General features: G+C 47.4%; 40 protein-coding genes (2 of these 40 cut by a window edge). 21 read left to right on the forward strand and 19 right to left on the reverse strand.

Translation table 11 applies throughout. The annotated features are described in order from the left end of the window. The 3 genes in view from dacB to LEUMU_RS0101400 are tightly spaced (at most 38 nt apart) and all read left to right on the forward strand, a layout consistent with a single transcriptional unit that may run on beyond the window. Positions 1-749, forward strand: partial view of a D-alanyl-D-alanine carboxypeptidase/D-alanyl-D-alanine endopeptidase gene (gene dacB, locus LEUMU_RS24085; RefSeq protein ID WP_022950488.1) — the 3' portion only. It extends 748 nt beyond the left edge of the window; 749 of the gene's 1,497 nt are visible here — the last part of the coding sequence; its start codon lies off the left edge, out of view; it ends in the stop codon at positions 747-749. A 38-nt stretch (positions 750-787) separates the two neighbouring features. Further along, on the forward strand, positions 788-2,545 hold the full coding sequence (locus tag LEUMU_RS0101395; protein WP_022950489.1) for an autotransporter assembly complex protein TamA: 1,758 nt from the start codon (positions 788-790) through the stop codon (positions 2,543-2,545). After that, entirely contained in the window at positions 2,542-7,509 is a 4,968-nt protein-coding gene (locus LEUMU_RS0101400) for a translocation/assembly module TamB domain-containing protein (RefSeq protein ID WP_022950490.1), read from the forward strand. Before LEUMU_RS0101395 ends, LEUMU_RS0101400 begins: the two co-directional genes overlap by 4 nt. Before the next feature lie 5 nt (positions 7,510-7,514). Here the strand turns inward: LEUMU_RS0101400 and LEUMU_RS0101405 are convergent, their stop codons facing one another. Then, complete coding sequence (locus LEUMU_RS0101405; protein WP_022950491.1) at positions 7,515-7,844, reverse strand: rhodanese-like domain-containing protein; 330 nt, start codon at positions 7,842-7,844, stop codon at positions 7,515-7,517. 149 nt (positions 7,845-7,993) lie between these two features. Here LEUMU_RS0101405 and LEUMU_RS0101410 point away from each other — a divergent pair, with 149 nt between their 5' ends. The 5 genes from LEUMU_RS0101410 (at position 7,994) to soxA (ending at position 11,580) form a co-directional block, all read left to right on the forward strand. Beyond that, positions 7,994-9,385, forward strand: coding sequence for a M48 family metalloprotease (locus LEUMU_RS0101410; protein WP_169446328.1), 1,392 nt, complete (start codon positions 7,994-7,996; stop codon positions 9,383-9,385). A gap of 134 nt (positions 9,386-9,519) precedes the next feature. Next, complete coding sequence (gene soxX / locus LEUMU_RS0101415) at positions 9,520-9,876, forward strand: sulfur oxidation c-type cytochrome SoxX (protein ID WP_026744391.1); 357 nt, start codon at positions 9,520-9,522, stop codon at positions 9,874-9,876. A gap of 27 nt (positions 9,877-9,903) precedes the next feature. Then, positions 9,904-10,368, forward strand: coding sequence for a thiosulfate oxidation carrier protein SoxY (gene soxY, locus LEUMU_RS0101420; RefSeq protein ID WP_022950494.1), 465 nt, complete (start codon positions 9,904-9,906; stop codon positions 10,366-10,368). Between the two features lie 18 nt (positions 10,369-10,386). Beyond that, positions 10,387-10,701 carry a thiosulfate oxidation carrier complex protein SoxZ gene (gene soxZ / locus LEUMU_RS0101425; RefSeq protein WP_022950495.1) on the forward strand — a complete coding sequence of 105 codons (315 nt, stop codon included), beginning with the start codon at positions 10,387-10,389 and terminating at the stop codon, positions 10,699-10,701. A 33-nt stretch (positions 10,702-10,734) separates the two neighbouring features. Beyond that, the gene (soxA, locus tag LEUMU_RS0101430; protein ID WP_022950496.1) at positions 10,735-11,580 is read left to right on the forward strand and encodes a sulfur oxidation c-type cytochrome SoxA; all 846 of its coding nucleotides are present in this window, start codon (positions 10,735-10,737) and stop codon (positions 11,578-11,580) included. A gap of 69 nt (positions 11,581-11,649) precedes the next feature. Here the strand turns inward: soxA and LEUMU_RS0101435 are convergent, their stop codons facing one another. The 6 genes from LEUMU_RS0101435 to tsaE all read right to left on the reverse strand — a co-directional run bounded on the left by LEUMU_RS0101435 (position 11,650) and on the right by tsaE (position 18,982). Further along, positions 11,650-11,892, reverse strand: a complete 243-nt coding sequence (locus LEUMU_RS0101435) for a hypothetical protein (RefSeq protein ID WP_157474222.1) — start codon at positions 11,890-11,892, stop codon at positions 11,650-11,652. Between the two features lie 161 nt (positions 11,893-12,053). Continuing rightward, entirely contained in the window at positions 12,054-12,830 is a 777-nt protein-coding gene (gene xth, locus LEUMU_RS0101440) for an exodeoxyribonuclease III (protein ID WP_022950498.1), read from the reverse strand. Further along, on the reverse strand, positions 12,827-14,872 hold the full coding sequence (locus LEUMU_RS0101445; protein ID WP_022950499.1) for a M3 family metallopeptidase: 2,046 nt from the start codon (positions 14,870-14,872) through the stop codon (positions 12,827-12,829). The genes xth and LEUMU_RS0101445 overlap by 4 nt, the downstream gene beginning before the upstream one ends. A 144-nt stretch (positions 14,873-15,016) precedes the next feature. Beyond that, a complete protein-coding gene (locus LEUMU_RS0101450; RefSeq protein WP_157474224.1) occupies positions 15,017-16,969 on the reverse strand; it encodes an Ig-like domain-containing protein in 1,953 nt (650 codons plus the stop codon). Positions 16,970-17,158: 189 nt separating this feature from the next. Further along, positions 17,159-18,421: an N-acetylmuramoyl-L-alanine amidase gene (locus tag LEUMU_RS24090; protein WP_022950501.1), complete on the reverse strand. Its 1,263-nt coding sequence runs from the start codon at positions 18,419-18,421 to the stop codon at positions 17,159-17,161. Between the two features lie 111 nt (positions 18,422-18,532). Further along, on the reverse strand, positions 18,533-18,982 hold the full coding sequence (gene tsaE / locus LEUMU_RS0101460; RefSeq protein WP_022950502.1) for a tRNA (adenosine(37)-N6)-threonylcarbamoyltransferase complex ATPase subunit type 1 TsaE: 450 nt from the start codon (positions 18,980-18,982) through the stop codon (positions 18,533-18,535). Positions 18,983-19,045: 63 nt separating this feature from the next. On the opposite strand from tsaE, the gene queG reads away from it, so the two are divergent. The 3 genes from queG (at position 19,046) to LEUMU_RS0101475 (ending at position 22,445) form a co-directional block, all read left to right on the forward strand. Continuing rightward, the gene (gene queG / locus LEUMU_RS0101465) at positions 19,046-20,125 is read left to right on the forward strand and encodes a tRNA epoxyqueuosine(34) reductase QueG (protein WP_022950503.1); all 1,080 of its coding nucleotides are present in this window, start codon (positions 19,046-19,048) and stop codon (positions 20,123-20,125) included. Positions 20,126-20,226: 101 nt separating this feature from the next. Further along, positions 20,227-21,483 (forward strand): S1 family peptidase, encoded by a 1,257-nt coding sequence (locus LEUMU_RS0101470; RefSeq protein WP_022950504.1) that lies wholly within the window; start codon positions 20,227-20,229, stop codon positions 21,481-21,483. Then, positions 21,471-22,445, forward strand: coding sequence for an FHA domain-containing protein (locus LEUMU_RS0101475; RefSeq protein ID WP_022950505.1), 975 nt, complete (start codon positions 21,471-21,473; stop codon positions 22,443-22,445). The genes LEUMU_RS0101470 and LEUMU_RS0101475 overlap by 13 nt, the downstream gene beginning before the upstream one ends. Before the next feature lie 149 nt (positions 22,446-22,594). On the opposite strand, the gene LEUMU_RS0101485 is transcribed toward LEUMU_RS0101475, so the two are convergent. Next, a complete protein-coding gene (locus tag LEUMU_RS0101485; protein WP_022950507.1) occupies positions 22,595-24,367 on the reverse strand; it encodes an N-acetylglutaminylglutamine amidotransferase in 1,773 nt (590 codons plus the stop codon). A 314-nt stretch (positions 24,368-24,681) separates the two neighbouring features. On the opposite strand from LEUMU_RS0101485, the gene LEUMU_RS0101490 reads away from it, so the two are divergent. The 5 genes from LEUMU_RS0101490 (at position 24,682) to LEUMU_RS0101510 (ending at position 30,390) form a co-directional block, all read left to right on the forward strand. Beyond that, the gene (locus tag LEUMU_RS0101490; RefSeq protein WP_022950508.1) at positions 24,682-24,999 is read left to right on the forward strand and encodes a hypothetical protein; all 318 of its coding nucleotides are present in this window, start codon (positions 24,682-24,684) and stop codon (positions 24,997-24,999) included. 390 nt (positions 25,000-25,389) lie between these two features. Further along, on the forward strand, positions 25,390-26,880 hold the full coding sequence (locus LEUMU_RS0101495) for an ATP-binding protein (RefSeq protein ID WP_084707997.1): 1,491 nt from the start codon (positions 25,390-25,392) through the stop codon (positions 26,878-26,880). Positions 26,881-27,016: 136 nt separating this feature from the next. After that, positions 27,017-27,601: a superoxide dismutase gene (locus LEUMU_RS0101500; RefSeq protein WP_022950510.1), complete on the forward strand. Its 585-nt coding sequence runs from the start codon at positions 27,017-27,019 to the stop codon at positions 27,599-27,601. Between the two features lie 231 nt (positions 27,602-27,832). After that, the gene (gene argF / locus LEUMU_RS0101505) at positions 27,833-28,762 is read left to right on the forward strand and encodes an ornithine carbamoyltransferase (protein WP_022950511.1); all 930 of its coding nucleotides are present in this window, start codon (positions 27,833-27,835) and stop codon (positions 28,760-28,762) included. Between the two features lie 29 nt (positions 28,763-28,791). Then, positions 28,792-30,390: a peptide chain release factor 3 gene (locus LEUMU_RS0101510; RefSeq protein WP_022950512.1), complete on the forward strand. Its 1,599-nt coding sequence runs from the start codon at positions 28,792-28,794 to the stop codon at positions 30,388-30,390. A gap of 44 nt (positions 30,391-30,434) precedes the next feature. Here the strand turns inward: LEUMU_RS0101510 and LEUMU_RS0101515 are convergent, their stop codons facing one another. The 6 genes from LEUMU_RS0101515 to LEUMU_RS0101540 form a co-directional block, all read right to left on the reverse strand. After that, positions 30,435-30,869: a hypothetical protein gene (locus LEUMU_RS0101515; protein ID WP_022950513.1), complete on the reverse strand. Its 435-nt coding sequence runs from the start codon at positions 30,867-30,869 to the stop codon at positions 30,435-30,437. Then, complete coding sequence (locus LEUMU_RS24095) at positions 30,866-33,178, reverse strand: reprolysin-like metallopeptidase (RefSeq protein ID WP_169446331.1); 2,313 nt, start codon at positions 33,176-33,178, stop codon at positions 30,866-30,868. Before LEUMU_RS24095 ends, LEUMU_RS0101515 begins: the two co-directional genes overlap by 4 nt. Positions 33,179-33,421: 243 nt before the next feature. Then, on the reverse strand, positions 33,422-35,575 hold the full coding sequence (locus tag LEUMU_RS24100) for a reprolysin-like metallopeptidase (RefSeq protein ID WP_084707998.1): 2,154 nt from the start codon (positions 35,573-35,575) through the stop codon (positions 33,422-33,424). Between the two features lie 112 nt (positions 35,576-35,687). Beyond that, positions 35,688-36,821, reverse strand: coding sequence for a radical SAM family heme chaperone HemW (gene hemW / locus LEUMU_RS24105; protein ID WP_022950516.1), 1,134 nt, complete (start codon positions 36,819-36,821; stop codon positions 35,688-35,690). Then, positions 36,818-37,618, reverse strand: coding sequence for a 16S rRNA (adenine(1518)-N(6)/adenine(1519)-N(6))-dimethyltransferase RsmA (rsmA, locus tag LEUMU_RS0101535; protein ID WP_342664660.1), 801 nt, complete (start codon positions 37,616-37,618; stop codon positions 36,818-36,820). Before rsmA ends, hemW begins: the two co-directional genes overlap by 4 nt. Before the next feature lie 54 nt (positions 37,619-37,672). Then, the gene (locus tag LEUMU_RS0101540) at positions 37,673-42,673 is read right to left on the reverse strand and encodes a thrombospondin type 3 repeat-containing protein (RefSeq protein WP_022950518.1); all 5,001 of its coding nucleotides are present in this window, start codon (positions 42,671-42,673) and stop codon (positions 37,673-37,675) included. Positions 42,674-43,450: 777 nt separating this feature from the next. Here LEUMU_RS0101540 and LEUMU_RS0101550 point away from each other — a divergent pair. Next, on the forward strand, positions 43,451-46,018 hold the full coding sequence (locus tag LEUMU_RS0101550; RefSeq protein ID WP_022950520.1) for an Ig-like domain-containing protein: 2,568 nt from the start codon (positions 43,451-43,453) through the stop codon (positions 46,016-46,018). A 214-nt stretch (positions 46,019-46,232) separates the two neighbouring features. Continuing rightward, complete coding sequence (gene pgi, locus LEUMU_RS0101555) at positions 46,233-47,912, forward strand: glucose-6-phosphate isomerase (RefSeq protein WP_022950521.1); 1,680 nt, start codon at positions 46,233-46,235, stop codon at positions 47,910-47,912. Between the two features lie 198 nt (positions 47,913-48,110). On the opposite strand, the gene LEUMU_RS0101560 is transcribed toward pgi, so the two are convergent. The 5 genes from LEUMU_RS0101560 to LEUMU_RS24110 all read right to left on the reverse strand — a co-directional run bounded on the left by LEUMU_RS0101560 (position 48,111) and on the right by LEUMU_RS24110 (position 55,890). Next, positions 48,111-48,818, reverse strand: coding sequence for a metal-dependent hydrolase (locus LEUMU_RS0101560; protein WP_022950522.1), 708 nt, complete (start codon positions 48,816-48,818; stop codon positions 48,111-48,113). Between the two features lie 11 nt (positions 48,819-48,829). Beyond that, positions 48,830-52,018 (reverse strand): efflux RND transporter permease subunit, encoded by a 3,189-nt coding sequence (locus LEUMU_RS0101565; RefSeq protein ID WP_022950523.1) that lies wholly within the window; start codon positions 52,016-52,018, stop codon positions 48,830-48,832. Then, positions 52,019-53,074: an efflux RND transporter periplasmic adaptor subunit gene (locus LEUMU_RS0101570; protein ID WP_084708000.1), complete on the reverse strand. Its 1,056-nt coding sequence runs from the start codon at positions 53,072-53,074 to the stop codon at positions 52,019-52,021. Between the two features lie 140 nt (positions 53,075-53,214). Continuing rightward, on the reverse strand, positions 53,215-53,877 hold the full coding sequence (locus LEUMU_RS0101575) for a hypothetical protein (RefSeq protein WP_022950525.1): 663 nt from the start codon (positions 53,875-53,877) through the stop codon (positions 53,215-53,217). Between the two features lie 30 nt (positions 53,878-53,907). Continuing rightward, positions 53,908-55,890: a tRNA(Met) cytidine acetyltransferase TmcA gene (locus tag LEUMU_RS24110; protein ID WP_022950526.1), complete on the reverse strand. Its 1,983-nt coding sequence runs from the start codon at positions 55,888-55,890 to the stop codon at positions 53,908-53,910. Positions 55,891-56,048: 158 nt separating this feature from the next. On the opposite strand from LEUMU_RS24110, the gene LEUMU_RS0101585 reads away from it, so the two are divergent. The 3 genes from LEUMU_RS0101585 to LEUMU_RS0101590 all read left to right on the forward strand — a co-directional run. Next, a complete protein-coding gene (locus LEUMU_RS0101585; protein ID WP_022950527.1) occupies positions 56,049-56,636 on the forward strand; it encodes a hypothetical protein in 588 nt (195 codons plus the stop codon). Positions 56,637-56,705: 69 nt separating this feature from the next. Next, complete coding sequence (locus LEUMU_RS29395; RefSeq protein WP_425411582.1) at positions 56,706-56,933, forward strand: PP0621 family protein; 228 nt, start codon at positions 56,706-56,708, stop codon at positions 56,931-56,933. Next, positions 56,900-57,671, forward strand: the start of a protein-coding gene (locus LEUMU_RS0101590) for a two-component system sensor histidine kinase NtrB (protein ID WP_022950528.1). Its footprint extends 878 nt past the window's final position; the window shows 772 of its 1,650 coding nt (coding positions 1-772); it begins with the start codon at positions 56,900-56,902; the stop codon falls past the right edge of the window. The genes LEUMU_RS29395 and LEUMU_RS0101590 overlap by 34 nt, the downstream gene beginning before the upstream one ends.

The raw sequence follows: 57,671 nt of genomic DNA on the forward strand, positions 1-57,671 counted from the left end.
GCCGACCTAAATTAAGTCGCGATGCGGATGGTCGGTTGGTTGTCGAAGGCAGTTTTTCCAAGAGCTGCGAACCACAGTCTATAATGCGCGTAGTCTCTGAGCCTGATCAGCATGTGTTCGATGCATTTACTGAGTTCTGGGCTGACTTAGGCGGGAGCTTGGGTGGCGGGCTTGAAATTGGACGAGTGACTGAAACCGACGAACTTTTTCATACGTACGCGTCACCTACCTTAGCCGAGCAAATTCGCTTGATTAATAAGTGGAGTAACAACGTGATGACCCGGCAGCTGATGTTGACTGTCGGAGCCAATCGTTTTGGTGCGCCAGCGACGTTGGATAAAGGGCGTAAGGCTGTGTTGGAGATCTTGCAAGAGCAGGGAATTGATACACAGGGAATCGTGATTGATAATGGCTCCGGCTTGTCGAGAAATACAAGAATTTCGGCACGACAGATGGCACAATTGCTGGAGACGGCTTATCGGGATGCGTTTATGCCTGAGTTTATGTCGTCCCTATCGGTTCCAGGGCTTGATGGAACACTGGTATCACGGTTTAGAAAAGAAGATATGGCGGGGCGTAGCCATTTAAAAACCGGAACATTGAATTACGTGACAGCAATTTCTGGCTACATGCTTAATCGTCAAGGACGGCGTTTAGTCATCGTCATACAACAAAATGGCCCTCGTGCTTCGGCAGCGGTGGGCGCTAAGATTCAGGATGAAATACTGCGTTGGGCATTTGAACAATAAGTCATTTTGCTCTTTTGGGCGGTTCATGAGGTAGGTAGATGTTGGTCAAAACAATTGTACGTCGTACACCCGTTATTGCTGGTTTAATCGTGTTTATTTCTGCAGCATCGGTCTTTGCTGCTGAGAGTAAACCGCTAGCCAAGCTGACTATTAGCGGCGTCAGTGGCGACCTCAAAGAAGGGCTGGAAAGACACCTGCCCGTTAATATGCCTGAATGTACGGCCTCTAAAGAAACGGTCAGCGACTATTTCCGAACGCTGAAAACTAGCTTAGTCAAAGGTGGTCGGGCACTTGGTTACTACAATGCCGAGTACACAACGGGCGGAAAGGTAGTTGAGAACTGCTGGCAACTGACCATGGCGATAAAGCCGGGCGAGCCGGTGCGCGTTGTGAGCCAATTAATCGAAGTAGTTGGCTCGGGGTCGAATGATAGGCCGTTTATCAATGCCATGCGCACACCACCTTATCAGCAGGGTGACGTTCTCAATCATCAACTGTATACCGACTTTAAAGATAATTTAACCGATGTTGCGGAGTCACGTGGCTATCTGGATGCGGTCTATGAGCAGCATGCGCTGACTGTTGATCCGGAGACTAATCAGGCCCGCGTAAATTTGGTTTTAAACACCGGCCCGCGTTACACCTTTGGCGATATCAAGATTGAACAGGATGTTATCAGTGATCGCTTGATGACGCGCTTTATCAAAATAAAACCGGGTACGCCTTATAGTACTAATGGCGTGCTTGAGCAGCAGCAAATTCTACAAAAAAGTGGCTACTATTCTGATGTCATCGTGAATGTCAATATTAAGAATGCCAAAAACCAGCAAGTGCCGGTGAGTATCAAATTAACACGCGCAAAGCGTGACAAGCTTAAGTTTACTTTAGGTTATGGTACCGATACGGGAGCGCGTGTTAAGACCGAGGCGTTACGCCGATTTACCGGCTCAAAGGGCCGCAGCGTTGAGGCCAAAGCACAGTGGGCTGAAACCCTATCCAAAATCGAACTTAAGCTAATCGAGCCGCGTGAAAACCCTGATTATGATGCGCTGAGCTACATGATCGACTGGACTTATGACACGGCTAACGATGTCGACAGTGCGAGTATCACTTTGGGTGCAGAGTACAAGCGCAAGTTGAGCAGTAACTGGGAGCAAGCCATTTTTATTAATGCGCTCATGGACCGAACTAGCAGTAATGGTAGCGATACTGATAGCTCCTATCTAACCTTGGTCGGTGGACGCTTGTCTAAAACAAAAACCAATAGTGAGAAATTCGCGAGCTCTGGTTGGAGTGTTTATATGCAAGCTCAGGCGGCAGTTGATAATTTGCTGAGTGACCAGAGCATTTCGCAGTTTGAATTTAAATCCAAGTATATTTTCCCGTTTGGTAAAGGGCGCTTGGTTAATCGTCTCGACTTAGGGCTTACCAGCGCCGGAGATCTTGAGGATTTACCTAAGAGTCTGCGTTTCTTTGCCGGTGGTGGAAGCAGTGTGCGTGGTTACGACTTTGAATCAATTGGTGAAGAAAACAGTTCTGGCTCGGTGATTGGTGGTAAGAACTTGTTAGTGGGCAGTTTGGAATACGAACACCCGATTAAAGATGCCTGGAGTATTGCCGCCTTTATTGATGCGGGTGATGCTTTTAATGAGTGGAATGACATTGATCTGGAGATTGGTGTTGGTTTTGGTGGGCGCTATCGCTCACCAATTGGACCTGTTCGGGTTGACGTAGGCTTTCCTGAAGGCCGAGTGGGGGATGCAACGTTTCACTTAAGTGTTGGGCCTGATCTGTGAAGTCTCCAATTAGTGATTATCTGTTTTCGCCACTGGTTTGGATTCAGATAGTACTGCTTTTTTTACTGATGACCTTGTTGGCGTTGTTACTCACGCCACTCGGCCCATTGTTGGGCGCATGGACAGCTACTACGCTGGTTAAAGAGCTAACCATCGAAGGGGTGAGCGGTAGTCTGCTAAGCGAGGTCAAAGTCGAGAAACTCGAGTGGCGCGATGGTGATGTAACAACGCTCAATAACATCACGTTGGAACCCGGTCAGCAGGATTTCAGTAGTAGCGGTATTAGAATTAAAACCCTGAATGTTGACTCCTTACAGCTAGCGTTGGCAGAAGGTACTCCCGCGCGTCCGCGTGGCGAAAAGGTTGATATTGGTGATTTTGGTATTGACCCGCTCAATCTATTTGTAGAGTCAGGCAAGCTTGGTCAATTTCTGGTAACCGAAGGCGAGACTAACTTATTTGAATTGTCGGATGTCAGCTTGGATGGCACCGAAATTGTTGATAATAAAATCAGTCTGAAAGACGTTAGTGCGCAGATGACGATGGACCCTGAGCCGATTGCTTTAACGGTCTCATCATTTAGCATGGACATGTTAGAGCCTCACGCAATGGCCGTGCAGGCAAATGCTCAGTGGCAGCATCCTGATATTGGCAAAATCAATGCGGACGTGGTTGGCGGAGGCTTCCTGCAAGCCTATACGCTAGATATCAAAGGCGATATCGATAATCCCGATGTTGGCAAACAATCATTCAGTGCGCTCGGAAAGGGTGACTTTGACTTTATTGATATCAGCGCACTGAATTTGGATAGTGACAGCGGCAGCATGACCGCCACCGGCGAATTAGCTTGGGTGCCGGATGTCTCTATTGACCTGGATGTTGATGCTAAGTCATTTAACACCACGCAGTTTACTCCAGAGTGGCCTGCTGAGCTAACCGGTAAAGTGAAGCTTAAAGTCGCTATTCAGCAGGATAAGTTACGTGGTGCGCTGGATATTGTAACGTTGAACGGTAAAGTGCGTGGTTATCCGTTCTCTGGTAGTGGCCAAGTGTCATTACTGGATGATGATTTTCAGTTTAAAAATTTACAACTGGTTGCTTCTGGCAATCGGGTGAATGTGAATGGGCAAGCCAGCGAGCCGTTTGACTTAAGCTGGGAAGTAGATGCTAAAAATATATCCAAACTAGCGCTTGGCATTGATGGCAGTGTGACGGCCAATGGAACGCTGACCGGTAGTGTGGCGAACCCAATTTTAAACGGTAAGCTACGTGCCAATCGACTAGCATTCCAAGGGCAGCGTTTAGAGTCTGCTCAGGCAGATATCAGAACGGCTGATGGTCAATATTTCCTGGATGGCAAGTTGCAAGGTTTGCTGGTGAATGGCGAGCGCTTTAGTAGCGCAACCGTAGTTGGTCGTGGTGATGTTGATAAGCATGAAGTCGATTTATCGGTTAATCATGCCCAAGCCAAGCTTAAAGCTTCGTTAGAAGGCGCATGGCTGGGTCAGGAATGGCAAGGTACTTTAAAATCCACCAATATCAGCGATACTGCCGTGGGCAGTTGGCGTTTATCAAAGCCTGCGAAGTTAACGGTTTCCGCTGAGGGCTTTAGTGGCGATGAGATTTGTTTGGAATCTAGAGATGGTAAAGCATGCTCGCTTGCCAATTACTCAACCCAAGATGGACTTAAAGCCTCAGGGAATCTAAGTGGTGCGCCGTTGCAATGGATTAATCCATTTTTACCTGAAACGCTGGCGGTTAAAGGTCGTGTTGGTGGTGACTACGCGGTTACCTTAAACCCTGAATTAAAAGGCAGTGCTAATCTGCAATTCCAGCCGGGCGAAGTAGCCGTCACTCAAGATGGCAAGGTTCAACGTTTTGCCTATCGCCAAGGGATGCTAAAAGCGGAGATTGATGGCAATAATATCGATGCAGAAACCAGCTTTAATCTTGCGGATGACGGTTTGTTGTCGGCGACTGCTGCAGTCAAGTTATCACCCGCAGACGGCAATCATGAGATCAATGCGCAAGGCGAATTTAAAGCGGTTCCACTCCAGTTAGCGCAAACGTTCTTACCTGAAGAGTTGGGTTTGTCCGGCAAAATAGATGGCAATTTTGATGTTGTTCAAAATGGCAGTGGGCGCTCTGGAAAAGTAAAAATTAACAGTACGGATGTCCAGCTCGCCTATAACGATGCGGAGTATGGCAATCAGCGCTATCGCTTTAACCAGCTGGCAGTTGATGCCACCTTGAATGGCGATAATGTGGTTGCAGAAGCACAGTTAGCTTTGCGAGATGGTGGAAGTTTCAGTGGGCGCGCTTCAGTTGACTTGAGCAAGCCAGATTTGGTGAAATCAGTCACCTCCGATGGAAAATTCAATGCGATGCCACTGGCATTAGCAAGGCCCTATTTACCGCCCGATGTGGGTGTGGATGGCTTGATTAGTGGTGAGTACTCCGTGCGACAAGAAGCGGCAGGCACCGTTGGCCGGGTCGATATCGCCTCTAATAATGGTAGCTTCAGTTATAAAGCCGAGGGCAGTAGTCGCCAAACCTATGCTTATACCAGCGCCAAGGTGCAAGCCACCATTCAAGGCGATACAGTACAGGCAGATGCCTCATTAGAATTAAAAGATGGTGGCTCTCTAACGACTCGTGTTGGTGTTGATCTCTCAGTTCCAAATAAAGCCACTGCAATCACCGCAGAGGGTACGGTTAAAGATATGCCAATGCTGTTGGCGCAGGCATTTATGCCAGAAGGTCTAACGCTAAATGGGCGTATCAATGGTCGTTATCAAATACAGCAGCAGGGAACTACAAAAGGCACCGTTAACCTTACCTTCCCAGCGGGCTCGGTTCGTTATGATGACGGAACCAATGGCGCTCAAACCTATGAATATCGGCAAGCTGAAGTTAATGCCGAAATTAACGGGGATGATGTGGTTGCCGATGCGCAATTTGTTCTGCGTGATGGCGGCACCTTTAGCGGTAAAGGGCGTTTAAACTTATCCAAAGCTGACAATTTGTACGACTTTGAAGGTGAGGGTCAGTTAAGCGCCTTGCCTCTCTCTTTAGCTGAGCCTTACATTCCCGCTGGGATTCGTTTCAGTGGCGCGGTGAATGGTAGCTATCAATTATCACAGCGCGGTGGGCAACAGGGGCAAATTAAACTAACTCTACCTGCCAGCAGCGTCAGCATTACTGATGCCAGTGGCAAGCTACAGCGCTTTGCTTATGAGACCAGCAAAATCACTGCGGTCGTCAAAGGCTCTGCGATTACGGCGGATGCGCGCTTAGTGTTGAAAGACGGTGGCGTGCTGACCAGCAATGCGAATGTCACGCTGGGCGCTAGCATGAAAGATCATCGTATTAATGTTGAGGGACAGCTAATTGCTGTGCCATTGGCCTTAGCCGCACCGTATTTAAGTGAAGATGTATCGTTCCCCGGTAAGGTGAATGGCAATTACAACTTTGCGCAAGTCGGTGGTCGCCAAACCGGAAAAGTTAGTCTGAATCTGCCGAATAGCTATTTCAGTATTTTGACGCAGTCTGGTGATCAGCAGCCATTTCCATATGAAAATGGCTTGTTAAATGCCACGATTGATGGCGACCGCATCAATATCGATACCTCACTGATCTTTAAAAACCGTGGTGATTTACGGGCGAGTGCGCAGGTAACGCTGCAGAAAACAGGGTCTCCGCTAATCAATGGTAATTTGGATATTAATATCCCGAACATTTACTGGGCGCAAGCTTATGTGCCATACAGCCGCGGACTGCGTGGCGAAGTGGTCGGAAAGGTTAGCTTTAGCGGCACGGTGGATAACCCTCGGGTTGTGGGTCGGGTTGATTACCGAAATGGTTACTTGCGATTGCCGCAGGTGGGAACTGAGCTCACGGATATAACTTTAAGCATCCAGACCAACCGGGCGAATGAGGCGGTCATAACCGGTAGTATGATCTCCGATGGTGGAATTATCCGAGCCAATGGCAGCATGTCACTGGCAGATATTAAAAACTGGTCTGCAAAAATGAGCTTAGTAGGTGAGAACGTCAAGTTTGTTGATACCTTTGAAGCCAAAGCGTATATGACGCCTAACTTACAGATTACTGCGGGTCCGCAAGCGATTGTCATTACCGGCACAGTGGATATTCCCAAGGCTGATATCAATCTGAAAGATTTACCAGAGCTTAGTATTGATGAGTCTGATGATGCGATTGTTGTGGGTGAAAAAGGCGCTTCTGATACCATTAATGCCGTTAAGGTGCAGCCCAATATTCTGGTGCGCTTAGGCAATGATGTACGCTTTAAGGGCTTTGGCTTTGCAACGCGCCTGAGTGGCTCTCTGCGCATTACTAATAGCCGGAATACCATTGTGACCAATGGGTCGCTATTTATCATTGACGGGCGTTACCAGGCCTATGGTCAGGATCTAAAGATCGATTACGGACGTTTAGTGTTTAATGGTCCGCCTAAAAATGTGGGTGTGGACGTAAAAGCAGTGCGTGAAGTGGAAAGCGGTGAAGTGGGTATTCAATTATCTGGAACTCTGCAACGACTGACTTCAACGATTTTCTCCAATCCAGCCATGGAAGAAACCGATGCGCTGAGTTACCTGCTAACAGGACACAGCTTGTCGACAGCGACTGGTCGTGAGACCGCATTATTAATGCAGGCAGTGCGTGGCTTTGGTATTGATGGTAGCGATGGTCTGATTCAGCGATTAGGTAACTCACTGGGCTTGGATGACCTGAGCATTGTGACCAAGGAAGACTTTAAGGAAAGTGAATTGCAGCTGGGTAAGCGCTTAGGCTCAAAGCTTTATGTGCGTTACTTGGTTGGTTTGTTTGATTCAGCCCACCGACTTGCGGTGGACTATAAAATCAACAAATTCCTAAATCTTGAGGTACAGGTTGGTGAAGAGCAGAGTGTGGATTTAATCTATCAGATCGAAATGAACTGAGGATATTAAAGTGCGGGTTTGACAACCTCGCCGCCTGCGTGATGCCAAGCAATAATGCCGCCACGCAGGTTGATCGCTTTAATATTCGCCTGCTCAGCCAGAAACTGACAAGCCTGACCTGAGCGCATGCCGCTGCGACAATAAATGATATTGGTGACGTCGTCTGAGAACTCATTCACTTTCAGCGGTACCGTGTGCAGTGGCATAAACTCACCACCGGCAATGATTCCCTGATTGAACTCTTCCTGCGAACGAACGTCAACAAGGCGGATGTTCTCACCATTGGCGAGGCGTTGCTTCAGTGTTTCAGCATCGATTTCTTCGATCATTGACATGGTGATTAGTCCTTAAAAAATTAAGGCAGAATGGTAGCCTCACCAGCGTGTTCGGTCAAGCGAGGGGCTGGTTTACCAAAGTTTAATAGAGCGCTGGGCTGATTTGGTATTTACTAAATAAAATGGCCAGCGTTAAGGGAGTCACCTTTTTGAAAACGAATTTATTAGTCGCCGGTATGCTGGTGGCAGCGATGAGCATCGCTCATGCAGAATTAAACCTTGAGTTACCGGAGACGTTTAAACCGTCCGGAACCATTGCTCCGCCGGTTGCGGCCACTATCGATTTCACCAGCCTTGGAGTGAAACGACTGCGTGCGGTTCGCAAGCGTTCCAATGTGGTTGAAGATCCAGAGCTGAGTAGTTGGATTCAAAGCTTAGGGCGTAAACTAGTGGCTCAGACCGGACAGTCAAGTAGCCCATTTTACTTTGTTATTGTGCGCGATGATGATGTGAATGCCTATGCCACTCAGGGTGGTTTAATTGTGATTAACTCCGGTCTTATTTTGCGCTCAGATACTGAAAGCGAATTGGCTGCGGTTGTTGCGCATGAAACGGCTCACGTTACGCAGCGACACATTGACCGAATGATTGAACAGGCCAAGCGTAGCTCCGTTGGAACGACTGCGGCAATGCTGGCGGGCCTAATTGTTGGTTCTCAAGACCCAACCGCAGGGCAAGCCATTGTGACTTCGGCAATGGCGGTTGATGCCCATCAAAGCTTAACCTTTAGCCGCTCTGCTGAAACGGAGGCTGACCGTGAAGGTTTAAGAATTCTGGCTAATGCCGGTTTTAATCCTCAAGGTATGCCCGCATTTTTACGTAAATTAGCCGATGGCGTTGACCCTCGTTATGCGGATATCAGCCGTTACTTATCCAGCCATCCATTGAGTAATCAGCGTTTTAATGATGTTGGCGAGCGGGCAGCACGTTATGGTCGTTATAATGGTCGTGAGAATAGTGATTTCTTCTATTACCGTGAAAAGCTACGTCAACTGACGCGCAGTGCGGCACAGGTTGAAAATACTCCAGCGGCTATTCAAAAGTACGCCACAGCACAACAGTATTTGCAGCAAGGTGCGGCTCGTCAAGCTATTCAGGCTTTGCAGAATCCGGGCAATCGAATGCCAGAAGTGGTGTTATTAGCCAATGCTCAAAACCAAGCAAGGCAATATCAACAAACAGTGCAGTTATTGCAGCCACATCTAGCGCGTTCGCCTGCTGAGGAGCGATTGATCATTCCTATGGCTGAGGCATTAGCAGGCCTTAATCGTACTGAAGAGGCATGGAAGTTGATGGCGGGTGTGCGTTTGAATGAGCAAACCAGTCTGGAATTTTTGGAGAGTCGGCAAAGCATAGCCAGCCAAGCGAAGAAGTTAGGGCAGGCTTACTACTCGATTGCAGAGCGTAATATTCGTATTGGAGAGTATACGAATGCCATTACTCAATTGAAGCTCGCTTTGAAACAACCCGAGCTAATGCCCTATGAGCGCCAAGATATAGAACAGGCCATTTATCGGGCGGAACGCTTTAAAAAGTCTTAAATACCCACGGCGAGCTTAATGGTAGCTTGGAAAATATCTGATATGGGATATATTGTCCGTTATACCTATACTAAATTGTATCCGCTATCCTAAAAATGGTTGCTTAAAGCGACTAAATCTGGAGGAAACACACTATGAAGAACATATCTTGTATGTTGTCTGCTATCGCTTTGTTGGGGATATTCTCATTGCCCGTGACTGCGACCACAGATGATGCCAGCATGATTGAAGCCGGTAAAAAGGTTTCACTCAACAAAACAAAAGGTAACTGTTTGGCATGCCATATGATTGTTGGCGGCGATATGCCCGGCAATATTGGCCCACCGCTAATTGCGATGAAAGCCCGTTTTCCTGATTTGGCTAAGCTGAGAGCGCAAATTGCCGATCCTCGTGAGATAAATCCGAATTCGATCATGCCACCGTTTGGTGCGCACGGTATCTTAACGGATGCGGAAATTGATCAGGTTGCTGCATACATTCACAGCTTATAACGAAATGATTTGAGGACTATGCGAATAATGAAACGTAGAACATTTTTAAGAAATACCCTGGCGGTGAGCGCAGCGGGTGCCGCATTGGGCACTGGCTTAGTAGCGCCTGGCGTTGCATTGGCAGATGATGAGCCGGTGAATCCGTTTAAGGTCGGCACGTTGGAAGAAGCATTGAAAGCCGCTGGTGCCGAAGGCTATGAAGAGACTGATAAGGTTGTTGTAACCGCGCCTGATTTAGCCGAAAACGCAGCGGTTGTTCCTGTTGAAATATCATCTGAGCTGGAAGGCGTCACCGAGATTGTTATTTTGATTGCGAATAATCCAACCCCTTATGCGGCAAAGTTTGCAATCGGCGAAGGGTCGGATGCATTGGTCAAGTGCCGCTTCAAAATGGGTGAGAGTAGTGATGTGATTGGCATTGTGAAAGCAGGCGATAAATATTACGGCGCTAAGAAGGCGGTTAAAGTAACTAAAGGCGGCTGCGGCGGTTAAGGGCTAAAGGAGTTTTTCATGGCTAATGAATATAAAACACGTCTGAAAGTGAAGCTTGAAGATGGCAAAGTAAATGTGAAAGCGATTATCTCTCATCCGATGATCACAGGTTTGACCAAAGATAAAAACGGCGAGACGATCCCTGCACATTTTATTAATGATGTGAAAGTCACAGCAAACGACAAGTTGATGATGAATGCCACTTGGGGCGTTGCAGTCTCTAAAAACCCTTATATATCCTTTGATTATAAAGGTGAGTCTGGTGATGTGGTCAAGCTGTCATGGACGGATAATATGGGAAACACGGGTGGCGCTGAGGCAAAGGTTAAGTAAATCCGTGTCAACGAAACATTGAGGGAATTGTCTATGAAAAAAACAGCAATGACGACATTGGGATTACTGGCGTTGGGAGCAGGCTTTCTATTTGGCTCAGTGGCGAATGCGTCACCAGAGGAAGATCAAAAATCCTTCCAGACGTTTTTTAAGGAGCGCTTTGCCAGTACTGAGTTCAGTGATTTTCAGAATGGGGTTTATTCTATCCATCCTGATTCTCGTAAGCAGTGGGAGTCTATTGAAGATTTTCCACCGTATGAGTTGGCTGTAGATCAAGGGCGTGAAATATGGGAAAAGCCGTTTGCGAATGGTAAAACGTATGCTGATTGCTTTGGCGGTGAGCTGTCTGAAATTCGTGCGCGTTATCCTTACTACAATGCTGAAAAAGATACCGTGCTGACGCTGGAAGCCGATATCAACGATTGTCGCGAAGCAAATGGTGAAAAGCCTTTTGGCTGGAAAAAGGGCGCTATTGCTGAGCTATCTGCATTTATTGCCTATGAGGGTCGTGGTAAGCCGGTGCAGGTGAAAATGCCTGAAACCGAAAAAGAACTGGCTTGGTATGATAAAGGTAAGCAGTTTTTCTATGCTAAACGCGGTCAACTGAATATGGCTTGCGCTGACTGTCATGTGTACTACTCTGGCAGAATGATTCGCTCAGAAACCTTGAGTCCTGCACTAGGTCATACGACTCATTTCCCCGTGTATCGCTCGAAATGGGGCAGTATGGGAACGTTGCACCGTCGCTATGCTGGTTGTAATGAAAACATTCGTGCCAAGTCGTTTAAAGCGCAGAGTGATGAGTATCGTGCATTAGAATACTTCCAGACAATTATGTCTAACGGGCTTGCCTTTAATGGCCCGGGCGCACGTAAGTAAGATCAGTATACCCCTTGAGCTTGGCTATCTGGCTAGGTCTAAGGGGTATCTAAGCATTTGTTTGAAGCTTTAATCTTCCTCTTTAGTAAAGAAGTTAAAGTTAATTGAGAAGCCCAAACCCTGTTCATCTGGTGCCACCAAAGTCACCAGTCTTTGAATCGCGGTCTCTAGCCTGATTTTTAACGGCAGGTCATCATCAGCCAACGCATAATCAATATCCATTGCTTCACTGTAGTAGGAATCACTCAGCGCCATCGCCTGATGATTACATGCCAACAGTAGTGCAATTGTAGTCGCCCTTACATACTTCATGGTTTCGCCCTTTTTTGCTGGTGTGTGATTTTTGTTTTTTGCGTGTTGCTTATAATTGTTTTTTATCGCGCTATTATTACAAATTGTTATACCACAAACAATCACAAAGCGCTGCGGACAACGCCTTGTGATTGGATTTAAGGGGAGGGCTGGAGCCGTGTTTAGAGGTCTAGATTTCTGAATTCTGCGACGGCTGGTGCGTGGTCAGAAGGGCGCTCCCAAGTGCGGGGCACTTTGTCGATATAGCTGGCAATACATTGTTCGCTGAGCAAGTTGCTGGTTAGGACAAGATCGATTCTTAATCCTTTGTTGTTCTCCAAGCCACCGCTGCGATAGTCCCACCAGCTCCAAAGTTCATCCTCTTGCTCAAACAGGCGAAAAGAGTCTGAAAAACCCAAATCCAGAATCTTTTTAAGCGCATTACGCTCGGGTGTGGAGCACAAAATCTTCTCGTGCCAAGACTTTGGGTTGTGTACATCGCGATCAGTCGGGGCGATATTAAAATCTCCCAGAATAATAAACTTCTGATGCTGTTGAATCTTTTCCTCAACCCATGCGGTGACTTTTTCCAGCCAGTCCAGTTTGTAAGCAAACTTTTCAGAGCCAACTTCAGAGCCGTTAACCACATACAGATTAAGTACCTGCAAATCACCAAAACGTGCTGCGACGATTCGGCGCTGTGGGTCTTCCAATCCGGGTAAATCAAATAACACATCTTCAGCAGGAATCTTGCTGAGCACGGCGACACCGTTATAGGTTTTCTGGCCATTAAAAACGACTTCGTAACCGGCTTCCCGAATGGCTGCTTCGGGAAACTGATCATCTGTCATTTTAGTTTCCTGCAATACCAGAATATCTGGCTTGGCAGAGGCTAACCAATCTAATACATGAGGCAGCCGCACTCGTAGAGAGTTTACGTTCCAGCTGGCAATCTTCATGCCGCTTCCTCGCTTAAGCCGTTGTGGCGGAGTAAGGCCGCAACATCTGGCTCACGGCCACGGAAGGCAACAAAAGAGTCCATCGCAGGGCGTGAGCCACCTTGTTGCAGGACTTGCTCCAGAAAGTCATTACCCACGGTAGGTGAGAATAGTCCTTCTTCTTCAAAGCGGCCAAAAGCGTCTGCTGACAGTACTTCAGCCCACTTGTAGCTGTAGTAACCCGCTGCATAACCACCGGCAAAAATATGCGAAAAGCTGTGCTGGAAGCGATTAAATACAGGGGCCGGAATCACTGATACCTGTGCACGCGTCTCATCCAGAATTTGCTGAACTTGATCGGCTGTTTTAATCTCAGTATCCATGTGAATGCGGATATCAAAGATTGAGAACTCCAGCTGTCTAACCATCGCCATGCCTGACTGGAAGTGCTGTGCCTTTTTGATTTTGTCGAACAGCTCATCCGGAATCTTTTCACCGGTTTCATAGTGTGCGGCAAACATATCCAAGGCTCCACGCTGCCAGCACCAGTTTTCCATAAACTGGCTCGGTAGTTCGACCGCATCCCACTCCACGCCACTGATACCTGAAATACTCAGATATTCAACTTTGCTCAGCATGTGGTGTAAACCGTGGCCAAACTCGTGGAATAGGGTGATGACTTCATCGTGAGTGAACAGTGCTGGCTTATCGCCGGTGGGTGATGAGGAGTTGCAAGTCATGTAAGCGACGGGTGTTTGTACTGAGTCGCCATCATCAAAGCGGCTGCAATAGCTGCCCATCCATGCACCACCACGCTTATTTTGGCGAGCGTATAGGTCAAAATAGAACTGAGCAACTAGCTCGCCTGACTGATCAAAAATCTCATAAAAACGAACATCGGAATGCCATACATCAACATCGGTACGTTGGCGAATGCTGATGTTGTAAAGCGATTCAACCAATTTAAACAGGCCTTTAATGACCGTATCGGCGGGGAAGTAGGGCTTTAAGTCTTCACTGCTGAAATTAAATAATTGCTGCTTTAGTTTATCGCTGGCATAAGCCACATCCCAAGCTTCCAGCTGTGGAATGTTCAGCTCATCGGCGGCAAAGGTTTTAAGCTCATCAAACTCCTTCTGTGCGTAAGGGCGTGACTTTTCAGCAAGCTCTTGCAGGAAGGTGAGAATATGCGCTGGAGACTCGGCCATTTTTACATCAACGGAGTAATCGGCGTAGTGTTCAAAACCTAACAGCTGTGCCTCTTCCTGACGCAGTTGGAGAATCTCAACCATCAGCTCGCTGTTATCTTGTTCTGGTGCATCTGCCTGATCAGAGGCGCGGGTGGTATATGCTCGGTATAGTGTTTCCCGTAAAGCACGGTCATTGGCATAAGTCATCACGGCGTGGAAGGATGGGAACTCCAGTGTCAGCAGCCAGCCTTCTTGCTCGCGTTGCTTGGCACTTTGCGCCGCAGCTGCCATTGCGCTTTCTGGCATTCCTGCAAGCTTCGATACATCATCAATCGCCAGAGTCCAGTTATTGGTTGCATCCAAAACATGGTCTGAAAATGTAGAGGTTAACTGTGATAAACGTTGGCTGATCTCACGAAAACGCTGCTGCTTGCTTTCATCCAAATCGATTCCAGAGCGGCGGAAACCTTGCAAAGCATCTTCCAGACTTTTGCGCTGAGCATCATTTAAGCCGAGTGCATCCTGATTGTTCTGAATTGATTGCATAGCTTCAAAGTAGGCTTTGTTTTGGCCCATCTCTGCACCGTACTCGCTGAGTTTTGGCAAGCTGGCGTTGTAGGCTTCACGCATTTCTGGCGTATTCACAACTGCATTCATATGGCCTACCGGAGAGAATATTTTGCCGAGTCGGTTATCAGCAACTTCCAGCGGCTGAATGAAATTGTACCAGTTTGGTTCTGGCGTATTTTCCAATAAACGATTTAGCAGAGCCCGGTTGTCCTGCAAGCATTGGTCAAGGGCAGGGCCGACATCACTGGCGGTGATCTTGCTAAATGTAGGCAGGTTTTGGGTTTCCAGTAAGTAGTTCGTCATATTGTTTTTGGTCGCATCAGATTAGTTGCGCTAATCATAATGCTTTTTGCGAATGCTTGCATGAAACCTAATTCACTTATGGGAATAAAAAAGCCCTCGTGTAGTTCGAGGGCTTTTTGTGTGTTGCTATTAGAGAAAGGTTAATTAATCAGCGCTTAGTTTTGGCGATGGGGTCTCACATGAGCCTGTACCATAAGGGCTACGCACATTTGGAGGGCTGTTTTCGCCAGTAACATCTGCAGCCAATACTGGCAGAGTTAAGTTTAGCTTTTCAATATACTCAGTTCCGCCAACTGTTACCTGCGCGGTAATTTGGATGGTTTCCCACCAAGCATGGTTTTGAGGGTAGCTGATTTGAACCGTTGCCTGTCCTGACTCATCGGTGATGCTGTTACCACTTATCGTAGTCGAATTAGTCGGCTCTAAGGTGCCATTGTTGTTGTAGTCTTCATTTTCATCCAACCAGCCATCTCTATCCAGATCTTCTGCACTACATTCTGCATCGGTGTATTGGCCCCAAGCCGCAGCATCCTCATCATAGAAAAGCTGCCCTTTGGCATAATCGGTTGATACAACTGTGAAGTCAACCTGCTTGCCTGAAACTGGGTTTCCCGCATTGTCCGTCACAATGACGCCAAATGTTTTCTGGTAGAACGGGCTATTTTCTTCAATCAACTCATCAAAACCAAAAGCCAGTCGCATCGCATCGCCACCAACGGTCAGGGTAGTGGTATCTTCAATATCAGAAGCGCCTTCAATGTGTGACGTAATCACAACACCATCTTTGGCACTCACAGCTTTACCAGCGGTATACACAATACTTGCGCTACCTGAGGAGTCTGTTTCTGCTTTTGAGCTACTGATTTTTCCGTCAACCGTGTCATTTAGGTTGAATACAACCACCTGACCTTTGACCGGATTATCATTGATGTCACGAACCTGCGCCAAAATAGAACTGCTACCCAAGGCGGCAATAATTGAAGGATCTGCCTGAATGTTTAAGTAATGTGGGTCGGTTGCGATGTACTCCATTGCAAGGCTAGTCGATAGGTAAGTCGTGTTATCGGTTGCGGTGATTACCGTACCACCGGCGGTTGCTGATTCAATATCGAAAGTAGCGTTACCGCTGGCATCAGTCGTTACTTGCCCAACCTCAACGCCGCCCACTGAGATTTTTCCGCGAGTTGCGCTAAGGTGTATGGTTTTTCCAGCCTGAGGCACACCATCTGCGGTCCATGCCAATGTGATTGCTTCAGTCGTATTAACCGGAATTTCTGTATTGCCACTGCTTAGATTGAATGCATTGGGTGATACAGTAATGATTTTGCTTGTGATTGCGCCGAGTGCTTCGGCAGTAATTGTGTACTCGCCACCAACGCTAGGCTGCAGTTCAAACTGTGCTTCACCTTCAGAGTCAGTCACAAGTGTGGAGTTTAATAGTGATGAGCTGATGGTAACAGACTGCTGAGATAAACCTTCATCGGCCGCATCTTTTAGCTTTACGGTATAAGTTGTCGGTTTATCCATTGAGATGCTTTCAGCACCATCAATTTGTACTGTCGTACCGATAATATCAATCGACAGGGTTTCCGTGATGTCGCCCGCTGTTACCGATACATTGACGCTCTGATTGCGAGGCTCATCCGGCACTAAATTCCATGTCGTTAAAATACCGTCAGAGCTAACCGTACCAGGTAATAAGGTGGCGCCATTATCAACAGAGGGTGTAAAAGTGATTCCGCTTAGCGCGATATTGTTACTGTCTTTTGCCATCATATAGATGGTGACTGGGTCTGAGCCTTCGGTCGCATCATCTGAGTCTGCATCACTTAAAAGTGAGCGCGAACTAGCATAAATTACCAAAGAGGCAACTTCGGCGGTGCCTGTTTCTGTTTCATTAGTCGTATCCGTACTTGTGTCGCTGGTATCAGTGTCTGTGTCGGTAGATGTATCAGTCGAAGCTCCTACAATAAAGCCGGTGTCAGTGCTTGAACTGCTGCTAGAAGAGCCGCCGCTACCGCCGCCTCCACACGCTGTAAGTGCCAATGAGATCGCTAATGGGAGTGCGAGTTTCAGAGTGGTCTGGGTAAGTGACATGTGCGAGCCCTTATCATTATTATTGTTAGCTGGGATTTTATTGAGTTTAACTTTATCACCGAATTTCACCAGAGGGTAAATTCGCTGGACAAGTGGTTACTCACCAGACTAAGGGCAGTTTATAGCAGGCAAAAAAGAGCCGCGTAAAACGCGGCCAAGTCACATCGAATACTGTTTTCCGGTCGATGTTTAACCGGATTGATGCTCGGACTGAGTCGTTGCATAACGTGGATCACGGGCTTCCAGGGCCAGCTTATAACTACGAATTCCCCGATATACCGCGCTAGCCAATTTCTCTTGGTAGTGTGGTGTTTTCAGTTGTTTCTCTTCACGAGGATTCGAAATAAATGCAGTCTCAATCAGCATGGATGGAATATCTGGTGAGCGCAACACACCAAAGTTCGCACTTTCCACTACCTTACGTGCCAGGCGGTTAACCGTTCCAAGCTCAGACAATACTTCTTTCGCTAAATCAAAACTGTCATCCAAAGCAGCAGACTGTGTTAGATCCAGCAATACTTCAGACAGTACGCGGTTATCAGACTGCAGCGTGGTACCAGCCATTTCAACGCCGCCACCATTCTCACTTTTTGCCAACCAATAAGCCATCTCACTGGATGCGCCTTTGTCAGACAATATATACACAGAAGAGCCAGTCACTGTTTTGTTGGTGTTAGCATCTGCGTGTACAGAGATAAATAAGTCAGCACCATTAGCGCGAGCAATCTCGATACGCTTACGCAAAGTAATGTACTTGTCGCTATCGCGTGTTAAGAAAGCCTTCATACCTTTGGTATTGTCGATGTGCTTTTTCAGTCGACGAGCGATCTGCAGTACAACATCCTTCTCATAAGTACCGTGCTTGCCTACCGCGCCAGAATCATATCCACCGTGGCCAGGATCAATCGCAACATTAAAGTTACGTGAGCCGGCTTTTGCTTGGCTGGCAACAGGTTTTAGCGCTTGCTTAGGTGCAGGAGCGGCTGCCGCAGCAACGACCGCTGCAGAAGCGGTACTATTGTTATCATCCAGTACAATCTCTAACAGGTACTTACCTGAGGACTGACTGAGTGATGCTTTAGCTTTAGTCTTTTGTGCCATATCCAGCACAATTCTCAGATCATCGTCGTTACGCATTGCATAACGCAGACGGCTAACTAAGCTGGTGGGTCTGTCACTATTAAGCTTCAATGCGCCGGCTGCCTTAGCACCCTTAAGGTCAAGAACAACGCGGTTAGGCGAGCTTAATGTAAATAATTTGTGCTCAATCGAACGATCAAGTTCGAACACGATGTGTTGTTGGTTTCGACCATTACGCATCGAAACTGACTTAACCAATGCTTTGCTATCCTTAGCTGCAAGGTGAGGGGCATAGACCATGGTTCCTAAGACACCAACTGATTTTGCCAGTGTCAGAACGAAATCCCTTCTTTTCTGATTGTTAACTTCCATTTGGACCGCTCTATAGTATTACCAGACTTACAGTGCATAAGATAAACGCATTAGCCTGATAAGATCAAGTAGATTTTACATTAAATCTATAAGTCTATGTTTTTTATTGAATTAAGGTGTTTCGATTGTGGCAGTTCGGCCATCACCCGCATAGCTTAAAGTTACGACAATATCGGCCTTGGGTAAAAAGCCTTTGGCTTGGTCGGGCCACTCAATTAAACACAGTGCATCTGGCCTGAAATAGTCGCGCACACCGAGATACTCCAGCTCTTCTGGGTCGGACAGACGGTATAAATCAAAATGGTAAATGTCGCGTCCTGCCAGACTATAGGGCTCAACCAGAGTATAAGTGGGGCTTTTCACCGTTCCTTCAAGCCCCAAGGATCTGAGAAGGCCACGCACTAAGGTAGTTTTGCCAGCGCCAAGATCACCGTGCAGTAGCACTAAGCCACCCACCGGTAACAGACAGGCAAGTTGCCCGCCAAGTTCCATCATAGATTGTTCATCGGCTAAATTTAGTGTGCAGGGGATCTGCAAATTACAGGCTGTATTCGGGTTCATAACTTGGTATCTGGATAGAGATGCTCCATACTATCGCGAAAATCTTAATAGTTCGAGACCGGCATGACGTCATTAGCATCGCAATCAGATCGGCAAGGCTTTGTTGAACGCTTGCAGGAATGGGGGCGGGAGCTGGGTTTTCAGCAGTTGGGCATTAGTAATACAGAGCTTTCTGAAGAAGAGCTGCGTCTGCAGGATTGGCTGGATAAGGGCTATCAGGGTGATATGGCTTGGATGGGCTCGCACGGGGTTAAGCGTAGCCGGCCAGCGTTATTACATGAAGGTACTCGCAGTGTGATTAGCGTGCGAATGGATTATTTGCCCACCGCCAGTACCGATTCTGAAATGGTTTTGAATCATCCTGAGCTTGCTTTCATCTCACGCTATGCGTTAGGGCGTGATTACCACAAAGTACTCAAGAAAAAATTACAGCAGTTAGCGCTACAAATACAAGATGAAATTGGGGCGTTTGGATTTCGGGTATTTGTCGACAGTGCACCGGTGCTAGAAAAGCCGATTGCTGTCAAAGCGGGCTTAGGTTGGGTTGGAAAACACAGCAATATTCTGAGTCGGGATGCCGGTTCATGGTTCTTTCTTGGCGAGATATATGTCGATTTGGAATTGCCGGAAACTGGAGCTGTTCAAGAGCACTGTGGCAGTTGTACCGCGTGTATCGATGTATGTCCGACACAAGCCATTGTTGCGCCATATGTCGTGGATGCCACTCGCTGTATTTCCTATCTGACTATCGAGTTAAAAGGCGTGATTCCTCCGGAATTTAGAGGAGCCATTGGCAATCGTATTTATGGCTGTGATGATTGTCAGTTAATCTGCCCGTGGAATCGTTTTGCCCAGCAAAGTGATGAGCCGGATTACGAAGTTAGGCACCAGCTGGATAGCGCAAGATTACTGGATTTGTTTGCTTGGTCAGAACCCGTATTTTTAGACAAAATGCAAGGCTCTGCTATTCGACGAATCGGTTATACCCGTTGGCAGCGAAATATCGCGGTCGCATTGGGCAATGCACCGTACCACCAACGAATAATTACCGCCCTTATGGAGCAACGCGCCAGCGCCTGTGAACTGGTTGCCGAGCATATCGATTGGGCATTAGACCAACAAAAAACAAAGAGTCAGCACTGATGTTATAAATTATCTGCATCGGCGATTTATTCCTGCGTTATAGGGAATCATTGCTTTTGTGATGTTTGTGGGTGCCAGCTTGAATAGGAGAGAACAACCGGATGTTACGCCGTTTTTTAATATTACTAATTGGCTGTGCCTTACTTAGCCCCTCGTATGCCATTACGGATACCTCGATCATTTATGAAGAGGTTGAAGGTTCAGTTTATCAGATTCGTGTGATAAATGATGAGACTGGTAAAAAGGTGTCAATTGGCTCCGGTTTTGTGGTTGGAGAAAACAATGTATTGGCCACTAATTATCATGTGGTCAGCGAGTATGTAAACGAGCCGGATGTTTTCCGCTTGGAGTACCTCTCAACTAAAGGCGAGTCTGGCCCGTTGGAGTTGCTCGACCTTGATGTGACGCATGATTTGGCGGTGCTTAAAAGCCAAAAGCCAATGGGCAAAGTGCTGAATATCGCCGCCGTACCTGATAAAGGCGCGCGCTTATACTCCTTAGGAAATCCCTTAGACTTGGGTTTTTCGATCGTTACTGGCACCAATAATGGCATTATGACGCAGGATCAGGATGGTAATATTCTGTTCTCGGGCAGCTTGAATCAAGGCATGAGTGGTGGACCCGCTTTAGATGAAGCGGGCAATGTCATCGGAATCAATGTGGCGACACAGGGTAATTCCTTAGGCTTTTTAGTGCCGGCCAATTATTTGGCGACTATTTTGGATGGCTTAAAGAAAACTGATTATGCCGCTGTTAAAAACCGTTTTGTGCGCATTTCTGAGCAATTAGCTGAAAGTTCAGCCCGAACCATTAGCCGTTTGTCTTCCAACTCTTGGGGCAGCACTAAAATCGGTAAGTTGATTGTACCCGCTGAGTTAGACAAGTCGATGCGTTGCTGGGATGCCAGCCGTACACCGAAGAAAGATGATTTATTCCGCTCTTTCCTCACCAGTTGCTCTAATCAAAACGACACCTACTTATCCCGACACTTATCCTTGGGCTCAATCAATTACGAGTACCATTGGCTCGATACTGAAAAGCTGAATCCGCTACGTTTTTATGATCGCTATGAGAAGGTGAATAGCAGCTTTATTGAGAATAATGTCGATAAGTCGGATGTCACCAACTTCGCTTGCCATACCGGCTTTACTCTGATTGCAGACCAGCAATTCAAGTCGACGGTTTGTCGTCGGGATTATCTGAAATATACCGGATTAAGCGACATGCTATTTACGATCGTCTTGGTTGGTCATGAAGATCAAGGGGCGATGTTCAATCTGGATATTACCGGTACCAATGCTGATGCAGCATTTGGCCTGTTTCAACAAATGGTGGAGAAGTTCCAATGGCAAAGCTAATCCTGGAAACAACCCATCGTGGTAAGCGTACTTTTTATAAGTTGGATTCCTTGCCTGCAACGGTTGGACGCGGTTTACACAATGATGTCATCGTTACTGATGAAACGGTCTCTCCAAGCCATCTACGGATTGAGCAGACTGATCAAGGTGTTATCGTTAAAAATTTGTCGGATGAAAATGGCACACTGTTAAACGCTAAAGTGTTGGATGAGGCCGTTATTGATCTAAACTCTCCCGCCATGCTCATGATGGGCGATTTAAAAGCACGTTTGATGTCCTCGGATATGCCGGTGGCAGCTACTCGGTTAAAAGCCCAGAAGAGTGCATGGGGGGCGTTTCTGATGAGCCCGTTTTGGGCTGGCTTATTGATGACCTGTGCGGTTATCAGCATTTTTATGTTCAAGTACATCGGCACGCCGGTGGTACAGGAGCCATTGGTCTATTTGAGTAAAGTGTTGCCGGGTGTTTTGCTGCTATTTGGTGTGGCATTTATGATCTCTGGGGTGAGTCGTTTATCGGCACATCGCTGGGCATTTATTCCGGCGCTCAGTATTGCAGCGTTATTCATTTTAATGCCTCAGCTACTGACGTACGTAGGGCACTTTTTGAGCTACTTCTTCACGTCTGATACTCCGGCGATGCTGCTGGATAGCGCGTCTAACTTCCTGCTGCTGCCGATCTTATTGGTGTTGTATATGGTTAAGGTGCATTACACACGCCTGCTGCCTGCAGTTGGGGTTGCTCTGTTGGTGACATTGCCGATTAGTGCGTTTTACGCCTCTGACTTGGTTGACCAGATTTCTACCAGCTCTGGCTTCTCGCCAATGCCTTCTTACAGTAAAACCTTGAGTTCGCTGGATGTCAAAATGGACAAGCCAGTTGAGGTTGCTGACTTTATAGAGCAATCACGCCAAGCGTTAGATGGTAGAGTTCAGCAGTTATTAGAAGAAGCAAAAGAGTAAACGGCATGTTTCAGGCATCATTAAATGCTTGAAAGTACATTACTTTGCCATCAAAAAGCTTGATCACATAACTTGTTTTTTTTTGAGCGAAGCCGAAACAAAAACGGGGCTCCAATTGGTGCCCCGTTTTTTATGGCCTAAGTTATCACTTAGAGCTTATGTGTTTGTAACCAATGCTCTAACAAAGTCATATGCCAGATCTTACTGCCTTGAATACGCGTTAGATATTCATCCGGCTTAGCCAGTAACTTATCAACATAGCTACGTTGATACAGGCCGCGCTCACGGCAAACCTGTGAGTTTAATGTGTCTTGCATAAACTCTAAAAACTCACCTCGCACAAACTTGAGTGCTGGTACTGGGAAATAACCTTTAGGGCGGTCGATAACGCTATCTGGAATCAGGCCACGTGAAATTTGCTTCAGTACGTATTTACCGCCATCGCGCAGTTTCATTTCCGGAGGCATTTTAGCGGCCAACTCAACCAGCTCATGATCCAAGAATGGAACACGTGCTTCCAAGCCCCAAGCCATGGTCATGTTATCAACCCGCTTAACCGGATCATCAACGATCAATGTGGTGGTATCGGCACGTAGTACAGAATCAACAAATTGATCGGCCTTTGGCGCTTCCAGTAAGTCTTTCATGAGTTCAGATGTGAAATCTCGGCTGATGTATTTTGGCGTCAGCATCTCCATCATTTCATCATGATCGCGGTCGAAGTAATACGGGCGGAAACGTTCCAAAGCGCTACCGGTAGCCGCCTGCATCTGTGGGTACCAGAAGTAGCCGCCAAACACCTCATCCGCACCTTGGCCAGACTGCACTACTTTAACTTCTTTGGAGACTTGCTCAGAGAGTAAGTAGAAGCCGATCGCATCCTGACCAAACATTGGCTCGGACATATTTTCAATGGCTTCTGGTAAACGGGTTAGGGTCTGCTCGTTCGGGATGTGGACTTTGTGATGTTTAGTATTGAAGTGCTCAACTACCGCATCGGAGTACTCATATTCACTTCCTTTTTCTTCCGGCTGGTCATCAAAGCCGATAGTGAAAGTGCGAATGTCTTCAATGCCGATTTCATCCAATAAACCGACCAGCAAGCTTGAATCCAAGCCGCCGGATAGCAATACACCAACGGGCACATCAGACACATTATTACGGCGTTTTACGGCTAATTTAAGCGCTTCGTGAATTTTATCAGTCCATTCTTCGTCGCTGAATTTCTCAGCAGGGCGCGTGGCATCCAGCTCCCAGTAGCGCTCCAGCGTGTGCTCGCCATTCTCATGAATGGTCAGGCTGTGGGCTGGCTCTAATTTGCGCACACCTTTTAGGATGGTGCGGGGAGCCGGCACTACCGCATGCAGAGTAAATAGGTTGTGCAGCGCGGCAGGGTCTAGCTCAGTATCGATATCCGGAGTTGCCAGCAAAGCAGGCATGGATGATGCAAAGCGAATTCCTTGCTTACCAAAGGAGTAATACAACGGTTTGATGCCCATGCGATCGCGCGCCATGAACAAAGTCTTCTTTTTGAGGTCCCATACTGCAATGGCAAACATTCCTAGGAAGCGTTTGACGCAGTCTTTGCCCCATTCAGCATAGGCTTTGAGGATGACCTCAGTGTCACCGGTAGAGAAAAAACGGTGGCCACGAGCGATCAGTTGCTCACGCAGTTCCGGGTGATTGTAGATGGTACCGTTAAATACCAATGCCAGACCAAGTGTGGGGTCAAGCATCGGTTGATTGCCTTTTTCACTGAGATCAAGAATGGATAGACGTCGGTGACCGAACGCTAAGGGGCCGTCTGAGTAGCTGCCTGAACTGTCTGGGCCACGCTTTTCCAGCTTGTCCATCATTAACTGGATGCTGCTAAGCTGAGGTTGACTGCCATCCAGTCTGTATTCGCCGCAAATTCCGCACATAGTAGATACACTTAATGGTAATTATTCGTGGCAGGGATTATGGCAGATAATAAGCGCTACCGTGAGAAACACTAAAAAGGCTCCATAGAATAAGTCAATCAGCCTGATAAATTAATATACTTTTCAAGTAGTTAATCTGTTAGGTAATGGTTATTCACGTTGCATTAAGGTTGTTGGTAAATTATACTAGTAAGCAGTTTGTATATGATTTAATCAATAAAATCATAATCGTGTCCGAATGGATGATGGGCACGGAAGTACTTCAATACACATAGCCTCTATTCGAATTCTGAGGTTTTATAAGGAATAATGTGATGAAAAAGGTCAATAGAGTTAAGTTTTTGACGACCGGTTTAGTTGCAGTCGTTGGTTTTGGTTTGACTGGTGCAAGCTTTGCTGCGTCAGCGAAGGACTACAAGTTGGTTCATGCTGATGGCGGACAAATTCGCGGTGCACACGTTGCCGTTGCCGTCAGACGTGGCTTTCCAGGTGTTAAGCCAGATGTCGTAAAGATGGCATCCGCCGCTGCTCCTAATTGTTACCACGTTCGTTTCATCTACAAAGGGGTGCTAAAGCAAGTTACCTTTAACTGCAGTAACGGACAACGCGAGCTAACAATGCTAACGCGTTAAAGCTCAAATCTGACAACTGTCTAGATACCCGCCACAGGAATAAAATCCGGTGGCGGGTTTTTTGTTTCCCGAAAATCCTTTCCCTGAATAAAAATTCATCATATACTCAGGCTTGGTTCAGCTTGTGATGGGCATGTAATTCTGCTGGTAATTTGAGCGATAGCATAGAATTACACTCACATATATTCAAAATAACTAGGGACATCAGGCTTCTTTTAAGTCTAGGTGGTCGCAAGTGATACCAGAGGGGCTTCTATGTCGGCGGATCAGGGCTACGTGATTGGCAGCAAACATAGGACATGAGCTTAAAAAGAATTACCAAAACTACTGTCAGGTCATGGATTGATCCCGGTTGCTAGTGTTGGTGATGACTATAAAAAAATATAAGTTATGAGTTATTCCGAAGCAGCCATACCACCATCGATGCCTTTAAATAAGGGCACTGTCACCAGTTCATTAAAAGTACGTCAACTCATTAGCATGCTGATTGTTGTTGCTATGGGGATTTCTTTATTAGGAGGAGGTTACCTGAGTGTTTATAGCGCTAACGCAATGGATGCCGTAGGAAAGCAGCAGCGTTTAGTTGCAGAGGCATTGATTCTTAAAGTGCCCGTGTTAATTGATGATGACAGCTATCCCGATACAAAGTTATTTCTGCTGAAAGAGTTTCTTGATAAGGAGCGCTTTAGTCACGGCTTTGATGATGATGGAACGGAGCATGAGTATTATGCTTACTTTGAAGATCCTGAAACCGGCTTGATTGTTTGGCAAAGCAAGTTCCCAGAGCTCAATATGCGCACTGAAAACCGCCACGGTAGGGGTGGTTTTGTAAAGAAGTTTAAGTTCAGTAATGAACTCGGCACAGAACCCGAACTTAAAGAGCGCCTGTTACCCAGTTATAAAGAAAACAGCAGCGACCAGTTAAAGTTCATCGTTTATACCCGTATGATTGAGCGGCAGGACCTGAAGCCTCTGCGCTTGGTCTTGGCCAAATCAGCCATCGCGTTTAACAACGACTGGGCCAATGTACAGACCACGATTGTTGTTTTATTCTTCTCCACACTAGCACTAGTGCTAGTCTCTCAGCTCATTAGCAATTACTTCATTATCACCCCAATTCGTGACTTTGAAGAAGAAGTGCGCTCCATTGAATCCGGCGCTCAGGATGCAATTACCAAAGCTTATCCTGTTGAGTTAACGGAAGTGAAGGGCGCAATCAACACCCTGATTAATGTCGAGAAAGGTCAGAAAAAGCGCTACCGGGAATCCTTGGATAACTTGGCGCACAGCCTTAAAACACCGCTGGCTGAGATTCAATCCACGGCGCTGTCAAAATACAATCTGAAAGAAGAAGATAAAGATCATCTGATGGATAAGATTAGTCAGATGAGCGACATCGTGGCTTATCAGTTAAACCGTGCAGCTGTGAGCACTCCCAATGCCATTATCAAGAGCCAGCCTTTGCGCCCGATACTCTATCGTCTGCGGGATTCGCTGAAAAAAGTGTATCACCATCAGGATTTTGAAATTGAGATTCATGTTGATGATATTGATACCGTGCGCATGGAGTACGATGACCTGATGGAGCTATTCGGTAATTTGATGAACAACTCCTGCCGTTTCTGCGATTCGGTAGTGGATGTTAATGCAACTCGCGAGGCGAATTTCCTGGTCGTCAATATTGATGACGACGGCATGGGTTTCAGCACGGATAATCCTGCTGATCTGCTAAAGCGCGGTATGCGCGATGACAGTAAAACCGAAGGGCAGGGAATTGGTCTGGCGATGAGTACTGAAATTGTCCAAGCGGTTGGTGGTAAGATTGAGCTTAAAGTATCACCTCAGGTCGGTGCACGGGTGCGTTTGTATCTGCCGATCTAAATTACGAGCGCTTTCGGACATGGACGTTCGGAAATAATTCTCTGATAAAATGTTGGTACTATTGCGTTGTCCGAGTGTCTTGATTACTCTAGGCTGGACTTTAAACATGAACTAATACTTAGTAGGAGCACTAATTATGGTACACACTCTACCAGATCTGCCATTTGCAAAAGATGCACTTGAACCTCATATCTCAGCGGAGACTTTTGAGTACCATCACGATAAGCACCACGCTGCCTATGTGACTAACTTGAACAACCTGATTGCAGGTACAGAGTTCGAAGATAAGTCATTAGAAGAGATCGTAACATCAGCACCTGCTGGCGGCATCTTCAACAACGCAGCACAAGTTTGGAATCACACATTCTACTTTAACTGCATGGCACCAAATGCAGGTGGCGAGCCAACTGGCGCGCTGGCTGATGCAATCAACAGCACATTCGGTTCTTTTGAAGCATTCAAAGAGAAGATGTCTACTTCTGCGGTGACTAACTTCGGTTCTGGTTGGACTTGGTTGGTTAAGAACGCTGATGGCGCTCTGGAAATCGTAAACACTGCAAACGCAGGTTGCCCTCTGACTGCTGGCCAAACTCCATTGATGACTATCGATGTTTGGGAGCATGCTTACTACGTTGACAAGCGTAACGCTCGTCCTGCTTATGTTGCTTCTTTCTGGAACATCGTAAACTGGGACTTCGTATCGGCTAATTTTGCGGCTTAAACTATTGGATTGACCCAATATAGTTTATCTGCCAAAATTAAAAATTGCCTAAAAAGGGTGACTTTCCAGTCACCCTTTTTTATTTTGTTGTGATTAATCAACGACCCGGCAATAAGAGTGGTTACTTAAAACCGTCAAATATATACCCATACCAAGGATCAGGCCGACGCTCAATGAGACGCTGATAGCTCTGATCACCGCGTTTATTAAATAAAACGGGAAGCTATTAATATGTCCAATGTCAGGCATTTTCTTACCCTAATGGATTTTTCGCCGAAAGAGCTAAATGCGATGATTCAACGGGCGATACAGATGAAGCAGGAATGGAAGAGCGGCCAGCTCAGCCAACCATTGCAGCAGCGCACTCTCGCCATGATTTTCGAAAAATCATCAACTCGTACTCGTGTCTCATTTGAGACTGGTATTACGCAGTTGGGCGGCCACGGCTTGTTTCTATCCTCACGTGATACCCAGCTAGGGCGCGGTGAGCCGATTGAGGATGCAGCCCGTGTTATCTCAAGCATGGTCGACTTGGTAATGATCAGAACCTTTGAGCATGAGTCCATTGAGCGCTTTGCCGCTTTCTCTAGTGTGCCGGTGATCAATGCCTTAACCGACGATTATCATCCTTGCCAATTGCTGGCAGATATCATGACCTATGTTGAGCATCGCGGTAGTATCGCTGGGAAAACAGTGACTTGGGTTGGCGATGGGAATAATATGTGCCAATCTTGGATGAATGCAGCGGAGCAATTTGATTTCCATCTTAATATTGCTTGCCCTGAAGGCTATGATCCTGCGCCTGAGTTGATGAAGGATGTGGGTGATAGAGTGAGTATCATGCGTGATACTAAGCTGGCGGCAACGAATTCAGACCTGATTTCAACCGATGTTTGGGCGAGTATGGGTCAGGAAGATGAACAAGCCTTGCGCGTTAAAGCATTTAGCGAGTTTCAGGTGAACGCCGAAGTTATGGCCTGTGCTAAGCCAGATGCGCTGTTTATGCACTGTCTACCTGCACATCGTGAAGAAGAAGTCAGCGCGGAAGTGCTTGAAGGCCCGCAAAGCGTTGTCTGGGATGAAGCAGAAAATCGCCTGCATGCACAAAAAGCGCTAATGGAAACATTAGCCATGAATTTCAGTAATCTGGACTTGTCGTAAGCAAGCCCATAACCATAAGAATGTAATCCATGTCAGACCAGTTACTCCAGAAAGCAGCCACCGATCGCCGAACGTTCGCGATTATCTCGCACCCCGATGCGGGTAAAACCACCATGACTGAAAAACTCCTGTTATTCGGGGGAGCGATTCAGCTGGCGGGGTCGGTAAAAGGGCGTAAAGCCGCGCGGCATGCGACTTCCGACTGGATGACCATGGAAAAAGAACGTGGAATCTCGGTTACCTCCTCAGTGATGCAGTTCCCATACAACGGGCACATCGTTAATCTGTTGGATACACCAGGTCACGAAGATTTCTCCGAAGATACTTACCGGACGTTGACCGCTGTTGACTCTGCACTGATGGTGATCGACGTCGCTAAAGGTGTTGAGGATCGGACTATCAAGCTGATGGAAGTGTGTCGTCTGCGTGATACGCCGATTATGACCTTCATTAACAAGCTTGACCGAGAGGGTCGCGATCCAATTGAGTTGATGGATGAAGTTGAAGACATCCTGAAAATTCGCTGTGCGCCAATCACTTGGCCAATCGGCATGGGTAAGCGCCTGAAGGGTGTTTACCACCTGTACAATAACAGTGTGCACTTATTCAATGCACAGCACTCCGGAAAAGTATTGCAGGGTGAGGTGATTGATGGTCTGGATAATCCGCGGTTGGATGAGCTGCTAGGCGATCAGATTGAAGAGCTGCGCATGGAGATAGAGCTGGTGCAGGGCGCTAGTAATGCCTTTGATAAAGAGGCTTACCTGCGTGGCGAATTAACACCGGTGTTCTTTGGTTCTGCCGTGAATAACTTTGGTATTGCCGAGTTATTGAATGACTTTGTTAAGTACGCACCGGGCCCACAGCCAAGAAAAACAACTACGCGTACCGTAGAAGCGACTGAAAATAAATTCACTGGCTTTGTGTTTAAGATTCAAGCCAATATGGACCCACAGCATCGTGACCGGATTGCTTTTATGCGCATCTGTTCTGGTGTGTTCCAGAAGGGGATGAAGCTTCGTCAGGTGCGCACTGGAAAGGATGTAAAGATTCCAGATGCACTCACCTTTATGGCTTCTGATCGTGGTCATGTGGATGATGCTTATCCCGGCGATATTATCGGAATACACAACCACGGCACGATTCGTATCGGTGATACCTTTACACAAGGCGAAGAGCTGTATTTTACGGGTATTCCTAACTTTGCGCCGGAGTTGTTCCGTCGTGCGCACTTGCGTGACCCACTAAAGATGAAGCAGTTGCAGAAAGGTTTAAGTCAGTTATGTGAAGAGGGTGCGACTCAGTTATTTAAGCCCGTTAGTAATAATGATTTGGTGCTGGGAGCCGTTGGTATTCTGCAGTTTGAAGTGGTCGCACAGCGCCTGAAAGATGAGTACAACGTTGACTGTAACTTTGAAATGGTCAATGTGCAGACGGCGCGCTGGATTGCTTGTGATGATGAGAAAATGTTGTCGCAGTTTAAAACCAAGGCAGCTTCTAACTTGGCTTATGACCATGCGAATGAGTTAGTGTATATCGCTCCATCGCGGGTTAATCTGCAAATGGCCATCGAGCGTTGGCCGGATATTCGATTCTTAAGTACTCGCGAACACGGTATTTACGAGTAAATTAAAATCCCCCGATACTGTTCTGCTATCGGGGGATTATTGTTTTAGCGACAGTGTGGCAACATGCTGGCGTTAAACGCCTTAGCAAAGTTGCGCATCGCGACCCGATAGCGAAGATGAGCTTCGTTGTAAATTACGTCCCCCATCCCATCCAGCGTTTTCACTGAGCAAGTGCCTTTTTGGCTTGGATCACTCAAGCTTGGTATTTTCAAACCGGCTCGTCCGCTGTAATAACCCATTAAGGTACGTTCTCCGCGCATTGCAGCTTGCTGTGCTTCTACGGCTGGGTTACGGCTTTCCAGAGCCTTTAAGCGTGCAGCATAATCAATAGCGGCATTGCTGGTTGCTTCTGTAGGGGCGGCTGTGGCTTTGATAGCTTGTGGTGGTAGACTTACAGGGCGGGACGGATTTGGTCCCGCATTGCATGCTTGAAGCATCAAACTGCTCATCAAAATGGTCGGGATATATAGCATTTTCATAAGGGTTTCCGGTTAGAAAAAGCGCGTCTTAGTGCCAGTAACATCAAAGCCATCCAGCTGAGTGATCCAAATGATCCACCACCGCCACTAGTGCTCTTAGAGGTGTTTGTTTGGTCGGTAGTATCCGGATTAGCAGCGACGACTAGCGTGGTGTCATCATCAATGATTATTCCAGTTGTTGTCAACTCAGTCACTGACTCGGCAAATTGTGCGTTATCAGGCTTCTGAATGGTTAAGACTAACTCCTGATTTTCTTCACTAATCAAGTCACCTGAAACCTGAACCTGAATGCTGCTATACATAGTACCTGAAGCTATAAATGTGGAGCCTGACTTTACGATTGCGCCGGTTGCTTGGTCTACGATCTCGTAGTCAAGGTTAACAGGTTCTTCAGTGGTTGCTGAGAGTGCAACAATAAAGGTCAGATTACGCACGCCAGTGTCTTGCTCTGTTATGGACGGTGAATTAACTGTGATAATTGGGTCTCCACCCAGCACGGTTAGGTCTCCCTCAGATAATGCAAAGAAGATGTTATCACTACAAGCCACTTGAATGCGTGCATGATGCAGGCTGGTAATGTCCGAAGGCAAAGTGACCGTGGTGCTACCATCATTTGGCGTTTCTGATTGTAATAAAATGCTGCTGCCGGTGCGCTCCAGTAATGCGATATCCACGGCGCTACAGTTAATGGGAGACTCATCGGTATTTGCAACATCCCAATCCACAGTAATGGTTTGATTAGATGATAAGGTCGTATCACTACTTTGGCTGCTTACGCTAAACTCAGTGCCGGTATTAACGACATCAATCAACATGTTGTCTTGTGTGATACCGCCGTTGTTGTCGCGGCTGAGCAGGGCAAAGTTGAGCCTTCTATCTTGAGTGGGCAATATCTCACCAATGGTACTGCTGTTTGTGAATAAGTCATTCAGGCGCGGTAAATAGCGCACTGCTTCTGGCTGTGGCGGCCAAACTCGGAACAAGGGATTGTCACCCAGATCGGTGTAAAGTCCGCCAGTGGTGCCGGTATCGGTTTGCTCCCAAGAGTTTAGTAACGAGTCGTTATCTGCATCAGAAGTGACTCCGGATAATACAAACGGCGTAGATGCAGGAATCACATAATCGCTACCCGCATCGACCGTCGGCGTGGTGTTCTCGGTATTGTAAATCGTTCCACACTTAGCGCCAGAGCCTTGTCGAGTGTAATTTTTAATTTGGTTGATGCTGGCCGAGTGAAAAAAGGCATCGGAATGTGTTTGAAGATTGTCTGTTCCGCAGATGCCCGCATAACTCATGATACTGCTACCACTACCAGGCTCGACTGCGGTGCTAGATTCACGATTACCCGCGCTACAATTTAACTGGTGGCCATTGAAGGTATGAGAAGCGCCAAGTTGGTGGCCGATCTCATGGGCAACATAGTCGATATTAAACGCATCACCGGATGGCGCGTTTGATCCCGTTGCACCACCTGCCTTATAAGTGCCACAAGCAGAATTCAGGAAAGCCAACCCACCCGTGCTACCGGTTCCAAATACATGGCCGATATCGTAGTTGCTGCTGCCGATTAGTGCGTTAATATTAACGATGTTTTCCTCAACCATCGCAGAAGCATCTTCATTGGTATAAGGGTCTGAATTAGCATCGGTGTAAATTAGCTTATCGTTGTTCTCAACCAGTTGTAAATGAATGCTTAGGTCGCGCTCGAAAACCTGATTCAGACGGTTTACCGTCGTTACCATTGCCGCCATGGCTGCTTCGCTACTGCCAAACATGCTGGTGTATTCGCCGGTTACTGCTAAGGCTAGTTTATAAGTCAGCAGGTTTTCAGCAGCCTGCCCAGTAGTGCGGTTTGCGGTAAATTCAGTGGCATGATCGTGATCACTCAGCGGGTCTTCATCGTGCACTTTGCATTGAAAATCTGTGGTAGTTGCTTCAGCATTCTCACGACGGCTCAGACTAGTGTAGGTGTTACCACCTTGTATCAGGTCAGGGTCAATAAACACACGATCACCGTCATCCATGTCAATCATGCCATGAAAACCTTGCGGTCCAATGTCGATACGCCCTGTTATGCCAGGGTTCTCGGTACTAGTGATGCGCCAAGTTTTAATATTTGGAAAGCGCTCGGCGAGCCCTGCTGGCATTACCTGTGTCGCTTCCATGGTAAACGACATCTGACGACCGTCTGGGAGCGGTAGGTCGATGGTTTTAGTGCTGATAAGCTGATCACTTGCCGCCTTGCTTTGCAGTTGAGTGAGCTGTTGGCTAAGTCCTAGCGTATCCAGCGATAAAGAACGGGCTTTCACGAGTGTGCCGGGGGCCGCACGCTCACTTTGAAATTGATAGTTGTGGTCTAGTTCACTCCAAAACGCTTCCCCGGCGATTAGAGTTTGGGATGCTAATAGGCAGGGCAGAAGGATTATTTTTCTCATAGGGGCATCTGTCTTTTGGGGGAATTATTTTAATTATTGAAGCAACTTTCTTATGCTATGGTTTGCACCCTAGCACAAGAAAACTGAATTCCCCCCAAACGCTATATGAATGCCCGTTCAGCTAAGTGACTTATTTCTAAACAAAAATAAAAGTCCGATCATGGATATTAGCCAGAAACTGCTACTACCTCCGCCACCAGAGTTGGATATTTCGTCTACTGATGTAGCGTCATCTGTACGAGGTGTTGTGTTCCCCGTGCTAACATTCTGACCAATGGTAAAGGCTTTAGATGAAATACTGTAAAACACGTTATTTGAGCAGCTGAGTTTAAAGCGCCCAAATGCAGTCAATGGAATATCAGCCGGTAGCTTAATAATGGCTGAGCCTGAGTTTGGAATATTGCTGGCCAGTGTAGTGTCAAATAAATAACCATCATTACTAGAGAACTGAACGTCGACTGCTGCGCAATTAATTGGAGCGATATCGGTATCGGCGACCGTCCAGTTTATTGAGATGCTGCTATCTCTGGCATAGCTTTGCGCAGAGTCTGATAACTTAAAGCCGGCACCCGTATTAATAACCTTCAGTTGAACTTGGTCCAAACTAGGATCGTGCTGACCATCGTAAACAGCCAGTTGAAAATTCAAAGTGCGGTTAGTTTGTGGCAAGGTTTCGCCGTTACCGTTTTGGTAGCCAAGTGACGTTGCGCGAGCTGGAAAGCTGCGAGTGTTGCTGGTGGTTGGTGGCTTCAGGCGAAACAGTGGATTATCTCCGGTATCCTCCCCCAAATTAGCACTGCTACCGACATCTAATTGTTCCCAACTGTAGAGTAGGGAATCATTTTCCAAATCGCTGGCTGTTCCGGTGAGTTCAAAGGGTGTGTTTGCCGGAATTGTGTAGTTGCTGCCCGCAGAGACGAATGGGCGACTATTGTTAACGGCTTGTACTGTACCGCAATGGCTCGCGGTACCAATGGAAATATTTTGGGTGATCTGCTGAATGCTGCCACTATGAAACATTGCATCGGCATTGAGCTGTAAGTCATCGGTATCGCAACCTCCCGCGTAAGACATAATGCTTGAGCCGCTACCTGGTTCAAAGGCCGTTTTTGCCGTTCTGGCGCCACTCGTGCATACGCCAAGGTTACTGTTGAATGTATGGGTCGCACCGAATTGATGGCCGATTTCATGGGCTACAAAGTCGACATCAAAGCTATCATGGCTTGGGTTATTAATGCCGGATGCTGCCATCGCTTTAATGCTGCTATTACAGGTGCTACCAATGTAAGCAAGGCCGCCGCCGTACGAGCCAAACACGTGGCCGATATCATAATTATCATTGCCAATAACGCTATCGATGTTTTTCTGATTCTCACTCAACATCGCTTCGATATCGAAATTGGAGTAAGGGTCACTGTTGGCATTGGTATAGATGAGTTGATCGTTATTCTCAATCAGCGTCAGACGGATACCCAGACTTGTTTCGTAGATTTGATTGACGCGATTTAAAGTGGTGGCAATCGCGCTTAAGCTTGCGGCGACAGTGCCACCTTGTTTTTGGGTGTATTCACCCGTCGCTGCGATGGCAATACGATATTCAGTTAAGCCGGAAACGCTACGGGCTGCTAAGTTGGCTCGGCCGTGTAGTGGGCTAAATGATTCGTGATCATGCGCTTCTGGTGTGCTGCACTGAAATGGCTCATCGTTGTGTTGGTCGGCTTTTCGGTAGCTCAGATAATAATCTGCACCAAGGCTTTTATCCGGATCAATAAACAGTGTCTCGCCATCCTTGGTCAGCAGCATGGCATGAAAACCCTGAACGGTCATATCGACGCGCCCGGAGAGAATTTCACCAGCAGGGCTGGCGACTTGGTAAGTACGAATAGATGGGTATTTGTTGGTTAGTGCGCTTGGTAGCAACTGGATTTCTGTTAGTGTGAGGGTAACGCTGTCGCCATTCGGTAGTGGCAGTTCGATGCTTAGTGGCTGAGCTTGTCTCGCGGTAACTTGTATTGAGCTGGGGACAGCTGCTAACTTAGCTCGCATTGCTTGGCTATCAAGCTTCAGGCTTCGGGTGTATCCGTCATTTGAATGGCTATCGGTAACTGAACGGGCCGCGGTAACAGTGTTATCTTTCCATAAAGCCCCATCAAGTTGTGCAGCCTGAGCTACACTAATCTGACAGGCCAGTATCGCCGCCACTGCTAACCCCAATCTTCCTGATTTGACCATTGCTTGCTCCATTAAGCTATCGTTCAGTTCGAATTTCATCCTATATTTAAAGGATGCATCGAGAGAACGTGGTCAGGTCAAATGGTGGGGTTTAGCTGCTGAAAAATCAGCAGCTGAGGTCTGTCCGCAAATCGATACCTCTAATCCAGAGTTAAAGGAAATAGGTCAGGGTGTCATCCAGAAATTGCCACCCTTGAGGGGTGCAACAAAGTGTATCGGGAGTATTGCTGATTAAACCCATATCAATGGTTTTATCCAGCACTGGCTGAATGGATGAGAGGGGTTGAGCGGTGCGTTGTTCATAAAGCTTGGCATCTACGCCACTTTTTAGGCGCAATGCATTCAGCATGAACTCAAATGATAGGTTTTTACTTTCCAGTACTTCTTGCGAGGAGCGGAAGCTGCCAGACAGCGCCTTGTCCATATACTGTTTTGGTTGGCGGTATTTTTGGTGTCTTTCGATCTGGCCGTCGGGCTTGGTCAGCTTGCCATGCGCACCCGCGCCAATGCCAATGTAGTCACCAAACTCCCAGTAGTTACGATTGTGCAGGCACTGTCGATTGATTTTGGAGTAAGCTGAGACCTCATATTGCACATAGCCATGCTCGGCCAATAGCGCTTGTCCGGCTTGCTGTATTTCCCATAAGTACTCGTGATCGGGCAGGGTGGGTGGCTGATGATGAAATAGCGTATTAGGCTCCAACGTCAACTGATACCAAGACAAATGTGTGGGTTCGCAATCAATCGCTTGCTGTAGATCATTAAGGGCTTGCTCAATCGTTTGCTGTGGCAAGCCAAACATCAAATCCAGATTGAAATTATCAAAACCCGCCTGATGAGCAATTTGTGCGGCTTTCAATGCTTCATCTGCATTATGAACACGTCCCAGTACTTTTAAATGTTCAGGATTGTAGCTTTGTATGCCAATAGACAGGCGATTGATTCCAGCGGCTCGATAGTCCGTAAAGCGCTGTTGCTCAAAAGTACCGGGGTTAGCTTCCAGCGTGATTTCAATATCATCCTGCCAAGGAATCAACTTGGCAATGCCATTCAACAGTTGCTTAATCGCTGCAGCTGAAAATAGGCTCGGTGTACCACCACCAATAAAGATAGTGCTTAATGGCCGGCCTTGAGTCTGTGGTAACTCACTGCGTAAATCATTGAGCAGGGCGTCTACATACGCCTGTTCCGGCAGCGCATCCGGTGCTTTGTGTGAATTGAAATCACAGTAGGGGCACTTGCGGATGCACCAAGGAATATGCACATATAAACTTAACGGTATCATTCAGGCTGCTGGCTCAGGTAGTTGCTGATAGTGACGTATTGCTCAACGCCCAGTGTTTCTGCGCGAGCGGTGGGGTCGATGCCCAGTGACTCTAGGGCTTCGCTATCCATCAGTGTTTTCAATGTATTACGCAATGTTTTACGGCGCTGAGAGAAAGCTTGGGTGACGACTTTACTGAGTAGGGCTTCGTCTTCGGCAATAAAGGGCTTTTCTTTAAATGGCGTCAGCTTAACCACTGCAGAGTCTACCTTCGGCGGAGGACTAAATGACTCAGGGCCAACATAAAATAAATACTCTGTCTTACAGCGATATTGAACCATGACAGACAGTCTGCCAAAACTCTTATTGCCCGGCTCCGCAGTCAGGCGATCAACCACTTCCTTTTGCAGCATGAAGTGCATGTCTTTAATCGACTGTGCAGATTCCAGTAGGTGAAAGATAAGCGGCGTTGAGATGTTGTAGGGCAGGTTGCCGATGACTCGCAATGGAAGCGTTTCATCAATGATCTCTGCAAAGTTAACTCGCAGCGCATCCACATTGTGAATGGTTAGCTTGTCACCACCGAGGTGCTCCAGATGGCGAATAACATCGCGGTCAATCTCGATCACTTGCAAATGATCTAAGGATGGCAGAATGGGCTTGGTCAGCGCACCCAGTCCGGGACCAATTTCAAGCATCTGATCGTCCGCTTTCGGATTAATGTGCTTGATCAATAAATTGATAATGTAGGGATCGGTTAGGAAATGCTGTCCGAAACGTTTTTTAGCGTAGTGATTTGACATATTTTGGTTTGGCACAAATAAAGAAGCCTCCCCCGCGAGGGAGAGGCTGTCTGTGGTTAAGCGGTGTAATTACCGCAGTATTTTCAGTTCTACCCGACGGTTCTCAGCACGACCTGCCGCACTGCCATTATCGGCAATCGGAGATACTTCGCCATAACCTTTAGCAGATAAGTTGCTAGCGCTTACACCTTTGCTGATCAGGTAAGTCTGTACTGACTCTGCACGACGCTGTGACAGTCTTTGGTTAGCATTTGCGCCACCAACACTATCAGTATGTCCACCAACCTCGATCTTAAGATCAGGGAATTGGTTTAGCTTCAGTGCGGCTTCATCCAGTATTGGCAATGAAGCGCTAGTCAGGTCAGCAGAACCGGTGTTGAAGTTAACACCTTTCAGGTTGATGCTCTGGATTTCAGAACATCCGACCTCGTTAACCGCATTACCCGCTACTGTATTTTCACACAGATCGCTTGCATCGGTAACACCATCACGGTCTGCATCAGGCTTACCACATCCAGTGACATCAACTTCTTCACCAGGTAGTGACTCTGGGCAACGATCCAGACGGTCAGCTACCCCATCCATATCGCCATCAGGCTCACATCCGTTTTGGTCAACTTCTTTGCCTTCAGCCGTTGTTGGGCACTGGTCAGCACTATCGACAACACCATCGTTATCGGTATCAAATTCACAACCAGAGCTGTAAACCGCTGCGCCAGCTGGTGTTGCAGGACATTCATCAATATTGTCCGCTACACCGTCGGCATCGCTATCAACCGGGCAACCTTTGGCATCGACTGTGACACCTGCTGCAGTATCAGCACAAGCATCAGCTGAGTTGAGGACGCCATCAGCATCGTCATCCAGCTCACAGCCTTTAGAGTCAACGCTAGCACCGGCTACAGTCTCAGGGCACTCGTCGCGGCTATCCAGAATGAAGTCCTTATCGCCATCGCCTTCACAACCGTTGGCATCAACCTTTGCGCCTTCAGCAGTTTCAGGACACTGATCAGCGCTATCTTTCACGCCATCGGCATCGGTATCGACTTCACAGCCTTTCGCGTCAACTGTCGCACCGGCCACTGTCTCAGGGCAGGCATCCGCAGAGTTAATGACCTTATCGGCATCGTCGTCCAGCTCACAACCATTAGCATCGACTTTCGCACCTGCTACGGTTTCAGGACATTGATCCGCGCTGTCTTTCACGCCATCCGCATCGGTATCGACTTCACAGCCTTTCGCGTCAACGGTGGCACCAGCGACCGTCTCAGGGCAGGCGTCAGCGGAGTTGATGACCTTGTCAGCATCATCATCCAGCTCACAGCCATTGGCATCGACTTTAGCGCCAGCTACGGTTTCAGGACATTGATCAGCGCTGTCTTTCACGCCGTCGGCATCGGTATCGACTTCACAGCCTTTGGCGTCAACTGTCGCACCAGCCACTGTCTCAGGGCAGGCATCCGCGGAGTTAATGACCTTATCGGCATCATCGTCCAGCTCACAACCGTTGGCGTCGACTTTCGCGCCCGCAACCGTTTCAGGACATTGATCAGCGCTATCTTTCACACCATCCGCATCGGTATCGACTTCACAGCCTTTGGCATCAACCGTTGCACCGGCCACTGTCTCAGGGCAGGCATCCGCAGAGTTGATCACCTTATCGGCATCATCGTCCAACTCACAACCATTGGCATCGACCTTAGCACCAGCTACGGTTTCAGGACATTGATCAGCACTGTCTTTCACGCCGTCTGCATCGGTATCGACTTCACAGCCTTTGGCATCAACCGTTGCACCAGCCACTGTCTCAGGGCAGGCATCAGCGGAGTTGATGACTTTATCGGCATCGTCGTCCAGCTCACAACCGTTAGCATCGACTTTCGCACCTGCTACGGTTTCAGGACATTGATCAGCGCTGTCTTTCACGCCATCTGCATCGGTATCGACTTCACAGCCTTTGGCATCAACCGTCGCACCGGCCACTGTCTCAGGGCAGGCGTCAGCGGAGTTGATGACCTTGTCAGCATCATCATCCAGCTCACAACCATTCGCATCGACTTTAGCGCCAGCTACGGTTTCAGGACATTGATCAGCGCTATCTTTCACGCCATCGGCATCGGTATCGACTTCACAGCCTTTCGCGTCAACCGTCGCACCGGCCACTGTCTCAGGGCAGGCATCCGCAGAGTTAATGACCTTATCGGCATCATCATCCAGCTCACAACCGTTAGCATCGACTTTCGCGCCAGCTACGGTTTCAGGACACTGATCTGCGCTGTCTTTCACGCCGTCTGCATCGGTATCAACTTCACAGCCTTTCGCATCAACTGTCGCACCAGCCACAGTCTCAGGGCAGGCGTCAGCGGAGTTAATGACCTTGTCAGCATCATCGTCCAGCTCACAACCATTGGCATCGACTTTAGCGCCCGCTACGGTTTCAGGACATTGATCAGCGCTGTCTTTCACGCCGTCTGCATCGGTATCGATTTCACAGCCTTTAGAGTCAACGGTTGCACCGTCAACGGTCTCAGGGCATTCATCGCGGCTATCCAGAACAAAGTCTTTGTCACCATCGCCTTCACAGCCTTTAGCGTCAACCTTCGCGCCTTCAACCGTTTCAGGACAAGCATCTGCACTGTTAACTACGCCATCTTTGTCGTTATCCAGTTCACAACCACGTGCATCAACTTCGGCACCTTCTGCCGTTGTTGGGCAAGCATCTTGACTGTTTACAACTTTGTCAGCGTCATCATCCAGCTCACAGCCGTTAGCATCGACTTTCGCGCCAGCTACCGTTTCAGGACATTGATCAGCGCTGTCTTTTACGCCATCCGCGTCGGTATCGACTTCACAACCATTAGAGTTGATCGTGGCACCTTCAACAGTATCAGGGCACTCATCACTGCTATCTAGGATGTAGTCTTTATCCGCATCGCCTTCACAACCTTTGGCATCAACTTTCGCATTAGCTGCGGTATCAGGGCACTGGTCAGCGCTATCAATTACGCCATCTAAATCTGAATCAACTTCACAACCTAATGGCGTAACAGAGGCTTCATAGACAGTATCAGGGCACTGGTCTTTGTTGTTGACTACGCCATCTTTGTCATCATCCAACTCACAACCGTAAGCATCAACTGTTGCACCATCTGGCGTTGTAGCACAGCTGTCGAGCGCATTGACGATAAAGTCTTTATCATCATCCAGCTCACAACCTAAGCCATTAACACCCAAGCCTTCAGCAGTTGCAGGGCAAGAGTCTTGGCTATCAACAACACCATCATTATCGCTGTCTAGCTCACAACCATTAGCACCGACTGTTAAGCCTTCTGCGGTTGCAGGGCACTCATCTTTGCTATCAGCGACGCCGTCGGCATCCGTATCAATCTCACAACCTAATGGAGAAACGGTTACGCCAGCAGGTGAAGCAGGGCATTGGTCTTTACTGTCTTTAACACCATCAGCATCAGAGTCTAGCTCACAACCTTTAGCATCAACGGAGAGACCGGCATCAGTATTTGCACATTCATCTGCACCATCTAATACACCGTCTTTGTCCGAATCAATCTGACAACCTTTCGCATCAACCGGCAAGCCAGCTGGTGTTACTTGGCAGCGATCCATACGATCAACAACGCCGTCTTTATCAGTATCAATTTCACAGCCTTCAGCATTAACGGCTGCGCCTGGGAAGGTTTCAGCACATTTATCTAGGCTGTCTACGATGCCATCCATATCGGAGTCAACTTCACAACCGTTGCTGCCGACTTCGACATTGGCCGGAGTGCCAGGGCAACGATCAAGTACTTCGATCACGCCATCGCTATCGGTATCCAATACACAACCGCGGTTGTCGACTAAAGTACCTGCCGCCGTTCCGGGACAACGATCAGATGGGTTTACCACGCCATCAGCATCTTCGTCCGCAGTGGCATTACTCAGTGCCAGTTGCAGTTTTTCATTTTCGCTAAGCATGCGCTGCTTGTCTTCTTTAGCTAATGCTTCCAGATTAACAAACTGCTGTGGAATAGCGTTCAGACCAACCAGCTTCTCAGAGAGTCCCTGAGTTTGGTTGGCAAACGATTGGCTCAAGCCAGTGGTTTGGGCTGTTAGCGTTTCTTCCAGACCGCGATTTTGGTTACTCAGATTCTCAACGAGTCCAACGCTCTGGTTAACTAGCTTTTCTTCCAAGCCGCGTTTCTGGCTAGCAAGTTGTTGCTCTAAGCCTTGGGTTTGAGTGGTTAACTTCTCTCCCAACGCTTGAGTTTGGCTATCCAGCTTTTGTCCAAGCGCTTGAGTCTGGCTAGCTAGCTCTTGGCCTAAGCCTTGAGTTTGACTGCTTAACTGCTCACCGAGTGTCTGAGTTTGATTATCCAGCTTTTGGGTCAGTCCCAATGCTTGGCTGTCTAGCTTCTGTTCAAGCCCTTGAGCTTGGCTAGCAAGCTTTTCCTGCAGTAGTCGATTTTGCTCAACCAGCTGTGCTGCGAGTGTCTGATTTTGTGCACTCAGGCGCTCGGCAAGGTTTGAGCTCAGGGAGTTGATATCAGCAGATTGCTTTTCAAGCTCAGCAATGCGCACAACCAGTCTGTCACGCTCTGTCATTAGCTCAGCAACTTTCTTTTTATCTTCCGCTGAGGTTTGAGCCGCGGTTTCTTCAACATCTGCCAGTTGTGAGCGCAGGGCATTGATCTGCTCGACGTCATCTTCTGGTAATGGAATATCTACAATATAGAACGGTGCCGGTGGCATGTTCATTAACGTAGATGGGGCAAATGCAGGCAAACTCTCCGGTGGAATCTCAAATAGAGATTCTGGAACGATTGGCATCAGGCTTGGCATAGGCATAAAGCCGTAGCCTTCTTCCATGGTCATGCCTGTGCCCATATTCATCATATCCATTGCGGGATTGAATTGGCCTTCAAACATAACAGGAGGAGCCAGTGTGGCTGGTGTTTCGGTAGCGGCTGTTGTGGCAGCATCCGTTTCCGTAGTCACCTGTTCGGCAAATGCGGGGTTGGTTGCATACATTAGCAAGCTAGCGAAGATCAGAGGTCTTATGGTGCTGCGCATCGTTCTAATATCTCCGAGAGTTCATATAGCGTTATCCTTTGCCTCCGAGGGACAGGTCGCGCCTGGCCGAGGCGATGGTGATCGTGAAGCCTGCGATCACGTCGAGAAATGACATTACTGTGAGGATCAGAAAAACTGAATTTCCCGCCCAGTCAAAGATTAGCCATGATACCAAAAAACCGACCAGTACAAAGGTGGATAGTGTGTGATCAACGATTGATACACTGGACGTGCGGGTCGATTTGAAAAGTTCTATATATAAGGTGATTAAACCAAGCAAGATCACTATGACGCCAATGGTGGGGGTCCATAGTTGTTCAGACGGTAAGTGTACGCTAAAAAGTGCACGGTTCAATTCACGGGGGAATACCCCGATAGCGGCTAAAGCATAGTAGCCGAATAAGAAGAAGGCAAACAACGGAAAGTAATTCAAAATCCGCATTAGGAGAGAGTCTTTTTCATAAAATTATGGATTGCCACCAGCTAGCCTTTCGTCATTTACTCGCCCGAGTATAGCCCAAACTCTGATTCAGCGGCACCGTTTCAACTAATAAAATTCTGATCAATTTACCATCTCAAAAACGAACGGCATCTTAGAATCGAAGAATGGCATAAATTGTATCTATCTGCTGATAGGAGGGAATTCGCAAACGGTTTATTCGCTTCATACTTATCCCATGATCAATTAGTGATGCAAGTGGGCTATTTACTCAGGCTTTCAGAGTCTGCCTGACAGCCGGATTAAATAACAACTAAGTTATGAGAGAGAACCAGATTATGACATCTAAAAATAGAAATACCTACAAGTGGGCTTGTTTGCCAATCGTTTTAAGCTCTGCGGCGGTGTTATCCACTCAGCTGATGGCAGGCGAGAATCAGGACGTGCAGTATCAGGATGCCCAGCAAGTGGGTAGTCTGAGCCATCAATATGTGGGTGGGCGTACCCGTGTTGGTGCCAGCATTACTGATGATGGCGATGCTAGTGCTGATATTAGTCATGTGTTCTCTGAAACTCAGAATAGTTCTACCAGTGGTGGACTTTGGGCAGGCTTTGATCTGGAAGGCGAAGACAAGGGTGTTGATGCGGGTGGTGTTCAAATCAACCATAACTGGGTGTCACGTGATGGGCAGGGGAATGCAACTCACGTAAACAAGGCATTTGCAGCCTATGACCGTAATGTTGATGATCATGCAAAAGTAACCGTTGGTTACGGTCAGGAGCGTGAAGCGGGTTCTTGGGAAGGTCATGTCAGCAAAGGTGTTTCAGATAAGCGTTTGGTCAGCCATGACAGCAGTACTGGCAAAGCCGTGTATGAAAAAGCATTCGACTATGGCGTTGGTGGTAGTGTAGGTAAGTTCCTGCCAGGCTCTAATACTCGGGTACGTGCTGGTTTGGATTACCAGTGGGGAACAGAGCAAGCCGATAATGAAGATCGTGCAATGATGACCACGGTATCTGCCGGTATTGAGAAGTTCTTTGCAGGTACGCCACACAGTGTTGGTTTAGATGTATCAGCCTCTCGCAAGCAGGGCGGCGAAGAGTATGTTGATTCGGATGATACTGATACATCAGCAAGCCTGAGCTATCACTATGACTTTGGTGGTTCTAATATTTATCAGCCTGATCAGCGCTATCGCCGTGTGCGGGTTGAGATTCCGGGACAAGCAACGCCTGCAACCTATGCGAAGAAGCCTGTCTACAAGCAGCAGCCAATTTATAAGAGCCAGCCGGTTTACAAGCAGCAGCCTATCTATAAGAAGCAGCCGATTTATGTAAACAAGACGGTAACCACTGGCGGCACTCACGCTACCAAGAGTACGGTTGAGTTGGAAGGCCAGACATTCTTTAAGTATGGCAGCGCAGTATTGATTCCATCCGCTAAGCAGCGTTTGTTGCAGATTGCGGCTGAAATTCGCAAGCATGGCTACAAAGGTAATATTCGTATTACCGGTAACAGCTGTGGTTTGGGCGATCCTCGCCGTGATCAGGAGCTGTCAGAAGAGCGTGCATCAGTGGTTCGCAATTTCATGATTTCACAAGGCTTCAATCCAAGTCATCTGATTGCTCGTGGTCTGGGTAAGTCACATCCTAAGTACCCAACAACTGCGGATCAGGACTTCAAAAATCGCCGTGTTGATATTGAGTATGTTACTGAGCGTCAAACCAGTGCCGGATCAGCAGGTCGTACTAGCACTCAACGTGTACAGAATGGCTACCGCAATGTGATCGCAGGTTACAAGCGTATTCAGACAGGCACTAAGAATGTGCAGGTTGGTGTACGTAATGTTCAGACTGGAACAACGGATATCATGGTATCGGCAGGCGCTCCGGGTACTCCACGTGTTATCTGGCGTACAGAAGCGATTGCGACGACACCGGCTTGGATTACTCGTGGTCTGCGTAACAACATCCAGCACAACCGTAATGTTGATACCTACCGCACCACCGCTGGCAGCACAACAACAGTTGTTGATAATGGTAATAATGGCCCGGTTGCCGTTGATGATGCTCAGAAAATCTACCAGAACGATTCAGTAACTTTGGATGTGTTAGCGAACGATACCGATGCTGATAACAATACATTGACGATTTTGTCAGTCTCTGCAACTAGTAATGGCGGTACGGTTACTAATTCAGGAACCAACCTTGTTTATCATGCGCCGACTGATTATGTAGGGCAGGATACCTTTACTTACACTATCACTGATGGTAGTCAGACTTCACAAGCAACAGTTACCGTTACCATCAGTGCAGTAACGACGGGTGGCAGCAATCAAGACCCGACTGCAGGCAATGACTCTGCATCGGTTAAATCTGGTAGTTCAGTGAATGTTTCGGTATTAGCTAATGATAGTGATCCGGATGGCGATAGCATCAGTGTGAGTGGCTTTAGCCAAGGGTCTAACGGAATGGTTACAGAGGCCTCTACCGGTGTACTGATGTACACCCCTGATACTGGCTTCTCAGGTAAAGACAGCTTCACTTACACGATTGTTGATGGCAATGGCGGCAGTGCGACTGCAACAGTAACCATTGATGTTAGCGGCGGTAATAGTGATGTTTGTACCATGGTCTGTATCGGCGCAAATTCAGATGACTTCTTCGAGAGTATTCATGGCTCGATTACGTTAGATGTATTGGAGAATGATACAGGTAAGGGTTTGAAAATTACGGCGGTTGACAACGGTAAGAGTGGAACGACTCAGATCGTAGATAACAAAATTGTCTACACGCCGGGAGAAAAATTCGATGGATCGGATATGTTCTACTACGCAATTGAAGATGAAACAGGAATGACTGATAGTGCATTGGTCATGGTTTATTCAGATAACGTGAAGAAGTAATTGCATCTTCATGAATAAACTAACCGGCTAAGGATAGCCTTAAAAAAGCCGCGACTTGTTCGCGGCTTTTTTGTGCCGGTCATTTGAGTATTGTGATTTTTAGTCTGAGGGCCGCTTTTTAAAATATAGGTGCATGATTTGTCCCGTATTTTGCCTTATGCTATTAGCGCTTAGGTGGAAATTCAATAATGAACAATTTTAAGAGGCAGTGAGTATGCGAGCAGTGAGAAGAGCGATACCAGAAGACACGACATTGATTAATAGTCCGGCTTGGCAGGCTTTGGCAGAGCACTTCGACACACTAAAATCTGTGCACATGCTGGATTTATTTGAGCAAGACCCCAAGCGCTTCGAGAACTTCTCAGCGCAGCAGGGTGAGCTATTACTGGATTACTCCAAAAATCGCATCACTGATGAAACGCTATCCCTGTTATTTGATCTGGCTCGTCAAGCTGATTTGCCAACCATGCGTAACAAGCTATTCTCTGGTGAAAAAATCAATAACACTGAAGATCGCGCCGTATTACATACCGCATTGCGTAATCGCTCCAATACGCCAGTCAGCTGCGATGGCGAGAATGTCATGCCAGATGTGAATGCCGAGCTGGATAAAATGCGTGTATTCAGTGAGTGGGTGCGTTCTGGTGAGTGGAAAGGCTTCACTGGCGAAGCGATTACTGACATTGTGAATATCGGTATTGGTGGTTCTGACTTAGGTCCGAATATGGTGTGTACTGCACTTAAGCCGTATGCCTCTGATAACCTCAATGTGCATTTCGTATCCAATGTGGATGCCATGCAGATCACCCAGATTGTAAAAAAGCTACGCCCTGAAACCACCTTATTTATTGTCGCGTCAAAAACCTTTACAACTCAAGAAACGCTAACTAATGCTAAAAGCGCCCGAGCATGGTTCCTAGACCAGCCTGGTACTGATGAATCCGCTATTGCCAAGCACTTTGTCGCGGTTTCCACCAATGAATCTGCGGTGTCTGCTTTCGGAATTGATACTGCAAATATGTTCAGCTTCTGGGATTGGGTTGGCGGTCGTTACTCACTGTGGTCTGCGGTTGGTTTGTCCATTATTTTATATGTGGGCATGGATAACTATGAGCAGTTGTTAGCAGGTGCTCATGATATGGATAAGCACTTTGTTGAGAAGCCACTGGAAAGCAATCTACCGGTCATTCTGGCGTTGCTTGGTATTTGGTATGCCAACTTCTTTGAAGCGGAATCCCAAGTTATTCTACCGTATGACCATAACCTAGGTTTACTGCCGGCTTACCTTGAGCAGGCGGATATGGAGAGTAATGGTAAGTCGGTCAATCGTGAAGGCAAGGCCGTCAGCTATTCAACGGGCCCGATTGTGTGGGGTGCTGAGGGCATTAATGGGCAACACGCGTTCTATCAGTTATTGCATCAAGGAACCCGAGTCATTCCCGCAGACTTTATCGCGTCGATTCAGTCTCATTCTGGTAATCAGCATCACACCGATATTCTGACCTCGAACTTTTTAGCACAAACCGAAGCGCTAATGCGTGGGCGCACACTGGAAGAAACTCGTGCCGAGCTCACTCAGGCAGGTATTACCGGTGAAGCAGCTGAGTTGCGTTTGCCGCATATGTATTTTGAAGGGAATCAACCGACTAACTCGATTGTGATGAAGCAGCTAACGCCGTTCAATCTGGGTAGTTTGGTGGCGATGTATGAGCATAAGATATTTGTGCAGGGGGTGATCTGGGATGTGAATTCTTATGATCAGTGGGGTGTTGAGTTAGGTAAAAAGCTGGCTAAAAACATCCTGCAGGAAATTGAAAGTGGCGATGATAAGTTTGAACATGACTCATCAACGGCTGGATTGCTTAATTGGTTCCGCCAGAATCGCGAGTCATAAGTTAAGCTGACTGGGTGTCTTCGGGTTAATCCTTATTTTTTAACTCGAAGACTCCTGTTTATCAAGCTGATGGGCTAAGCTGCAGTTAGTGCAGTTAGTGCAGTTAGTGCAGTTAGTGCAGTTAGTGCAGTTAGTGCAGTTAGTGCAGTTAGTGCAGTTAGCGCATCAACTTATGCGAAATAACAGAATGCTTCTGAGTTAAAACGGCAAGTTCTCTGGCAGCATTCGGTGCCAGATCAGCGAATAGGTTTCACCGGACAGCAAGGTATCCACAAAAATAACTGCACTGGGTGTTGCAAACCATATCGCTAGTGATAGCGCGATAATAAATCCACTACCGTAAGGCTGCTTGCTATCAACTACTTTTAGTGCCGTGCCAAACGAGCGTTTGATCCGACGGTTCATAAAGTCCACGCTATACAGCTCATCCAGCAGCAAATGCAGAATAAAGCCGCTAAACATAAAGAATCCCATCAACCATGACAAAAAGTCGCTCTTTTCAAAGATCTGATAGCTAATGGCCGTGGTAGCCAAACCGGATAATGCAGCGGCGGCAATTGAGTGAATGGCTCCACGGTGCTTGGTGTAAATATTGAAAATTCGCCAGAGGCCATAACGGATGAATAAATAAATGGCCAAGCCGACCAACCAAAGCTCAACCACCGAGCGGGAGTTTTCCTCAGACACCACCCAAAATAAGGCTGCAATAATGCCAAGTACCGAAAATATTATTCGACTGGGGTAGGAGTAGTGCAGGTCGATATCCGGCAAAATTCCACCGATAGTTCCGATCAGAATCAATACCATTGCATTGTCAGAATTCACAAAGCCGACCTGCAAACATAAGGTGCTTAACAAACCAGATACCACTGCCGCAGTGCTTATGTGCGTATTAAAGTTAGCCATATAATCAGGAATTATTTTTCGGATAATTGAGCAGCGAGTTTGGCTGCTTTACGTTGTTGTTTGCGAACTTTGCGTGTCATTCCGGCTAAATACAGCGTTGGAATGGTGAACAGAGTCAATAAGGCTGAGAAGCCAACACCCCAGACAATTGCTGTTGCTACTGGTCCCCACACTAAGGATTTTCCACCAATGCCGGTTGCCAGTGAAAATAGGCCGGCAATGGTCGTAAGGGTAGTGATCAGGATTGGAATCACCCGTCGTCTTGCTGAGTAAACCACAGAATGTACTACACTCATTCCCGCATTGAAGCGGTCATTGGCGGCGGATATTAATACAATTGCCGCATTCACCGCAATGCCCGCCAAGGCGACCACTCCATATAGAGTATACAAACTGAGAGGGTTTTGTGTGACCAGCAAACCTAGTACCACACCGGTAAAAGCCAATGGCACAGTCGCCAGAATCATAAACGGCTGGAAATAGCTTTTAAACTGAGTACCTAGAATCAAATACATCAGTCCGATACCAATCAGGAAAAGTAGCCCGATTGAGTCCAGACTTTCATTGATATCATCTAGTTGACCAGAGAAATCGAGATCAACATTAGGATACTTGCTGCGATATTGCTCCCAACCTTGTTTTAATAAATCATTGGCAGTGACTGTGTCGATTTGGCATTGATCATAGTCTCGTTCAGTGCCATTGATGGCAGGATCAAGACGACAATCCCAGAAGTCCTCAGGCTCCGTGAGCTTGATTAGATCGGCTTCCAGCGTAATTGCTTTGCGGAAATTGTAATGGCGAATATTACCCAGTGATATTTTGCGACTGTCATCCACCAGACTGCGCAGTGGAACCGTCCCACCACTAGGCAATGGCATACGGAAATTGAGTAGCTTGCCAATATCATCGGTTTGGGTGGTGGCAGATTTAACCCGTATTTGCAGCTTTTCACCATTGTCCTGCATTTCAGAGACAATTTCGCCATCCACTAATAGGCGAATGGTGCGGGTCACATCGCTAGGATTAACCCCCGCTCGGCGAATCGCGTCGTGATTCATTTCCAGCGTGAGTTCCATGCGCCCACGACTGGCATCATTGGTGATGTCTTTAATGCCTTTGATATTTTCTAGTACATTGCTGAGGTCAGCGCTGGCGGCTTGAATTTCAGCGTAGCCATCACCACGCACTTTCACACTGATTGGCTTGCTGGATGGCGGGCCTGAGGCCATCGCTAAAAATGAAATATTCTTCGCGCCGACAACGCCGGTCACGTCTTTACGCATTTCTTCGATAATTTCATAAACATCGCGCGCGCCGTCGGCTTCTGGCAACAAACTCACGACAATTTGACCGTACTGATCACCATTAAGCGGCGCTGTTTCGGTCAGCATTAAGCCAGAATAAACAGCGACGGAACGGGCATCATTGGGCTGCAAATGCTTTTTGACTTGCGCTTCGACTTCGAGGGTTTTCTTTAAGGTTTCACCTAGCGGTGTGGAAGCATTCATCTCCACATTCACATAAAAAATTCTGAGCGCATCGCCAGCAAAAAAGTCAACTTTGATGAGTCCGGCAGACAGCACGCCAATGGCACTAAAAAAGCAGAATAGAATCACCGCAAAGGTCATTTTTGGCCAGCGTAGGGCACGAATTAGTGTTTTGGAATATTTCAGCTGAATCCAATGAATGGCTGATTCACGCCAGCGCTGAATGCGTAACTTTTTTTGCAGGTTAATATTAGCGCCAGTGATGTGCGAAGGCAGCATCCAGAAGGCTTCAATCAGGCTGATAGCCAAGGCAATAGTCACTACCATTGGAATAACTTTCATGAATTTGCCGAGAATGCCGGGCAGTAACATGAGTGGTAAAAAGGCAGCAATCGTCGTTAACACCGCAGTAGTCACCGGCAATGCAACTTCCTTCATGGATTCTACGGAGGCATCCAGCGCATTCATCCCACGTTGCAGGCGATAATAGATGGACTCCACCACCACCACGGCATCATCGACCAGCATTCCAAGCACAATCACCACACCAAGTAGCACAGTGACATTCAGAGTCTCGCCAGTGGCCGACAGCACCCAAAAGGTAAGCGCTAAGATAAAGGGAATACCGATAGCCGTTAGCACCGCAATTTGAGTGCCAAGAAACAGCCACGCCACCAGTAGCACTAGCAATAAACCAATTAAGGCATTGCTTTGCATGATATTAATGGCTTTTTGGGTGGGCAGGGTTTGGTCATCAACCAGTTGCAGAGCGACACCAGTGCTGGCATTGACTTCATTTTGCTCATCGACCCAGGTTCTTAAGCGGTCAATCAGGTCGAGTACATTGGTATTATCCTGCTTCATGACTAGCAACATCACGGCTGGCTTGCCGTCAATGCGAGCTTCTTCGGAGGCTTTTTTACGGGCGCGTTGCACGGTGGCCAAGCGACCTAAATTAACTTCACCCTGCGCAGAAGGGATTGGCATGGCGCTGACTTTGGATGGATCAGAGGTTTTGCCAACCATGCGCACCAGCCAGCTTTGGCGACCAACATCCATGGTGCCGGCGGCGCTATCTTGAAACCATAACTGGAGCGCATCGGATAATTGTCCCGGTAGCAAGCCATGAGCTTCCAGCGCATCAGGGTTAAAGTTAATTTGCAGTTCGGGGTCATCCAATGCGATCGTATCGACCCGATCCACCCCAGACATTTGCTCAATACTTTGCTCTGTACTGCGTGCACTTTTGCGTAGTAGCTCATCATCAGCCAGTGTAGTGACTGCGACGATAGCGGCAGGAAACGCATTGCCCGAGGTGATTTCAATAATCTCTGATTCAATCGCTTCGCTGGGTAGCAGAGCTTGAGCGCTTTGCAACTCACGCCTTAAATCTGCCAAGCGCTTGTCATAAACCTCGGGCGCTAAATCTTCAAAGCGCACCAGAATACTGGAGGTGTTTTCGCGGCTGTTACTAGAGACAAAATTGATGTCTGCAATGCCATTCAGCGCATCTTCCAGCGGGTCAGTAATCCGGCTTTCCACATCTTGTGCCGAAGCACCGGGAAGAATGGTGAGAATACTAATCCAGTTAAAGTTGATAGTAGGGTCTTGCTGGCGCGGCATGCCCTGATACGACAGATAGCCAATTGCCAACACAAGAATGAACGTGAGGTTGGCCAGTACGTGGTTTTTTAAGAGTAATCTGTACATTTAATTGACGCGAATTCGCTGGCCAGTGCTTACTGAGAAACGGTTCACGATAATCACCTGACTAGTACCAGGAAGTTTAACCGCAGCCGGCTGCCCCTCTATGGCATATGGAATGGCATGAAACTTCGCTTTGCCGTCTTCTGCCAACATAATACCTAGCGCATTATCGCGACGCACCATGTATTCAGCGGGAATTTTTTGGGTGCCATCCTTCCACTGTAAACGGCCATTCAAACCGCTGATAATAGATGAATTGGGTGTATTGGCTTCAAGCCGGATGTGCTGTGTATTACTGGCCGTATTTAACTGGTTTAGTACACTGCGAATTCTGACTCTCTGGCTAAGCTCACCACTGGTAAAAAACAAAGCATCACTAGCCTTGGCTTTAACCAGTTCGCTAGGGGATAAGTCGGCTTCGATTTCCAGTTTATCGGTTTGTAATAACTGAAATACCTGCATGCCGGGTGTGACTAACTGGCCTTGTTGTACATTGCGGGCAGTGACTTGTCCTGAAAATGGCGCGTAAATTTTGCAACGGGAAATCGATAACTCAGCCGCATCAATGCTGGTTTGTTTCAGGCGCATATCGGCTTCGCTAGTCAATAATTGGGACTCAACCTGATCAAAACTATCACGGGAAATTACATTGCGACGTAATAACTGCTGATTACGCGTGAACTGTTTGCGAGCTAAGTCGTACTGCGTTCTGCTAAGTTTGAGAGCGGCAGCAGCTTGTTGTTTGAGATTGCTATAGTCGCGGCAATCCAGCTCTAACAGCAGTTTTCCCTTGCTGACTTGATCGCCAACTTCCGCAGATATGCTTAAGGCGCGCCCCTGAACTTCAGCGCTGATACCACTGTCATTTAAGCTAATTACTCGGGCAGGAGCGCTGTATTCTGCAGTAATTACCAGTTCAGAAAGGGCTTGCGTGGTGACGCGAAGTTGCTCGACTTCGCCTTCAATTTTACTTGTAGGGTCAGCGTTGTCTGCCGCTGAGAGCGGCATTGCTGCAGTTATTCCCCATAGCACTACTACCGTGCAAATACGTATTATCATAAATTGCCACAAACCCAATCTTCAGCCCGAATAATTTCCAACCTGCTCAAGCATTGGCTAAGTGGCTAAAGATGTCAATAATGTCTGATTTTCGGCAGCTTGGGCGGCTTTTAAAAATAAAATACTGATAGATTGTAGGGTTAGGGGTTACTTGGTGTACTGATTGGGCCATCGGGAATGCTTAGCGCATTTTTATGAAATACTGGCACTTTGTTTGGATTGAGTACTTCTTCCGGTGGTGGAGCCAGTGGGGTAGCTGTTTTATTTTTGGTGCTTTTCTTTTTGTTTTTAGCGACTACAGGTTTAGTTTTTGGTGGAGCAACCGGTGTGGCGACAACGGTCTCCGAAACTGATGAGCTAACCAGCATGGCATCACGCTTAAAAGCACGATAGATCAACATCATAATAGTGCCGTAAAATACACAGGCAATACTGGCTACCCAGCAATAAAAGCCAATTCCGCGCGAAACAACGGCAATACTTTGGCCTGAGGTATCAGTTGGAATTTCACTGAATAAGAACGCTTGCGACAAGCACAATAGCGACAGCACACTGGTGGCTAAAGCCCACCAAGGGCGCTTACGAATCAGTAGTAATGCCAACAGTGCTAATGGGTTTGCAAACCATGCAAATTGAAAAATCATAAACCCCATCCAGCCGACCAGCATGATCCAGTAGCCTTGTACGGCCTGTTCAGTGGTGACAAACACGGTTTCCACCAGTGCAATGCAGAATAGCACACCAGCAGCGAGCAGAAATAATAGCGCAAGCGCGCGAAAAATGGATGTTTTGAAGTCTCTCATGGCGGCAGTTTAGTGCTCTTTGATGTTGCGTTAATCCTTCCTTGGATAATCCGTATCGCTCAACTGACCAGCGAGTACAGCGACGGCGTTTTGCATCGTTTGCAAGGCTTGTTGCTTGCCGTTTAGCCCTAAGGCCTGACAACAATAAGCCCAGTCGTGATGCTGTAATACACGCAGGATCAGCAGTTTTGCAGACTGATCCGACAAGCTGACCGCCGACCGCGATAAAGCTGCGGGAAGCCAGGCGGATAAACTTGCGATGACCAAATCATATCCAACCTGAGCGTTAGCAAAGCGATGGATATCTTGTTGCATAAATTGATCGGCTTGCGGCGCTTCCGGGTTAATCGCCATTAGCAGTTTCAGTGTCAGTTCTGGTTCAAGGTGTTTTAACGCGTCGCTGAGCTGAGCTACAAATTGTCGGGTAAATCGTACAGCGCTGTGTCGCTGTAATTGCTGGCCTGCGGGGGTAAGCGGGCACAACATAATCGCTGAGTGATAACCACTACTGGCTTCTCGTTTCAAACCAAGATGTGCCAAATTATAGGCAGTCGATTGCCAAAAGTATAACAACTCAGCAGAGATTCCGAAACTAGTAGATAGATAATCAGCCGTAGATTGCTGTTTGATTGACGCGAGTAAGGTTTTACCTAAGCCTTGCTGCTGGCAGTCGGGGTGTACCGCAATGCGCATTATGCGATCAGTTGATAATTGTGTCGCTTCTGGCAGACCTAACTGATAGGACAGGATTTGCGGGACTAAATGGCCGGCAGGGCGGCGCTTTCCCTGATAAATTTGTTCGGTGATTGCTGGGTCTAAGCTGCCTTCGCGACTCACTAGCGCCACGGCCAGCAGGCAATCTCCAGAACTCAGAATATGAATACTCAGGGCGGGGTTATCCAGTAGCTGTAATAAATCACTGGGCCGTGTTTGGTAATGCGCAGTGACTAATAAACCAAACAATTGCCGCAATAGTGGCTCTTGGTTTAGTAAGTCTTCTCGGCTGAGATATTGATATTTAAGCTCATCAGCGCTGAGCTGTGTGCCAGTTAACTCTAAAGGCTCAGCATCCAGCAGAAGCAAGTCATTAACCAGCTGCTCCAATGGGTCATGACTTCCCCAGCGTACGGCTTGTTGCAGTTTAATTACATTCCAATTGGGTGTTAGGCGATTGAGTTGGTGCTTGAAGCGGATAGCAAAACCACGTCCATTGCCTTCATAACCGTGGGTGGTGGTCGAAAATACAATGCGTGAATAGTGTTGTAGCAGGCGTGTGAGTAGCGGTCCGGGAATGGCTCCGGCTTCATCAATAATCACCAAGTCGGCTTGTGGGCGCTCCTGATCTAACTGATCCGGCGCAACATAACGTAAGCCCGAATGATGGCCTGCTTGATTAAGTAAGGGTTGAATCATGGCGCGTGCCGGAGCGCTGACAATAATGGTTAACTCGCGCTCATTTAATAACGCATCAGCCGTCACGCCCAGTGCTGTTGATTTCCCACGGCCCCGATCAGCCGTCAATACCAGAGGGCGTCTGCGATGCCCATGCAGAACCCGTTTAACTGCCTCAACAACCTGCAACTGCTCCTCATTTAAGATGATGTGCTCGTGACTGTCGCTTAAATTTGGAGGATTCTCTAAAGCAGGCAATGGCATTTCTGAGGTGATTAGTGGAATACTCTGCGCATGAAAACATTGAACCATTCGTCGGAAAAATACAGGATGTTGATAGCGATCAGCGCCTTCCGGCAGGAGTAAAATCAAACCGCCACCACCTCGAATGGTGCCGCTAATCACGCCTAAAGCATTCGCTGGAAAGGCGTCCAAAGCATCTAATACCACCCAATCCCACTCTTGCCCAAGTTGCGTAATTGCTTTGGAATAGGGCAGAGCTGCGCCGTTTTTAAGCGTTTTTTCGGTTACCCAAAGCACTTTTCGATTGGCAAGTAAGGATCCCAGCCTGCTTAATTGATCGCCGACCAAAGCAAAAAACTGCCGATGATGCGGGTTCATTGCTGAGCCTCTATGCATCCTGCTGCATGGATGGGGCCGTTCATCGGTTTTGGCTCAGTAGGGAACTTGTTTCTTAACATACAATCTTAGCCTTCATAAGAAGCGAAACATCATACCAGTTAGCTATAATAAAACATGACCATAAATTGGGAGGCGGTATGTTTAAAATAATTAAGGTGGTGGCTTTAGCCATCGCTGTAACTGCCTGTTCAGAACCAGCGGAAGATTCAGTATCAAAGCATGATCCAGTGAGGTCTAATTTCTCATTGGCTTCAGTCACAACGTCGGAAGTCATTTCTCCATCTGATATCGACGAATTTTCCCTAATCCGTGAAGAATCATTTGGCGGTCTAAAGCTGGATATGGAAATTGCGGAACTCACCCCGCTAATCGACTGTGGAGCTATCAAAGGCGAGCCAGTATTCTGGGAAGGTATTGGCGAGATCATTCAAGAGTGGGATTACCCGGAATGTGGAGTGAAACTGCAAATGAGTACAGCTGATCCGAATGTGTCACAAATTGTCTCTTCCATTGCAATCAGCGCCCCCAGCAAATTGACGACAGCTCGCGGTATTCATATTGGCAGTAGCGAAAGTGAGGTTATGGCGGCCTATGCTGATTACGAAGATACTGAACATTCTGCGCCCGGCGAAAGCTTTATGGCAGGCTCTGTCTATGGCGGTTTGATTTTCTCGTTTGAAGATGATCAGGTGGTGCGCATGTTTTTGGGTGCCGGTGTCGAATAAAGTCGCTAGCGCCTAGGGTTTCCAGTATTCTTAATCGTCTCGATTTGCGATTCCGTTTAAGGGTTCTTTATGTTTCGTTTGTTTTTAGTGGTTGTTCTGCTGGCAGTCAGCTTGTATGCGTTAAGGTTATGGCGTAGTCGTCAAGCAAAATCCGACAATCGTACATTGGGGCAAAATCAGAAACGCCTCAAAATGGTGTCTTGTGAGGAGTGCGGGCTACATATTCCAGATAATGAAGCCATAAAAATAGGGGATAAAACCTTTTGCAGTCTCGAGCACGCCAAGCCTCACAATTAATCAGTAACGATAATCAGGCACATTCCGCCTTTACGCTGCACCAAAATCCGTGGAGCCCGATTCAGCTTTATAGTATCTACCGCCTGATTTTGGTGGGGGTACTTCAGCTACTTACCCTCACCGCTAATATGCCCATGCAACTGGGTAGCTACGATGCCTCTCTCTTTGAGTGGGTATTAAATAGTTTTACGGTGATTGCGGTGATCGCTATTTTTAATGCGCACTTCCGCTGGCCCAGTTATAACGTGCAGATTTTCATGCACCCCGTTCTCGATATTAGCTTTCTGTTAGGACTGATTTTTTCCAGCGGTGGCTTGCATTCCGGTATGGGAATCTTGCTGGGCTTACCGATTATTCTGCAAAACATTCTAAAGCCTGGTCAGGTCTCGCTGATGATCTCAGCGATCAGTATTACCGCCTTGCTGGGTATTGAATTCTATATGCAGCAGGAAGCACAGCGAAGTGCATCCGACTTATCTTATGCCGGCATTTTGACTTTATTTATCTTTTCTGCATCCTGGATGTTAGGGAAATGGTTTGAAAAAGCCTCAATTACCGCTGAGCTTGCTAAACGTCGTGGTGTTGACCTAGCGAACTTATCCCAACTCAATCAATCCATTTTAGATCAGCTACAAACCGGCATTTTGGTAGTGGAGCGCACTGGCGTTATTCGCCATATGAATCCAACGGCGTGGGATATGCTGGGCCGTCCAGCAGATTGGCGCAGTAAACCCTTGC

The sequence above is a fragment of the Leucothrix mucor DSM 2157 genome (genome assembly GCF_000419525.1).
In the GTDB taxonomy this organism is placed as follows: Bacteria; Pseudomonadota; Gammaproteobacteria; order Thiotrichales; family Thiotrichaceae; genus Leucothrix; species Leucothrix mucor.

Bases quoted from the DNA above. Each gene is read 5' to 3' on its own strand.
- tsaE (WP_022950502.1), bottom strand. From the start codon at position 18,982: ATGAACCCGAATACAGCCTGTAATTTGCAGATCCCCTGCACACTAAAT.
- LEUMU_RS0101570 (WP_084708000.1), bottom strand. From the start codon at position 53,074: ATGATAATACGTATTTGCACGGTAGTAGTGCTATGGGGAATAACTGCA.
- LEUMU_RS0101575 (WP_022950525.1), bottom strand. From the start codon at position 53,877: ATGAGAGACTTCAAAACATCCATTTTTCGCGCGCTTGCGCTATTATTT.
- LEUMU_RS0101470 (WP_022950504.1), top strand. From the start codon at position 20,227: ATGTTACGCCGTTTTTTAATATTACTAATTGGCTGTGCCTTACTTAGC.
- LEUMU_RS0101435 (WP_157474222.1), bottom strand. From the start codon at position 11,892: ATGAAGTATGTAAGGGCGACTACAATTGCACTACTGTTGGCATGTAAT.
- LEUMU_RS0101500 (WP_022950510.1), top strand. From the start codon at position 27,017: ATGGTACACACTCTACCAGATCTGCCATTTGCAAAAGATGCACTTGAA.
- LEUMU_RS24100 (WP_084707998.1), bottom strand. From the start codon at position 35,575: ATGAAATTCGAACTGAACGATAGCTTAATGGAGCAAGCAATGGTCAAA.
- LEUMU_RS0101475 (WP_022950505.1), top strand. From the start codon at position 21,471: ATGGCAAAGCTAATCCTGGAAACAACCCATCGTGGTAAGCGTACTTTT.
- queG (WP_022950503.1), top strand. From the start codon at position 19,046: ATGACGTCATTAGCATCGCAATCAGATCGGCAAGGCTTTGTTGAACGC.
- LEUMU_RS0101510 (WP_022950512.1), top strand. From the start codon at position 28,792: ATGTCAGACCAGTTACTCCAGAAAGCAGCCACCGATCGCCGAACGTTC.
- xth (WP_022950498.1), bottom strand. From the start codon at position 12,830: ATGAAGATTGCCAGCTGGAACGTAAACTCTCTACGAGTGCGGCTGCCT.
- soxA (WP_022950496.1), top strand. From the start codon at position 10,735: ATGAAAAAAACAGCAATGACGACATTGGGATTACTGGCGTTGGGAGCA.
- LEUMU_RS0101540 (WP_022950518.1), bottom strand. From the start codon at position 42,673: ATGCGCAGCACCATAAGACCTCTGATCTTCGCTAGCTTGCTAATGTAT.
- LEUMU_RS0101485 (WP_022950507.1), bottom strand. From the start codon at position 24,367: ATGTGCGGAATTTGCGGCGAATACAGACTGGATGGCAGTCAACCTCAG.
- LEUMU_RS0101395 (WP_022950489.1), top strand. From the start codon at position 788: ATGTTGGTCAAAACAATTGTACGTCGTACACCCGTTATTGCTGGTTTA.
- soxY (WP_022950494.1), top strand. From the start codon at position 9,904: ATGAAACGTAGAACATTTTTAAGAAATACCCTGGCGGTGAGCGCAGCG.
- LEUMU_RS24090 (WP_022950501.1), bottom strand. From the start codon at position 18,421: ATGGAAGTTAACAATCAGAAAAGAAGGGATTTCGTTCTGACACTGGCA.
- LEUMU_RS0101495 (WP_084707997.1), top strand. From the start codon at position 25,390: ATGAGTTATTCCGAAGCAGCCATACCACCATCGATGCCTTTAAATAAG.
- LEUMU_RS0101550 (WP_022950520.1), top strand. From the start codon at position 43,451: ATGACATCTAAAAATAGAAATACCTACAAGTGGGCTTGTTTGCCAATC.
- LEUMU_RS0101585 (WP_022950527.1), top strand. From the start codon at position 56,049: ATGTTTAAAATAATTAAGGTGGTGGCTTTAGCCATCGCTGTAACTGCC.
- LEUMU_RS0101450 (WP_157474224.1), bottom strand. From the start codon at position 16,969: ATGTCACTTACCCAGACCACTCTGAAACTCGCACTCCCATTAGCGATC.
- soxX (WP_026744391.1), top strand. From the start codon at position 9,520: ATGAAGAACATATCTTGTATGTTGTCTGCTATCGCTTTGTTGGGGATA.
- LEUMU_RS0101515 (WP_022950513.1), bottom strand. From the start codon at position 30,869: ATGAAAATGCTATATATCCCGACCATTTTGATGAGCAGTTTGATGCTT.
- soxZ (WP_022950495.1), top strand. From the start codon at position 10,387: ATGGCTAATGAATATAAAACACGTCTGAAAGTGAAGCTTGAAGATGGC.
- LEUMU_RS0101565 (WP_022950523.1), bottom strand. From the start codon at position 52,018: ATGTACAGATTACTCTTAAAAAACCACGTACTGGCCAACCTCACGTTC.
- LEUMU_RS0101405 (WP_022950491.1), bottom strand. From the start codon at position 7,844: ATGTCAATGATCGAAGAAATCGATGCTGAAACACTGAAGCAACGCCTC.
- LEUMU_RS0101445 (WP_022950499.1), bottom strand. From the start codon at position 14,872: ATGACGAACTACTTACTGGAAACCCAAAACCTGCCTACATTTAGCAAG.
- argF (WP_022950511.1), top strand. From the start codon at position 27,833: ATGTCCAATGTCAGGCATTTTCTTACCCTAATGGATTTTTCGCCGAAA.
- LEUMU_RS29395 (WP_425411582.1), top strand. From the start codon at position 56,706: ATGTTTCGTTTGTTTTTAGTGGTTGTTCTGCTGGCAGTCAGCTTGTAT.
- pgi (WP_022950521.1), top strand. From the start codon at position 46,233: ATGCGAGCAGTGAGAAGAGCGATACCAGAAGACACGACATTGATTAAT.
- LEUMU_RS0101560 (WP_022950522.1), bottom strand. From the start codon at position 48,818: ATGGCTAACTTTAATACGCACATAAGCACTGCGGCAGTGGTATCTGGT.
- LEUMU_RS24110 (WP_022950526.1), bottom strand. From the start codon at position 55,890: ATGAACCCGCATCATCGGCAGTTTTTTGCTTTGGTCGGCGATCAATTA.
- hemW (WP_022950516.1), bottom strand. From the start codon at position 36,821: ATGATACCGTTAAGTTTATATGTGCATATTCCTTGGTGCATCCGCAAG.
- LEUMU_RS0101490 (WP_022950508.1), top strand. From the start codon at position 24,682: ATGAAAAAGGTCAATAGAGTTAAGTTTTTGACGACCGGTTTAGTTGCA.